This window comes from Porphyrobacter sp. MBR-49 (genome assembly GCF_053628655.1).
On record NZ_JBRJGU010000001.1, the window covers coordinates 394,865 to 451,627 of the forward strand.

Genomic DNA, 56,763 nt, shown 5'->3' on the forward strand with positions numbered 1-56,763 from the left:
TGTATTGATATTCGCGGCCAAAACCCGCTAGCATTGCCTGATGGCGGCCAAGCCAACTTCGGCCCCGCCAAACAGGGAGAGATGCTATGGGTTGGATCATCGCAATAATTGTCGGCGGTGTCGCTGGTTGGCTCGCCAGTCTGGTCATGAATCGCGATGCGTCGATGGGTATTTTCGCAAACATCGTGGTTGGCTGCGTCGGCTCGGTCATTGGCAATCTGATTGCCGGCCCGTTACTCGGGATCAGCGGAAGCGTTCAGGAATTTTCGATCACTGGCCTGCTCATCGCCGTGCTTGGCGCCGTTGTGCTGCTCGGCATCGTCAACCTGATTCGACGCGGCAAGGTGCGCTGAAACCGCTTCATCGCTGATTTCGCGCGGGGAACCTGCCTGCGCGCCCTTCGTCTAGGCTGAAAGTCACCGGTCGATGCGTGCATTGCCCGAAACAGCGCGACGTTCTATCAGGCGTTGCGCTTGGTGACTTATAGAGGTAATACACTCCAGGACGTGCGGAACCCTCCGGGGGATCGGTCTGAGTGAGGGAACGGCGATGAATTACGAGACGACGATCACGGCTGAGGCGGCCGACGGCGTGAGCACCGATTTCAGCGGTTCGCGCACGCTGTCGGCACCTGTGATCCCGCGCTGGCTGCTGATCGGTGGGCTGGGCCTGTTTGGGCTATTGCTGGCGATTGCGGCCTATTTCGCCATTGCCGGAGGAGAGCCGGTGGCAGTTGGCGATGATAATTCACAGGCCCCCTCGGTCACAGTCATCACTCCCGGCAAGACCAGCATATCGGGCGAAATCGAAGCACCCGGCACGCTCGCCGCGCGGCGGCCGATGCCGGTGGGCGTGGTCGGTGAAGGCGGGCAAGTGCTGCGCGTTACCGTTGATGCTGGCGATTGGGTGCAGGCAGGGCAAGTGCTGGCGGTGATCGATCGCAGCGTGCAGGTGGAGCAGGCCGAAGCGCAGGCGGCCCAGGTCGAAGTCGCCCGGGCTGATGCCAATATCGCGCAGGCTAATCTTGATCGCTCGCTGCAACTGGTTGAACGCGGGTTTGTGTCCAAGGCCGATGTCGACCGGTTGACCGCCACCCGTGATGCTGCGGCAGCGCGGGTCAGGGTCGCCGAAGCGCAGCTGCGCGAACTGCGCGCCCGCAACCAGCGGTTGAATATTGTTGCCCCCGCGACGGGCTATGTGCTGGCGCGCGAAGTCGAGCCCGGGCAGACGGTCAGCCCAGGCACCGGCGCGCTGTTCACCATTGCCAGCGGCGGGGAGATGGAAATGCTCGCTCAGCTCAGCGAAGAACAGCTCGCAAGCTTGTCGGTAGGCACAATTGCCAGCGTGACCCCGACCGGATCAGAACAGACCTTTACAGGACAGGTGTGGCAGCTTTCTCCGGTAATTGATCAGGCGACCCGGCAGGGCATTGCACGGATCGCACTGCCCTTCGCATCGGCATTGCGTCCCGGCGGCTTTGCCACGGCGCGCATCAATAGCGGCAGCTTCACTGCCACGCTATTGCCTGAAAGTGCAGTACTGGCCGATGACGACGGCAGCTTTGTCTATATCGTCGGCGAAGATAACAAGGCGGAGCGGCGCAGCGTCAAAACCGGCGCGGTGACCAAAAACGGAATCGCTATTACCGCAGGCCTCTCGGGTAACGAACGCGTCGTGCTGCGCGCCGGCGGGTTTCTCAACCCCGGTGAAACGGTCAACCCCCAACCGCTCAAGAAGTAAAATTTTCGTCCCCGCGCGGCTGGCCCGCGTAACTGACTGACTGATACGCAAGAACCGCGCAACACAGGCAAGAACATCATGGCTTTACGCGACATCTCGGCTTGGTCGATCCGCAACCCGGTGATTCCGCTGGTGTTGTTCACCGGCCTGCTGTTTGCCGGGATCGTCAGTTTTCTACGGATGGATGTGACTGATAACCCGGATGTCGAATTCCCGGCGGTCAATGTCACGATTGTTCAACCCGGCGCTTCTCCGACCGAGATCGAAAACCAGATCACCCAGCGTGTTGAAAGCGCGCTGCGTGCGATCAACGGGGTCAATTCGATCCAGTCGACCGCGCGCGAAGGCAGTTCCAATACCTTCGTCGAATTCGAGATCGGCACAAACCTGATCGAAGCGGTCAACGAGGTTGAAACCGCAATTGACGGCGTGCGCGGCAGCCTGCCCGACGGCATCCTTGAGCCGCGCGTGAGCAAGATCAACGTGGTGGGCCAGCCGATTGGCTATGTTGCGGTCGAAGCCAATGACATGACGATTGAACAGCTCAGCTGGTTCATCGACGACACCATTGCCAAGCGGCTTCTGAAAATCGAGGGCATGGCCGAAGTGTCGCGCTTTGGCGGGGTTGACCGCGAGATCGAGGTGATCCTCGATCCGGCGCGGATGCAGTCGCTTGGGGTCACTGCGTCACAGATCAACGCTGTGCTGCGCCAGACCAACATCGATGCGGCGGGCGGCCTTGCCGAAATTGGCGGCACACGCCAGTCGCTGCGCGTGCTCGGCAATTCGGACAGTGCCTTTGCACTGTCGCAGGCCCAGATCCAGCTCGGCGGTGGTCGCACCGTGCGGCTGGCCGATGTAGCGACAGTTCGCGACGGCTATTCCGAACGCAATTCGATCAGCGAAGTGGGCGGCAAGGAAGTTGTCAATTTCGCCATGAGCCGCGCGCGCGGCGCGTCTGATCTTACCGTCTATGATGCCGCGCTGGCCGAGATGGACAAGATCGAGGCCGAGAATGATGGCGTGAAGTTCATCAAACTGGCAACCAGCACCACCTACACCCGCGCCCAGTACAACACCTCGATCTGGGCGCTGGTCGAAGGCGCGGTTCTGGCGGTCGTGGTGGTGTTCCTGTTCCTGCGCGATTGGCGCGCGACCTTCATCAGCGCGGTGGCGATCCCGCTATCGGCGATCCCGACCTTCTGGTTCATGGACCTGCTGGGCTTCAACCTCAACTTCCTGTCGCTGTTGGCGCTGGCGTTGGTGGCAGGCGTGCTGGTCGATGATGCGATCGTGGAGATCGAGAATATCGTGCGCCATATGCGCATGGGCAAAACCGCCTATCAGGCCAGCATCGATGCGGCCGACGAAATCGGCCTGCCGGTGGTCGCCACCAGTTTCTCCATCGTGGCGGTATTTTTGCCGGTCGGCCTGATGCCGGGGATTTCCGGCCAGTTCTTCCAGAATTTCGGGATCACGGTGGTGATCGCGGTGCTGATGAGCCTTGCCGTGGCACGGATGATTACGCCGTTGATGGCGGCCTATTTTCTCAACGCCAAAGGCCATGCCGACCACGGCAAGGGGCGCTGGATCGACCGCTATATGCAGGTGCTGACCTGGACGCTCGACACCGGTAAAATGGCCGCGCGCCGCGCCGGGCTTGATGGCCCGCGCCACCGGACATTTTACATGTTTGCCCTGTTGCTGACCGTGATCGCCCTGCTGATCGTGCCCGCCCTCACCATGTTTGAAATGTTCAGCGGTTCGGTGAGCGGATTGATCGCAGACTCCGCTGGTGCGGCCCCGCTGTGGAAGGGGTTGATCGGGCTTGACGTGCACAAGCAGATCGCCACCGCCGTTTCGAGCGATACCAATGGTTTCGTGTACAAGCTGGTCGCCAAGATCTTCGAGATCGTGATCGTGCTGCTGGTCTCGGGCCTGTCATTCCTGTCCGGGTGGCTGGCGTTCAAGGCGATTGAGCTGCCCGCTGGCGGTTCTGGCCGGTTTGCACAGGGCGTGCGCTGGATGACCGCGCGGTTCTATGATCACCGCGTGTGGATGCTGGCGGTTGGCTGGTTTTCGTTCCTGATCACGATTGTGCTGTTCGGACAGTCTCCGCCGCAATTTCAGCCCAGCATCGACACCGAGAACAGCCGGGTCGAAATCGAGATGGTGCCGGGCACCACGCTTGCCGAGACCAAGCGGGTCGTCAATGGCGTGGCCAAGCGATTGCGGCAGGAGCCCGAGGTTGAGCTCCTGCTGGAACGCATCCGACAGGGCGAAACTTCCTCGATTTTCATCAGGCTCAAGGAAGATCGCGCACGCACTTCGATCGCGTTCGAACGCGAGCTCGCCCCCGAACTCGCCAAGATTCCCGATGCCCGTGTGCGGTTTCAATCGCAGTCACGCGGATTTGGTGCAGGTCGCGATATGACAGTGATGCTCGCAGGCTCCGATCCGGTGCTGCTCGAACAGACCGCGACCCGGCTGGTTGAGGAGATGAAAGGCCTGCGTTCGCTGGTCGCCCCGCGCATCAGCGCCGATCTGAACCGCCCCGAAATCATCATCACCCCGCGTGACAAGATCGCTGCCGAACTCGGTGTCACCACCGCCGCGCTGTCGCAGACGATCCGCATCGCGACCTTGGGGGAGATTGAACAGAACGCGGCGCGTTTCTCACTCTCGGACCGCCAGATCCCGATCGTAGTGCGCCTGTCCGAAGAAGCCCGCACCGATTTTCGCACCATCGAAAACCTGCCGGTACCCACCGCCAATGGCGGATCGGTTCCGCTGAGCCGGGTGGCGGAAATAACCTTCGGTTCCGGGCCGACCGCGATCCAGCGTTATAACCAGAACCGCCGTGTTCTGGTCGGCGCAGACCTTGCTGCGGGCGTGCTCAAGGGCGAAGCGCAGGCGCAGATCGATGCATTGCCGGTGCTGCAAGACCTGCCCGTGGGCGTCATCCGTGACGTGGTGGGCGAAGAAGAATTCCTGGCCGAACTGCTCACCAATCTGGTCATAGCGATCGTTTCGGGCGTGTTGCTGGTGTTCGCAGTGCTGGTGCTGCTCTACAAGCGTTTGATGAGCCCGCTGGTCAACATGACCTCACTGGCGCTCGCGCCGCTCGGGGGTGTGCTGTTGATCTGGCTGACGGGTCAGGCGCAATCAATGCCGGTCTATATCGGCATCCTGTTGCTGCTCGGCATCGTGTCGAAGAACTCGATTCTGCTGATCGACTTCGCGATCGAGGAGATGAACAAGGGCGTTCCCAAGCTTGAGGCGATCATTGATGCAGGCCACAAGCGCGCGCAGCCGATCGTGATGACCACCGTGGCGATGACCGCCGGGATGGTGCCGGTGGCGCTGTCGCTGAGCGGTGACGGGGCGTGGCGCCAGCCGATGGGTATCGTGGTGATCGGCGGGCTGGTGCTCTCAACGCTGCTGACGCTGCTGATCGTGCCGGCGGGCTTCAGTCTGGCTGACGGGTTTGAAAAGCGCATCGGGCCATGGCTGCGGTCGCGATTGCTGACTTACAAGCCGGGCGATGACACCCGCCCGCAGCTCGCGCCTGATCAACCGTTCCCCGGCCTGCCCGGCGGTGCCAAGCCGGCCCCTGCGCGGCGCGCGCCGCCGGGGGCAGAACCGGCCGAGTGAGCGTTAAGGGCGTGATCGCTAAAGACGTGACTGACAGGCCGGAACCGGGCTAAAGACGGCCCATGGCGACACGTTCCCTGAGGCCCCTGACCTTCGGCGGAGAGCCGCTGACCGCAGACCGCGCGCGGCGCATGCGCTGGACGGCCACCGGGATGCTGGCCGCAATGGCGGTGGTGTTCATCGCCACCCACGGGCTGGAGGCGGCGCATCCGGCGTGGGGCTATGTCAACGCCTTTGCCGAAGCCGCAATGGTCGGCGGGCTGGCCGATTGGTTCGCGGTGACCGCGCTGTTCCGCCATCCGCTGGGCCTGCCGATCCCGCACACCGCGATCATCCCTGACAACAAAGACCGCATTGCCGACACGATGGCGCAATTCCTGCGCGAAAACTTCCTCACCCCCTCGGTGGTCGCGCGGCGGATGGCGGGAATGAACATCGCCAAGGCGGCGGGCGAGTTTCTGGCCGCCTCGCCCGAACGCGGCGCGGATGGCAGCATTGACGAACGTTCACGCATCACCAGCGGCGCGGCGGAATTGCTGGCCGAGGTGCTCGAATCGCTCGATCCCGACCGGCTCGGCAATCAGGTGCGCAGCGGGCTGGCGGGGCAATTGGCCAAGCTCGACATCGCCCCGCTCGCCGGGCGGATGATCGAAACGACGATGGCGGACAAGCGCCACCAGCCGCTGATCGATGGTTTCGTGCGCTGGGCGGGCCTCACTATCGAGGATAACGAGGATACGCTGCGCGAGATCATCCATCAGCGCGTGGCAGGCGTGCTGCGCTGGACGGGCCTCGACAAGACGATTTCCTCCAGCGTGCTCGACGGGCTCTATAAATTGCTCGCCGAGGTGCTGATCGATCCGCACCACCCACTGCGCGCCAAGATCGAGGAAGGGCTGCAAAAGCTCGGCCAGGATTTGCAGCACGACCCCGAAACCCGCGCCAAGGTGGAAGAAATGAAGCGCGATTTGATCGCCAATCCGGCGGTGGCGGTGTGGTGGACCGGCGTGTGGGAGCGTATCCGCCGGTCACTGATCACCCGCGCGCGCGATCCCGAAAGTGGGATGGGCGAGGAAATGCGCGTGATGCTCGGCGAATTGGGCGAGGCGCTGCAAGCCGACGCGCGGCTGCAACACCAGATCAACCGCTTCGCCCGCCGCACGATGGTGGGCGTCTCCACCCGTTACGGCGGGCAGATCGTCACGCTGGTGTCAGAAACGGTCAAGCGCTGGGACGCGGTGACGATTACCGGCCGGATCGAAAGCGCCGTGGGCCGCGACCTCCAGTTCATCCGCATCAACGGCACGCTGGTCGGCGGGCTGGTGGGAATGACGCTGCATTTTATTACGACGGTGCTGTGAGGGGGTGTCTCACGACACCCCCTCAGCGGATTAGTTGAACAGGCCGATCTGCCCATAGCCTGGAAGCGACAGTCTGCCTGGCGACCAGCGAATTCGACCTTCCTTGACGAAGTTCCCTTCGCTGTCCCGGTGACAGGCAATGTTGCGAACCTGCTGTTCCCATAATTCCTCGCCCGGACGGGTAGTGGATGGCCTGCGATCTTGCGGAGTGAGGGCTGCATGTTGCGGCAACACACGCCTGATTTGGGAAATGGTGGCAGACCCGCCGACATGGCGAAGAAAATCTTCAACTGCACGAGCAATATGCTCCTCGCGGGAGCGATTGTTGATATCCATGATGTGTCCTTCAACGCAAAACGGCGCGGTCCGAAGACCGCGCCGCCAGTTTCATGCGTAACGCACGAGCTTCCACGTGACCGCGTTGCCCCGATACGGAGGCATGACATTGCTCTGGGCAATGGGTGCGGTGGTCGAGGGCGAAGTCTGAGACTGCCAGACTCCGGATTCCGGACAACGAGAACCGGTCCGTGCGGTCGTGCCGATGGGCGCACGAGCCCTTGAGTGGATGTTCATTTGAGAACACCTTTCATGTTGCAAGCCGTCGAGGACACGCGGGGCTTGCGGAAAAAGGTGAGGGCCACTAAAGTGCTCGGGCTTGTAGAAAGCATGAGCGTGGCGTGTCCACCTCGTTTGGGGTCGTCGGCAGCAACCGGCGGCCCCAAACTTCATGTCACTCGATAGACCCCCCTCTTTTTCGGCACCGCCTCAAGTAGCGGGGGCTTCGAGTTGACCATTCGGTAAAGCTTGCTCGCAAGCTTTTTGCGTTCGTGGACTACGCCGGTCTGTCGATACAGGCCGACCAGCACCTCATCCACTGAGGCAATTCCATCAAACACGCCCTTGATTAGATCGATAATCTCCTGCTCGGTTTCATCAATCCGAGTGGCGGGAATCTGACGCAACAGCGCTTCGGGTAAATCATCAAGATCACCAAAGCGCGAGCCAATATCTGACGGTAGGATTTCTTCCATGCCCCTACATAGCAGGCTTCGCCGTCCGCGCAATAGTTAATCTCGCTGCAAGTCATTTTGTTACGCACGAATTAGCGCGCTTTGTGCTCGTCAGGCAGGAGGTCGCCGCGAGGGCTGACTCAATCTGTTGATGCAATAAGCTCCGCTGAGCCAATCACCTAAATGATTCACCGAAAATATGTGTCCGGGACTTGACTCATAAAAAAAGCCCGCGAGTCTTGGACTCGCGGGCTCCGAATACGTTGGGTCTCGGATTAAGTCGCAAAATAACTCTTAGTTATAATGCGCTCGTCAACTCCGGCACGGCGGCATACAAATCCGCGACCAGCCCGATATCCGCGACCTGGAAGATCGGGGCGTCTTCGTCCTTGTTGATGGCGATGATGACCTTGGAATCCTTCATCCCGGCCAAGTGCTGGATCGCGCCCGAAATGCCGATGGCGAAATATGCCTGCGGGGCAACGATCTTGCCGGTCTGGCCGACCTGATAGTCGTTGGGGACATAGCCCGCGTCGACCGCCGCGCGGCTCGCGCCGATGGCTGCGCCAAGCTTGTCCGCCAGCGGCGTGATGATGCTTTCGAACGTTTCGGCATCCTTCAACGCGCGGCCACCCGATACGATGATCTTGGCGCTGGTCAGTTCGGGGCGTTCACTCTTGGCGATTTCCGAGCTGACGAAGCTGGAAATGCCCGCATCGCCTGCGCTGCTCACGGCTTCGATGGTGCCCGAACCGCCCTCGGTCGCCGCTTTGTCAAACGCAGTGCCGCGCACGGTGATCACCAGCTTGGCATCGGTCGATTCGACCGTGGCGATGGCATTGCCCGCGTAAATCGGGCGGGTGAAGGTCTTCGGCCCCTCGACCGAGAGAATTTCCGATACCTGCATCACATCGAGATGCGCGGCAACGCGCGGGGCGATGTTCTTGCCGCTGGTGGTGGCCGGCGCGAGGAAGGCGTCGTGATGTTCCATCAGCGCCGCGGCGAGCGGGGCGACGTTTTCGGCCAGCCCGTTGGCATAGGCGGCGTCATCTGCGACGTGCACCTTGGCCACGCCAGCGATCTTCGCGGCAGCCTCTGCCACGCCGCCGCAATTGTGGCCCGCGATCAGCAGGTGCACTTCGCCCAGCTTCGATGCAGCGGTGACGACCGCGAGGGTCGCGTCGTGCAGCTTGGCGTTGTCATGTTCGACGAGAACGAGGGTTTTCATGTCGATCCGTTCCTTTTCCTGAGGGCTGGCGCGCTTACGCGATGCCGAGTGCCTTGATCTTCTCAACCAGCGCGGCAACGTCGGCGACCTTTTCGCCCGCCTGACGCACCGGCGGTTCTGCGACCTTGAGCGTGGTGAGGCGAGGGGTCAGATCGACGCCGTAATCGGCAGCGGTCTTGTTCGCGAGCGGCTTTTGCTTCGCCTTCATGATGTTCGGCAGCGAGGCATAGCGCGGCTCGTTCAGGCGCAAATCGGTGGTGACGATCGCGGGCATCGCCAACTTCACGGTCTGCAAGCCGCCATCGACTTCGCGCTTCACCGTCACGGAATCGCCGTCCACCTCAACGGTGTTGGCGAAGGTGCCTTGCGGACGGCCCATCAGCGCTGCGAGCATCTGGCCGGTCTGGTTCGAATCGTCGCTGATCGACTGCTTGCCAAGGATGATGAGGCCGGGGGCTTCTTCATCGGCGATGGCTTTGAGGATCTTGGCAACGGCGAGCGGTTCAACCTCTTCGTCGCTTTCCACCAGGATCGCGCGGTCTGCACCCATGGCGAGCGCGGTGCGCAGCGTTTCCTGCGCCTTGGCCGGGCCGACGGACACGGCGACGATTTCGGTGGCCGCGCCCTTTTCCTTGAGGCGGATGGCTTCCTCGATCGCGATTTCGTCGAACGGGTTCATGCTCATCTTGACGTTGGCAAGATCAACGCCGCTGCCGTCGGCCTTGACCCGCGGTTTGACGTTGTAATCGATCACCCGCTTGACGGGGACGAGGATCTTCATGGGGCGTTCCTTCCTCTCAAAGAATCACTGGTTACGCATTGGTCGCCCGCCTAACTTGCGTTTACGTAAACGTCAAGTTGGGCGCGCGCTTGAATCAGGCGGCCTTCTTCACTTCGGCAACGATCTTGCGCGCGGCATCGCCCAGATCATCCGCGCTGACGATGGCGAGGCCCGAATTGTTCAGGATCGCCTTGCCTTCGTTGACGTTGGTGCCTTCCAGGCGCACCACCAGCGGCACTTGCAGGTTCACGTCCTTGGCTGCCTGCACGATGCCGTTGGCGATCACGTCGCACTTCATGATCCCGCCGAAGATGTTGACCAGAATGCCTTCGACCGCCGGGTCTTTGAGGATGATCTTGAACGCCGCCGTCACCTTTTCGGTGGTGGCGCCGCCGCCCACGTCGAGGAAGTTGGCCGGGAAGGCCCCGTTCAGCTTGATGATGTCCATCGTCGCCATGGCGAGGCCTGCGCCATTGACCATGCAGCCGATATTGCCATCCAGCTTGATGTAGGCGAGGTCATATTGCGATGCTTCGACTTCGGCCGGGTCTTCCTCGGTCTCGTCGCGCAGGGCTTCGATCGCGGGGTGACGGTACAGCGCGTTGGAATCGAAGCTCATCTTGGCGTCGAGCACCAGCAGATTTGCCCCAGAATCACCAGAGGGCTCGCTTTCGACCAGCGGATTGATTTCCAGCATCGCGCAATCGGTCGCCATGAAGGCATCATAAAGCTGCTTCGCCAGCTTTTGCGCCTGCTTGTTGAGATCGCCGGTCAGTTTAAGCGCAAAGGCCACCGCGCGCCCGTGGTGCGGCAGGAAGCCCTGCGCCGGGTCGATGGTGAAGGTGGTGATCAGTTCGGGCGTGTCATGCGCGACCGCTTCGATATCCATCCCGCCTTCGGTTGAAACCACAAAGGCGACGCGGCCCGTGGCGCGGTCAACCAGCAGCGACAGGTAATATTCCTTGGCGATGTCGACCCCATCGGTAACGTAGAGGCGATTGACCTGCTTGCCCGCATCGCCGGTCTGGATCGTTACCAGCGTATTGCCGAGCATTTCCTTGGCGTGGGCCTCAACCTCATCGAGGCTCTTGGCGAGCCGCACGCCGCCCTTGGCGTCCGCGCTCAATTCCTTGAACTTGCCCTTGCCGCGCCCGCCCGCGTGGATCTGCGCCTTGACCACATACAGCGGCCCCGGCAGCTGCTTCGCGGCTTCGACGGCTTCGGCGACGCTGAGTGCGGCATGGCCAGCCGGAACCGCGATCCCGTGTTCCTTGAGCAGTTCCTTGGCCTGATATTCGTGGACATTCATGGCGTATCGATCCCTTTAATGCTGATCCGGGGGAGAGGTGATGTTGCGCGGGGCCTAAGCACGGATCGGCCCTCTTGAAAAGTGCTCTGTGCAAGCGCAACAGCGCCACTAGCATGATTGCCAAAAATGATAGACCGTGATCGCCTTCTTGCAATCGTCCGCGAGGCGGGCCGGATTGCCCATTCGCGCTGGCCGGGGGCGGGCCACGCATTGGCGAGCTGGGACAAGACCCCCGGCAATCCGGTGAGCGACGCCGATCTGGCGGTTGACCGCTTTCTCAAGCGCGAATTGCTGCGGCTGCTGCCGTCAGCGGCGTGGCTGTCGGAGGAAACCGCCGACGACAAGGCGCGCACCGATAGCGGGTTGATCTGGCTGGTCGATCCGATTGACGGCACCCGCGATTTTGTCGCCGGGCGCAGCGGCTGGACTGTGTCGGTGGCGCTGGTGAGCGCGGGACGCCCGCTGATCGGGATGCTGGCGGCCCCGGCGCGGGGCGAGGAATGGGTGGCGGTGGCCGGGCAAGGCGCGACGTTGAATGACGCGCCGATCCGCGCCAGCACCCGCACGCAATTTGCCGGAGCGCGGGTGCCAACGGTCAGCTTGCCGAAAGAAGACGCTGATCTGGTGGCGGTCGAACAGCCCAATTCGATTGCGCTCAGGATTGCGATGGTGGCTGATAACCGCGCCGATCTGGTCGCGACATTGCGCTGGGGGTTCGAATGGGACATCGCCGCTGCGACCCTGATCGCGCGTGAGGCGGGCGCTCAGGTGAGCGACGCGTTCGGACGCCCGCTTGATTACAACAAGCACGATCCGCGCGATTTCGGGGTGTTGGTGTGCTCGCCCGCGATCCACGCTGCGGCGGTGGAGCGGCTGGCTGAGCGGGCCAAGGCGCTGCGATAGGGGTTAAAGCCCCCAATCCTAACTGGTGCCTGAGGGGGAAATGATGAGGCACGAGCGCGGCCGCGCTCGTGCCCCAACCCATTATTGGTTGCGCGCCGCAGCCACGTCTTCCTCGCTGATCGGGGTGATCTTGATTTCCACCCGGCGGTTGAGCGGTTCGTTGATGTTGTCGCCGGTTTTGACGCGCAGATAATCATACTGCTCACCATATCCCTGCGTCGCGATGCGCGCCCGGGCCACCCCGCGCGCGGCGAGGTAATCGGCCACTGCCTGCGCACGCTGTTCGGACAGGCGCTGGTTCAGCGCAGTCGAGCCAGTGGTATCGGTGAAGCCGTAAACGTCGATCAGGCTATTGGGATAGGTGATCAGGCTTTCCGCGACATTGTTGAGCGTATCGAGAAAGCCCGGGTTGATCGCGGCTGATCCCGTGGCGAAGGTCACACCGTCGGGCAAGCGGACAAGGATGGCGTCCTGATTGCCGACTTCTTCGACATCGACGCCGGTGCCAGCTGTCTGTTCCTTCAGTTCCTTGATTTGATCATCAAACTGCTTGCCAATCACTGCGCCGGCCGAACCGCCAATCCCTGCGCCGATAATGCGCGCGGTATCGCCGCCAACCACGCCGCCAAGCAGATAACCGAGCGTGCCGCCCAGCCCAGCGCCGATGGCTGTGCGCGAAACCTTCTTTTCGCCGGTATTCGGGTCAGTAACGCAGGCGCTGGTGCCAATCAGCGCCAGAGCGGCGGTGCCTGATAGTAAAATACGTGAAAATGTCATGACTTGTCCTCCCAGTAACGAATGCCGACAATGCCACGCCGCCCGTGCGGCGGCAAGGCTGCGGCAAGCCGTGTCGTAGCCGCCATTGCGCGGGCCAGCCTTGACCTGAGTTGAACAATAATGGTGTCGGGCCAGCCTGGCTGTGGATCGCGCGCGCGATTGCCCTGCTGGCAACCGCGCCAGTTTGTGCTAGCGCATCAGGCGTGACACCCTTTCCCTTTGCCGACCTGTTGATCATTCTTGGGCTCGTCGTGCTCAACGGCGTGTTTGCGATGTCCGAACTTGCGATTGTATCGGCCAAGACCAGCGCGCTCGAAGCCCGTGCCGAGGCCGGATCAACCAGCGCGCGGACTGCGATCAATCTGGCTGCTGATCCCGGCAAGTTTCTTTCGACTGTCCAGATCGGCATCACTCTGATCGGTATCATCGCCGGGGCCTATTCGGGGGCAAGCCTGGGCGGACCAATGGGCGAACGGCTGGGTGCGCTGGGTGTGCCGCCGCAATTCACCGACGAAGCCGGGTTTGCGGTGGTGATCGCGCTGACCACCTATCTCAGCGTGGTGGTGGGCGAGCTGGTGCCCAAGCAGCTGGCGCTGCGCAATGCGGTGCCGTTGTCGCTGATCATGGCGCGGCCGATGGCGTTGCTTTCGCGCTTTGCCGCCCCGCTGGTGTGGTTGCTCGATTCAAGCTCGGCGGCGATTATCCGGCTGTTCGGCATTCGCGCCAAGGGCGAAGCGTCGGTTACGGCGGAAGAGTTGCAGATGATCTTTGCCGAGGCGACCCGGTCTGGTGTGATCGAGGATGAACAGCGCCAGATCCTGACCGGGGTGGTGCGGCTGGCCGAACGCCCGGTGCGCGAAATGATGACCCCGCGCACCGAAGTCGACTGGATTGAGGCCGACGCCGAGGCGGGGGAAATCCGTGAGACGATCGAGGAAAGCTCGCATTCGCTGCTGCTGGTGGCCGAAGGTTCGCCCGACACAATCCTCGGCGTGGTCAAGGTGCGCGAAGTGCTGGGCGCGCTGGTCGCGGGCAGCCCGGTGTCAATCCGGGCGATGATGCGCAAGATTGAAGTGGTGCCCGATCAGCTTGATGCGATGGATGCGCTGCGGGTGCTGCAATCAGCCGAAGTGGCGATGGCGGCAGTGACCGACGAATATGGCCATTTCGAAGGGATCGTGACCCCGGTTGACCTGCTGACCGCGATCGTCGGCAATTTCGCCAGCGACAGTGATGATGGCGACCTGCCTTCGGTGGTTGAGCGTGAGGATGGTTCGTTGCTGGTATCAGGCTCGCTGTCCGCTGACGCGATGGCTGACCGGTTGGGGCTGGATTACGCGGAGGACCGCGAATTTGGCACGGCGGCAGGCTATGCCTTGTCGGTGATGAAAAAACTCCCGGCTGAGGGCGAGTTTTTCACCGATCAGGGCTGGCGGTTTGAAGTGGTCGACATGGATGGCCGCCGGATCGACAAGTTGCTGGTGAGCCGCGAGAACAGCACTAACGAAGAATAGCCCCCAACGGCCGCACCGCGACCGCAAGCGCGACCGCGCGCCGCGGCTTATGCCGCGAAGCCAAGCGGGCCGGACGGCCCGCGCCCGGCGCCTGAGGGCCAAAACAAAAAACCGCGAGGATTTCGCACGCCGGACGGCGTGCGGAACAATCAAGAAGGTATAACCGTCCGCGCCGATGCGCCGTCGCCTTCGGGGGCGGCGATGATGTCGCGCGTCACGCGGCCCTTGGCGACGGTGTTGGTGGCGGTGTCGCCCACTTGGCTGCGGATGCTCGGCGCGGCGCTGCCGGCGCGGTCAAGCGCGGTGGTTTCGATCCCGCTGCGCGGCGCAGGGCCGCCGAACAGCGCTTCGAGCGCTTGCTCTGACGCCGCGCCTTCACTTGGGCGCGGGGCACCGGGAGTGGGCGGGGTGAGGGTGAAATCGGGCGGCACCACCAACGGGGCCTGCCGCTGCACAGCGAATTCATCGGGCCGTTCACGGTTGAACACCCCGTTACCACCGCCGCCGCCACAGGCAGCCAGCATGGCCGAAGCCCCGGCCAGCAGAATTAGGCAAGCATACTTACGCATCTTTGGGCTCTCCACGAGGCTCGTCACTTTGCGCGCCATCGGCATTCACCAATGGCGGCGCGCTTGGTTCGGTTTCGTCCTTGTCGCGCACCAGCAGGCTGCGGGCAAGGATAATGACAACGCCGATGGTGATTGCGGCGTCGGCGATGTTGAAGATCAGGAAGGGGCGGAAATCCCCGATGTGAAAATCGGCATAGTCGATGACATAGCCCAGATCATAGCGATCACGGATATTGCCCACCGCCCCGCCAAGGATCATGGCGAGCGCGGCAATATCGCCGAGCACCTTTTCGCGCATCATCCACACCAGCACCACCACCGCGATCACGCCGGTCAGCAGCACCAGCAGCCAGCGCATTTCCATGCTGGTCGCCTGCAGCAGCCCCAGCGAGATGCCGCGATTTTCGGTGTAGGTGAGATCGAAGAACGGCAGCAGATCAATATTGCCGACCTGCCGCAGCGCCAGCGGGCCGATCACATACCATTTCACCGCCTGATCGATTACCGCGATGAAGGCGGCCAGCGCCAGCCCGATCACACGGTTGCGGGTGAACAGCGCGCTCATGCGGCACCGTCCAATGTTGCGACCACGGCATCGCAGCGGCTGCATAGCGCGGCCTCTTCGGCAACGTCGGGAAGCAGCCGCCAGCAGCGGCCGCATTTGTGGTGGGTTGTCTTGGTCACGATCACGCCGTCCCCCTGCCAGCGTGAGACTGTCGCGGTGATGAACAATTCGGCGAGCTGTTCGTCAGACACGCCTTCGGGCACCGCGCCAGCAGGCACCACCACTTCGGCTTCGAGGCTGGAGCGGATGGTCTTGTCACGCCGCAGCGGCTCGATCGCTTCGTTGACCGCATCGCGCAGGGCTCGCAGCGCGTCCCACTTGGCGGTGTCGACCACCACGCCCGGAACACTCGGCCATTCGAGAAGGTGGACAGAACCGCGCTGGCCGTCCTCATCCGCCTCGCCGTCTTGCGGATAGCGCGTCATCCACACTTCTTCCGCGGTGAACACCAGCACCGGCGCGGCATAGCGGATCAGCGCGTGGAACAGCAGGTCGAGCACGGTGCGATAGGCGTTGCGCGTGGTGCTGTCAGGCCCGTCGCAATAGAGCGAATCCTTGCGGATATCGAAGTAGAACGCGCTCAAATCCTCGTTGCAGAAATCGACCAGCAACCGGGTGTAGAGGTTGAAGTCGTAATCTTCCGCCGCCGCTTTCAGCTTCGCGTCCAGCTCCGCCAGCAGCGCGAGGATATAGACTTCCAGTTCGGGCAATGCGCCCGCATCGCTCATGTCCCCCACAAACCCGTCCAGCGCGCCGAGCAGGTAGCGGAAGGTGTTGCGCAGCTTGCGGTACTGGTCGCCGACGCCTTTGAGGATTTCATCGCCGATGCGGTGATCCTCGGTGAAATCGACCGACAGCGCCCACAGGCGGATGATGTCCGCGCCGGTCTGTTCCATCACCGTCACCGGGCTGATGGTGTTGCCTTCGCTCTTGGACATTTTGCGGCCCTTGGCATCCATCGTGAAGCCGTGGGTCAGCACCTGATCGTAAGGCGCGCGGCCGCGCGTGGCGCAGGATTGCAGCAGCGAGGACTGGAACCAGCCGCGATGCTGGTCGCTGCCTTCAAGGTAGAGGTTGGCGGGCCATGTGAGATCGGGCCAGCGCCCGCTTTCCAGCACGAAGGCATGAGTGCAGCCGCTATCGAACCACACGTCGAGAATGTCTGTGACCATCTCGTAATCGTCGGGGTTGTGCGCGCTGCCGAGATACTCCGCCTTGCGTGCTTCCTCCCACGCATCGACACCTTCCTGCATGACGGCAGCAATGATGCGGTGATTTACCTCTGGGTCGGCCAAATAGGTGCCATCGGGCCGCACGAACAGCGTGATCGGCACGCCCCATGCGCGCTGGCGGGAAAGCACCCAGTCGGGCCGCCCTTCGACCATCGCGCCGATGCGGTTGCGGCCCTTTTCGGGGATGAAGGTGACGCGCGCGATTTCCTCCATCGCGCGTTCGCGCAGCGTTGGGGAGGCGCAGAGGGTTTCCTCGGAAGGGTCGATCGCGCCGCCTTCGTTCTCCCAGCCCTTTTCCGCGCGGGTCTTGGGCTCGATCCAGTCCATCGTGCGGTCCATCGGCACGAACCACTGGGGCGTGCAGCGGAAGATCACCTTGGCCTTGGAACGCCACGAATGCGGATAGGAATGCGCGTAGTCCGCGCTGGCCGCGAGCAGCGCGCCCGCTTCGCGCAGGTCGGTGCAAATCGGGCCTTCGGGCGCGTTGAACTTGGGGTTGATGACGCTCATGCGCCGCTCGTCTTCGCCGCCCAGCCATGGCCAGTCGTCGCGATAACGCCCGTCGTCCATCACCGCGAAGACGGGGTTGATGGGGTCTTTAAGTCCGAAGTCTTTGGCGCGTTTGCACAGATCGAAATCGTCCTCGCCATGATCGGGTGCCATGTGGACGAGGCCGGTGCCGCTATCGGTGGTGACGAAGTCGCCGGGCAGCAGCGGGCGCGGGGTGGCATAAAATGCGAGCGCCTTTTCCCACCCCCCAACATCTCCCTCGACGTCGCCCCGGACTTGATCCGGGGTCCCGCTTGTTTCGTCCGCGCCGCCAGAAGGCAGCGGGACCCCGGCTCGGGGGCCGGGGTGACGGGATTTGAGGAGATTGTAGATCGGGTGGCGGGCGAGGGTGCCGGCGAATTGAGTCCCACCTTTGAAGAAGGTATGAACGTAATCGCTATTGTCGAATGCGCAGCCGATGCGCTTGAGGAACGAAGGAACCAATGCAGTAGCGACCAGTAGGCGCTTGCCTCGCCATGCTTCCAGCGCAGGGTTGTCGTCGATTTCCCCGGTCTTGATCTCGAACAGCGAGTAATCAACCTCAGGCCCATAGGCCAAAGCCTGATTCACCGGGATCGTCCACGGCGTCGTCGTCCAGATCACCGCGTGCGCGCCGACCAGTTCGGGGGCGTTGGGGCACTCGATAATCTCGAACGCCACATCGATCTGGGTCGAGGTGATGTCCTCGTATTCGACCTCCGCCTCGGCCAAAGCGGTCTTTTCCACCGGCGACCACATCACCGGCTTGGACCCGCGATAGACATTGCCGGCCTCGGCAAACTTCAGCAGTTCGGCAACAATCGTGCCTTCGGCAGCTGCGTCCATGGTGAGATAGGGATTGTCCCAATCACCCATGACGCCGAGCCGTTTGAGCTGTTCGCGCTGCGTATCGACCCAGTGTTGCGCATAGGCGCGGCATTCGGCGCGGAATTCCTTTGCGGGGACTTCGTCCTTATTCAGCTTTTTCTTGCGGTATTGCTCCTCAACCTTCCACTCGATCGGCAACCCGTGGCAATCCCAGCCCGGCACGTAAGGCGCGTCCTTGCCCAGCAGGTTCTGGGTGCGGCAGACCATGTCTTTCAGGATATGGTTGAGCGCATGGCCGATATGCATATCGCCATTGGCATAGGGCGGGCCATCGTGGAGGATGAACTTCTCGCGCCCGCGCCTTGCGTCGCGCAGGGCGTTATACAGCCCGATCTGCTCCCAGCGCGCGGCAATGCCCGGCTCCTTCTGGGGGAGGCCGGCCTTCATCGGGAAATCGGTCTTCGGCAGGAAGACGGTATCCCGGTAGTCTTTCGCTTCTTTGGCGCGGTTTGCTGTGTCGTCGCTCATGGTGCGGCGGGCCTTAGCGGGCGCGTGGGCTTTGCGCAATTTGTCTTGGGAAAAGGTGTTTCGCGCAGAGACCGCAGAGGGGTTGCGCTGCGGTGCAGCCGCTTCGTCATTTCCGGAGCGGGGGCAAAGGGCCTGCGGCGCAAAACCATCTCTCCGCGTTCTCTGCTCCTCTGCGGTCTCTGCGAGAACCCGCTAACCAAGCAACCGCCGCGCCCGTTCGCAATCCTTGTCCATCTGCGCCATCAGCGCCTCAAGGCTGTCAAACTTCGCTTCGCCGCGCAGGAAGTGGTGGAAGGCGACCTCGATTTCCTGCCCATAGAGATCGCCGGAGAAATCGAAGAAATAGGGCTCCAACAGCTCCTTGGGCGGGGTGAATTGTGGGCGGATGCCGATATTAGCCGCGCCTTTCAGCACCTCGCCGGTTGCCAGAATCCGGCCTGTTACGGCGTAAATGCCGTATTTGGGTCGCAGATAGCTATCAATGGCGAGGTTGGCTGTGGGATAGCCGATGGTGCGCCCGCGCTTGTCGCCGTGTTCGACAATCCCGCGAATCGCGAACGGCCGGGTCAGCAGCGAAGCCGCCAATTGCGGATCACCATCGCGCAGCGCCGCGCGGATATTGCTGGAGGAAACCACCTCTCCGCCATCCTCCACCGGATCGACCACCCGCGACGTGAGGCCCAATTCGCCGCCAAGCCTGCGCAGCAGCGCGACATCGCCCTTCGCTTGCCTGCCAAAGGTGAAATCGCCCCCCGTCACCACGCCGTGTGCGCCGAAACGGTCGATCAGGATGCGGGTGATGAAATCCTCGGCGCTGGTTCCGGCCAATTCGGCATCGAAATGGAACACCAGCATCGCGGTCGCGCCCGCAGCCAGGTACAATTCCTGCCGCTGTTCCAAGGTGGTGAGGCGGAACGGCGGCACATCGGGGCGGAAAAACTCGACCGGGTGCGGATCGAAGGTGGCGATGATGCTGGGGCGGCCCTCTGCCTGCGCCCAACGGATCGCGGCGCCCGCCACTGCCTGATGGCCGCGATGGAACCCGTCAAAATTGCCGAGCGCAATCACAGCGCCGTGCAGGGCATCGGGGACAGGGTCACGGTGATCGAGCCAGCGCATCAGGCACGTCCTCTGCGCAAGGTCAGGAACGAGAACGCGGGCTGCGCGCCGTCCGCCGCATGATCCTCACGCGCGGTCAATACCCATCCGCGCCCCGGTTCGGCCATGAAGGTATCGCCGGGGTAACCCGCGTGAATTTGGGTGAGTTCGATCCGGTGGGCCATCGGCATGAACAGATCATAGATCGCCGCCCCGCCGATCACCGCGATTTCGCCGCTGTCATTGCCTTGGGCCGCCAGCACCAGCGCCTGTTCGACCGATCCGGCCAGCTCTGCGCCCTCAGCGGCAAAGCCATCGCGGCGCGACAGCACGATATGGCGGCGACCGGGCAGCAGGCCGGGCAGGCTTTCAAAGGTCTTGCGCCCCATCACCATCGGCTTGCCAGTGGTCAGCGCCTTGAACCGTTTCAGATCGGCGGGCAGCCGCCACGGCAGGGTGCCGTTATTGCCAATCGCGCCATTGGCGGCGCGGGCATAGATCAGGACGATTTCCGGTTTCATTTGCCCAGCGTCATTTCAGGGCGTGTCCGACGCGGGTGACATGGCCCATCTTGCGTCCATCGCGCGCTTCACGCTTGCCATAAAGGTGCAGGTGCGGTTCGCCCGGTTCGGCCAGAATCTGGTGGGCTGTCAGCGCCGCATCGCCGACAATATTGCGCAATTCGATCGCGGCAAAGCGGGTGACGGTGCCGCCCAGCGGCAGCCCGCAGATCGCGCGGATGTGGTTTTCAAACTGGCTGGTGGCCGCCCCTTCGATGGTCCAGTGGCCCGAATTATGCACCCTTGGGGCCATTTCGTTGAAGATCGGCCCGTCCCTTGTGGCGAAAAACTCCAGCGTCAGCACCCCGACATAACCCAAAGCATTGGCGGTCTTGGCGGCGAGTTCGCGCGCGGCGGGCACCTGCGCTTCGACCAGTGCGCCAGCGGGCAGGATCGCGCGGGTCAACATGCCGCCATCGTGCAGGTTCGCGGTCGAATCCCAAAACCGGATGGCGCCATCGCGCCCACGCACCAGAATCACCGAAAATTCGGTTTCGTAAGTGACGAAGCCTTCGTAGACGCAGGGGACTCCGGGGAACCTTACCCCGCTTGCTTCCAACGCTGATCGCACCCGCCATTGGCCCTTGCCGTCATAGCCATCGCGTGCGGTCTTGAGGATGCCGGGGGTGCCGACAGCGGTGATCGCGGCGGCGAAATCTTCCGCGCTTTCAACCCGTGCATAGGGGGCTGGTATAGCGCCAAGATCAGCGACGAAGCGTTTTTCAGCAAGCCGATCCTGCGCCACTTCCAGCGCGCGCGGCGGGCAGGCGAGCAATGGCTCGGGGATGGCAGCTACAGCGGCGAGTGGGACGTTTTCAAACTCCCACGTCACCACATCGCAGCGGTCGGCGAAATCGGCGAGCGCTGCGGCATCGTCCCAATCGGCGGTGATGAAGGCGCTGCAGGCATCGGCAGCGACATTATCGCCTTCGGGCGCGTAGCCGATTACCCGATACCCCAGCTGCAAGGCGGCCACAGCCAGCATCCGGCCCAATTGGCCGCCGCCGAGAATGCCGATGGTGGAGCCTGCTGCAAGCGCCAAACTGTTTACCCCGTTCGCCCAGAGCCTGTCGAAGGGCTGACCTTCTGCGACGCGGGGCATAAAGAAAAATGCCGGGCCTCGACAAGTTCAGCCCGGACGATTGCTGTCGTCAATCCACCGGCACCTCGGCCACGGCGGCGCTTTTGGCGGCGCGCCAATCCTGCAGGCGTTCGGACAGGCCCTCATCAGCCAGCGCGAGGATCGCGGCAGCCAGCAGCCCGGCGTTTTTCGCGCCCGCCTCACCAATCGCCAGCGTGCCGACGGGCACCCCGGCGGGCATCTGCACGATCGACAGCAGGCTATCCATGCCGCTCAAAGCCTTGGACTGCACCGGCACGCCCAGCACCGGCAGGTGCGTCATGCTGGCGATCATGCCGGGCAGATGCGCCGCGCCGCCCGCGCCCGCGATGATGACATCGAAGCCTTCGCCCTCGGCGCCTTTCGCAAAGGCGGCCATCCGGTCAGGCGTGCGGTGGGCTGAGGTGATCCGCGCCTCATAAGACACTTCAAGCTCGTCCAGCACTTCGGCGGCAGCCTTCATTGTTGGCCAGTCTGACTGGCTGCCCATCACGATGGCGACACGTCCCCCGGTCATTTCCATCACGCGTCCTTCAGATAGTAGCGCGTCCCCGGCACCATATCGGCATCAAAATCATAGATGATCGGCTGGCCGGTGGGAATTTCCAGCCCGGTGATATCGTCATCCGAAATGCCCGACAGATGCTTGACCAGCGCGCGCAGCGAATTGCCGTGGGCCGAGATAATCACCGTTTCGCCGCTGGCGAGCACGGGCAGGATCGCAGCCTCCCAATAGGGCAGCACGCGCTCAATCGTCAGCTTCAGGCTTTCGGTGTTGGGGATCGCGATCCCGGCATAGCGCGGGTCAGCCGCGAGATCATAGGCGCTGCCCGGTTCCAGCGGCGGCGGCGGCACATCGAAACTGCGGCGCCAGATATGCACCTGTTCGTCGCCGTGTTTCTCGCGCGTTTCCTGCTTGTCGAGCCCGGTCAGCCCGCCGTAGTGGCGTTCGTTCAGCCGCCAGTCTTTCACCTCGGGGATCCACAGCCGCCCGGCCTGTTCCAGCGCCAGATGCAAGGTGCGGATCGCGCGGGTCTGCACCGAGGTGAAGGCGCGGGTCGGCAGCACGCCCTTGGCTTTCAGCAGCACGCCTGCGGCTTTCGCCTCGGCCACGCCCTGATCGGTCAGGTCAACGTCCCACCAGCCGGTGAAGCGGTTTTCAAGGTTCCACTGGCTCTGGCCGTGGCGGACAAGGATGAGCTTGTGCATTTTTTCTCCGAGGGGTTCCGAGCCGCCCACTCCTTTAATCAGAATACAGCGCGGGGGTTAGCTTTCGTCAGCGCGATTGGGAAGGGTTTCTATCGGCGCAAAGTCCGAATCGTCCCCGGCACCTTCAACCGCGCGCGCTTGCGCCTTCCTGCGCCGCAGGTTTTCGCGCAGTTTGGCGGCGAGACGCGCCTCTCGGGACATATTCTTGCGAGGGTCTTCACTCATGCGCAACCCATTGCCGTTAGTTGGCCTCACCATCAACCCCCGCTTGACATTGCAGGGGAGCACGACAATAGCGCGCGCCTGATCCGGCGCTGCTGTAGCTCAGTGGTAGAGCGCACCCTTGGTAAGGGTGAGGTCGGGAGTTCAATCCTCCCCAGCAGCACCATGTATCCCTAGGAAATCCTAGGAAACATCTGGAAAACAATGGTTTTTGACAGTCGGCTGTTACATCTGTAACGGAGACCAACCCATGTGTTCCTACCTCGATCAAGTCGGTTCGACCTACTATTTCCGGCGCACGGTTCCCAAGGACCTTGTCGGAACCTTCCTCACAAACAGCAGACGGGCTCGTACTGAGTGGAAGCATATAGGTTGCAGCGGCGGGATGCGACAAGCTTATCTCAATTCAAAGCGATGCACTTCCGGTTCCGATTGATGTACTTGGCTCCAAGTCAGGCGATGCCCCCGACAAATCCGCTCGCTTCTCTCTTGCGGACCAATGCCATGCGCATGGGTCCGTTGCACCCGCGCTGCTTGCAACGCGCCCGCACTTCCACTTGATCGAGATAGAGGTGCCTACCACTGTGATGGGCAAGTATCACGTCGGGGGACAAGAACCGCACGGCTCCACATCGCTTGCATGTCAGTTCCAGCCGCACGTCATTCCCAAGATCGGCGGCGCGAAGATCGGTTTTCCAGTTCATCACCAGAAGTCCTCGGCAGACGGAATCCTGGTGAACGCGATCTTGCCGCCAACATTACCTCCCTTGGGCGGTTGCCATGGCCCGATGCTCACAACGGTTGAGGCAAAGCGGGTGTTGAGCGCGTCGATTGCCACTCCTACACGCTCCCACCGCTGCCGGTCGGCATCGTCGCTTTCCAGCCAATCCAACTGGCGCTGCGAAGCTGGCGACAAATCAAATAGAGTCACGCCAACGCGCATGATGCGCATTGATGCTGGCACCTTGGAGCGCAGGCAGCGCCACAAGTCGGATAAGCCCCGCAATAGCGCGCAATCATCGTTCACGATGGCAAGGCGGCGCTGTTCGCTCCAGCCGTGATCGTAAGAGCGGACCCAAAGCCAAATGCCTGCACAGTAGAAACCGGCCCGGCGCATCCGGCGCGCGGCCTTGGTCATAAGCAAGCGCGAGATTAGCTCGGCATCGTCGAGGCGGCGCTGGTCAGGGGGCAGCACGCGGGCATGCCCGAACATCCCCCTGCCCGTTCCCGGCGCAGTGATGCTGTAACCATGGAGGGCATACCAGAGCCGCTCTCCGGTAACGTTTCGCCAGAGCGCCCGCATTTGCTTGGGCTGGGTTTCGTAAAGATGGCGAGTGCTGCCTATTCTTGCCTGCGCCAGTCGCCGCACCATCCGCTTGCCGACGCCGGGAATGTCCTCCAGCGGCAATGCGAACAGCGGTTCGGGCATGGAATCGGGATGCCAGATTGTCAGTCCATCAGGCTTGTTCACTTTGCAGGCGATCTTGGCCAGGTGCCGATTGGCGGCAAAGCCTATCGAGCATGTGATGAAGGGGCCGATGTTGCTGGCGATACCGCGCTTGATCGCCGCTGCCGTCGCCTCGGGATCACGCCGTTGTGCGTCGTCCAACAGGCAAGCCAGTTCATCAATCGACTTCACCACGTCCACGGGGGCGATGCTGTCAATCTCGGCCACCAATGCGTTGTGGGCGCGCCGATACATTGCGGGTTGCTGGGGCACCAGAACAAGGTCCGGGCAGATTTGCCGCGCCTCATCTACCATCATTATATTCTTGACGCCCGCCGCCTTCGCTTCCCGCGACGCGGCGATGATGCAAGTCTTGCCGCCGCCCTCATAGGGAATGACGCCGACAGGACGGTTGCGCAAACGCGGGTTTAGCTGCTGCTCGACAGAGGCAAAGAAACCGTCGAAGTCGAGATACAGGTGCTCAATGGTTGTGGGTTTGCGCATGGTGTGTGCCGAATCAAGGGGAGGCGGACCAGAGAACATATAAGGAACAAATCTGCAAGCTGTTTGGCTGTCCGCCCTGTGTCAACCGCATCGATTGCTTGCGCAGCTGACGCAGTTTGGCGAGCGTCTCCAGCGTGGCGTGGCTTTGGGCCTGAGCCATCATGGCGATCTGGGTTCCGGGAGTTCAATCCTCCCCAGCAGCACCAGCAATCTCTTGGCACAGGCCCGTCCATGGGCGAGCGCCGATTGCTTTTGCAGGCGCGCGCCATTCGCGGCGCTTGGCTCTGTCAGAGTTTGACTAACGTCCCCACCCACTCCCGGCCGGTCATACGGCTGCGCGAGCACTCAGATCGATTGGCAGATGGTCCACCCTGCCATCCTTCGCGATCCGCACGGCCGTGTTCGGCGCAACGGCGCTCCATGCGTCGGCGTCTTCGTCAAAGGGTTCGGAGGCGAGGACTGTGCCTCTGTCGACTGCGCGGTAATAAAGCGTGGGCGGGTGATCATCGCTGGCCCAGCGGAAACCCCATAAAGCCTCACCGTCGCTCAGCGCGGCGGCGAACCTGACCCGTTCCGGCCGATCATAGGCCGATGTGATCGCCACCACTTCGGACAGGGAGCGAATGATCGCGGCGTGCGGGTCTGCTGGCAATCCGCGTGACAGGGCAATGTGAAACATCGCTTCGCTGTCGGTTGTGCCGTGGATGTTTTCATACAGGACTTCATCGATCAACGCTTCGACCCGCGCCCGCAGCTTGCGGTAATTGCTGATCATGCCGTTGTGCATGAACAGCAGGTTATCATGCGTGAACGGATGGCAGTTGGTATAGGACACGCCGCCCGACGTGGCTGATCGCACATGCGCCATGAACAATCGGGAACGGATCTGGCCGAGCAAACCCAGCAAGTTGGGATCGGACCAGGCCGGCAGAATGCTGCGATAAATGCCCGGGCTTGCGCGTTCGCCATACCAGCCGAGCCCGCATCCATCGGCATTCACATCGGTTTTTGCTTCACGCGCGGCCATCGATTGCGACACCAATGAGTGCGACTGATCAGTCATCACATCATCGAGCAGGATCGGTTCACCGATAAACGCAAGAAAGCGGCACAAACTGCAAATCCTCCATCAAGGCGGCCACAGGCCAAAACACGGCGCGCAAAAGAACCGAGAAAATCGATTTTGTGAACCGAAATTTCTAGACATTTGCTCTATTGCGCTTCAATCTTGCAAAATATACGCAATTATTGCAACATTTCAGCAAGAGAATATGGTGCTCGACGAACGCAATCTTGCCATTCTTGCCTTGCTGCAAGCCGATGCTGACACCCCGGTTGGCGAGGTTGCGGGCAAGGTGAACATGTCGATTTCGGCCTGTTCGCGGCGCATTGCGCAGTTGCGGGCGGATGGTTTTATCAAGGCCAATGTCGCCATTCTTGATCGCAAACTGCTGGGCGTTCCGATGACGGTGTTCGTGCTGGTCAAGGCTGGTCGCCACGCCGAAGAATGGATCGAGCGGTTCAAGAACCTGATCGCGACAATACCTGAAGTGCAGGAGGCCCATCGGCTGGCAGGCTCGTTCGATTACATCATGAAATTGGCATTGCCGGATATTGACGCATATGACTCGGTCTACAAGCGCCTCGTTCGCACGATTGAACCGCTCGAAATTTCCGGCCATGTCGCGATGGAAACGCTTAAAGAAGGAGCGTGCCTGCCGCTGGGCTACGCCCTTGGATCGACCGGAGGGCATTCATGTGGGGATTGAACCCCGGAGTAAAGCTGACCTATTAAGTAGAGTATGATTTTTTGATTGTTGCGCCACTGCTACGGCGATCATACGCAGTTCGGAAATGGGGACTGGCGTTGGGGCGGGTCAACAAATTTTGGTAGCGCCGTGATCGCTTAATGCGACGTCGGCTCAGGGTTATTTATCGGGGGTATAGAGATGAAAAAGTGGGTTGGAAGTTCGACAATTGCGCTGGCAGTAGCCTTCGCGGCGCAACCGGCAATGGCGCAAGACGCGGGCGAACAGGCCGCCGAGGAGTCCACCAATGTCATCATGGTGACAGGTTCACGCATCGGGCGTGAACGGCAATCGGCGTCGGTGCCGATTGTCAGCGTGCAGGCGCAAGACCTGCAATTGGCGGGCACAATCAATTCCGAAGACCTGCTCAATACCCTGCCGCAATTTGTGCCGGCCACCACGTCAGGTTCCAATTCGCTTGCCAGTGCCACCGGAACGGGCGCGGCCACGCTTGACCTGCGCGGGTTGGGTGCCAGCCGCAATCTGGTGCTGGTCAACGGGCGGCGCTATGTCTTTTTCGATGCCACCCAGGTCACCAACATCAATGCGATCCCGGCGGCACTGATCGAGCGGGTCGAAGTGGTCACCGGCGGGGCTTCGGCGGTGTATGGTTCGGATGCGATTGCCGGGGTGGTCAATTACATCCTGCGCGATGATTTCGAAGGGGTCGAAGCGCGCGGGCAATATAATCTCGACAGCCGGGGGGACGGCGGCATCGTTGACGTGACGCTGACCGCAGGCACCAATTTTGGCGGTGATCGCGGCAACATCACGGTTTCGGCCAATTACGCCGACCGCAAGGCGATCGGCACCGAAGACCGTGCGTTTTCGCGCCAGGTTCTGACCGATATTGCGGTGAACGGGGTCGATCAGCTTGGCCCGGGCGGTTCCAGCTTTGTGCCCAACGGGCGGTTTTCCGGTCTGCCTTCAACAACCGCGGCGATTGCTGCCATCCCCGGGCTGGCAGCGGCTTATGCTGCCGCCGGGCTCACCGGAATTGGTGCCAACGGGTTCATTCCTGACGACAGCGGATTGAATGTCCGCCCCTACATCGGGCCAAATGCTGCCGGTGCCAACGACGCTTTCAACTTCCTTGAAAACAATTTCCTGCGTTTCCCGCAAGAACGGTGGGGCGTTACCGCGCTTGCCCATTATGATCTGACCGATGGGGTAACCGCCTTCGTCGAGGGAGCCTTTACCAACAACAAGACGGTGCTGGGTTTCGCATCGAGCTTTATCAACGCATCCATGCCGATTGAGGTCAACAACCCCTTTATCGGTGCGCCGCTGGCCAATGTCTTGCAGGTGATTGACCAGAATCAGACGGGTGCGGCGGCGAATGACGGGCTGGTGAACCTGACGATTAATCGCCGCTTGCAGGAAGTCGGGCCACGCCGCAATTTCGATGACCGCGATGCCTGGCGTGTGCTGGGCGGATTGCGCGGCGAGATCGCTGGGGGGGAGAACGCCTTCAGCGATCTGCGCTGGGAAGCCTATTATTCCTATGCCCGGTCAAAGAACACGCAATTGCAGATGGGCAATGTCTCGCTGTCGAAATTCCGCGAAGGCATTCTTTCCGGCCCCGGCGGCGCTGCTCCGCTGGTCAATCCGTTCGGGCCGAATATCTCGCAGGCGGGGATTGATTTCATCAGCGTGGAATCGACCAATATCGACATCACCGATCTGCACGTCGTCGCAGGCAACCTGAGCGGTACGCTGTTCAGTCTGCCCGCTGGCCCGGTCGGCTTTTCGGTGGGCGGCGAATACCGTTCAAGCTCAGCCAATTTCCGGCCCGATGCCTTGCTGGCGGCAGGGGACATCGCCGGGTTCAACCCGATCACTGCCACCAAAGGCAGCATCGATGTGTGGGAATTGTTTGGCGAAGTTCGCGTGCCGTTGCTGACCGATGTCGCCTTCGCCCGCGAGTTGGCGGTCAATGCGGCCTTCCGTTATTCGGACTATGACCTTGAACAGGTCGGCGGGGTGTGGACCTATCAGGGCGGGCTTGATTGGCAGGTGTCTTCGGATCTTGCCTTTGGCGGGCAGTATCAGCGCGCCATTCGTGCGCCCAATGTCGGCGAAGCCTTCGGCGGCAATCGCACCTTCCCGGTTGCGGCGACCGATCCGTGCGCACGGGCGGCAGCGGCCACTGATACAATCTTGCGCGATCTGTGCATCGCCAATGGGGTTCCGGCCGCACTGGTGGGCAATGCGGCGGTGCAGCCGAATGACCAGATTCCCGGTGTGCTGGGCGGCAACGCCAACCTGCGCGAAGAAAAATCAGACACTTATACCTTTGGGGTGATCGTAACGCCGTCCTTCATTCCCCGGCTGCGGTTGTCGATTGATTATTATGATATTTCGCTCAAAGGCGCGATCAGCCCGCTGGCAGGCGGCGTCAACAGCATCCTTGATCTGTGTTTCAATCAGATCCGCAATCCCGATAGCGTGGCGTGTCAGGCGGTTTCCCGCAATCCGACCAGCGGTATCATCGACACCCAGTTTCCCGTCTTTGCGCTGAATGAAAATATCGGACGGCTGGAAACATCCGGCATTGACGTCCAGGTCAATTACCGCATCGAAACCGGTGGCGGTAGCCGTCTGGATCTGAATGTCGCCGGTGGCTGGGTGGACGAATTCACCATCACGCCGGTTCAGGATCTGGCAGACAACCAGAATTTCTGCATCGGTCTGTTCGGGCCGACCTGCGGCGAACCAAAATTCGAGTTCAAGACCACCAGCCGCGCGACATGGTCGACCGATCGTCTGTCGCTCAGCGTGCGTCACCGCTGGATCGATGCAGTCACGGTTGAAGACCTGCAGCTTGCCAATCGGCGGGGCGGGACGTCTCCTGCCCCTTCGACTGTGGCGGTGCAGCGGATCACGGCGCAGAATTATGTCGATCTGTCGTTCACCTACGACCTGAACGAGGCGATCAATCTGTGGGGCGGGGTCAACAACGTGTTGGACAATGGCCCGCCGCTGCTCGGCACCCGGCAGGAACGCAACAACACCTGGCCGGACACCTATGACGCCATCGGGACGGAGTTCTTCGTCGGCGTTTCGGCCAAGTTCTGATTGCATCGGCACATGAACCGGATCGATCGGCAGGACTGGCGGGAATGTTAAGCAGACGCCAGTTTGTCGGTCGATCCGCCAGCGCCGTGGCGCTGGCTGGATTGAGCGTTTCGTGCACCAGGGTCGATACGCGCAACACCTTGCGGATCGTGCCCTATGCCGATCTGCAGGCGCTCGATCCGATCGTCACCACCATCGGCATTGTCCAACGCCACGCGATGATGGTGTATGATTTCCTGTTTGCCCGCGATGCTGGCGGCATGGTTCAGCCGCAAATGGTCGAAAGCTGGGATCGCAGCGCCGATGGGCTGACGTGGACATTCCGCCTGCGCGAAGGGCTGTTCTTCCATGACGGCGCGCCGGTCACGGCGGATGATGTGATCGCATCGCTGCGGCGGTGGAGCGCGCGTGATGCCTATGGCCGGCAGATATTTGCTGTCACCTCGCGGATTGCCAGCGATGATGCCCGCACGGTGCGTTGGCAGCTTGACCGGCCTTACGGATTGATGTTGCAGGCCCTGTCCAAGACCGGCGGGCCGGTTCCGGCGATCATGCCGCGGCGGCTGGCTGAAACCAGCGTGACAGCGCCAATCCGCGACACCACCGGATCAGGCCCGTTCCGGTTTGTCGATGCCGAATGGATACCGGGCGGCGTGGCTGTCTATGCCCGCAACGACCAATATGTCCCGCGCGCTGAACCGGCCAGCGGAGCTGCGGGGGGCAAGCACGTGCTGGTTGACCGGGTCGAATGGCACAATATCCGCGACCCGCAGTCCGCCGTGCTGGCGTTGGCCGCGGGCGAGGTGGATTACGTCGAAAACCCGACCGCCGAATTCCTGCCGATGCTGCGCGGTGAGGATGTTACCATCGTGCGCAACGATCCGCTGGGCACGCAGGGAATGCTGCGGATGAACCACCTGCATCCACCGTTCGACAATCCGCTCGCGCGGCAGGCACTGCTCTATCTGATCGATCAGCGGCGCTATCTGCAGGCGATGTTCGGCAACCCCGACATGACGCAGGCCTGCAACGAATTCTTCGTGTGTGGCTCGCAACTCGGCAGCACGGCGGGCATCCCCGAAGGCTTCGCACCAGACCGGGAAAAGGCACGGCAATTGCTGGCCCAATCGGGCTATGATGGCCGTCCGCTGGTGATCCTGCACCCCACCGATATCCAGTTCATGAACCTTGCCACGCTGGTGCTGGCCGATGATTTGCGCTCGATCGGGGCGAAGGTAGATTTGCAGGCGATGGATTTTGGCGCGATGTCATCCCGCCGCGCCAATCGTGCTGCGCCGGAAGACGGAGGCTGGCATATCGGGCTGACCTATTGGCCCGGCGTCGATGTGTCAGACCCGGTCGCCAATTCGCCGATGCAGGCCAATTGCGATGCGGCGTGGCCGGGCTGGCCGTGCGATCCGGCGCATCAGGCCTTGATCGACCGCTATGCCTATGCCCAGTCCGATGCCGAACGTCAGGCGCTGGCCGACCAGATTCAGGCCAGTGCATATCGGCTGTTGCCCTATGTTCCGATTGGCCTGTGGTACAATCCGATCGCCTATCGCAACAACCTGCAAGGCGTGCTGAGCGTGCCGGGCAGCAGCGTGTTCTGGAATATCACCAAGGCGCCGGCCAACCGCGCCTGACTTACGCAGGCGATGACAGCGGGAAATGGCACGCAGCAATATGCCCCCCGCCCGCGTCGACTGGTGGCGGGGCGGTGGTGGAACACACGCCTTGCGCAAACGGACAGCGCGTGTGGAACCGGCAACCCGACGGCAGATTGCTGGGGCTGGGCAGATCGCCGGTCAGGATGATCCGTTCGGCCGCATCGCGCTTGGCCGGGTCAAGGATCGGCGCGGCTGACAGCAAGGCTGCGGTATAGGGATGGCGCGGGCGGGCGAACACCGCATCGCGCGGCCCCGTCTCGACGATCTCGCCCAGATACATCACCGCCACCCGCGTGCTGATATGGCGCACCACCGCCAGATCATGGGCGATGAACAGATAGGACAGGCGGAATTCGTCCTGCAGATCCATCAGCAGATTGACCACCTGTGCTTGAATCGACACGTCCAGCGCCGATACCGGCTCGTCCAGAATGATCAGATCGGGGCGCGGCCCGATGGCGCGGGCAATGCCGATGCGCTGGCGTTGTCCGCCCGAAAATTCGTGCGGAAAGCGGTCAATCTGATCGCGCCGCAGGCCCACCCGTTCGAACAGGCGTGCCACTTCTTCGCGCAGCGCCCCCCCGCGCAGATCGGTGAAATTGCGCAAGGGTTCGGCCACCGCCTCACCCACGCTGCGGCGCGGGTTGAGCGATGCGAAGGGATCCTGAAACACCACCTGCAGCCGCCGCCGCAGCGGCCTGAGGCGGGCTTCGGGCAATTGCGAAATGTCCTCGCCATCCAGCCGGATGGTGCCGCCATCGGGCTGTTCCAGCCGCAGGATGCAGCGCCCCACGGTCGATTTGCCGCAGCCGCTTTCACCCACCAGACCCAGCGTTTCGTTGGCGGCGATGGTCAGGCTGACCCCGCTCACCGCCTGCACCGCGCCTGCGGGTTTGCCGCGCAGCTGATCGATCAGGCTGCGCGGGTGCGCAAAGCGTTTGATCAGTCCGGTCACCTCTAGCAGCGCAGTCATGCCGCACCCCCGGCCAGTTGATCATGTTTCCAGCACGCGCTCAGCCGGTCAGCGCCAACCGCGGTCAGCGGCGGGCGGTTGGTGCGGCAATGGTCGTCTGCCAGCGGGCATCTTGCGGCGAACCCGCAGCCGGGCAGGCTGCCGGCATTGTGCGGCACCGCACCGGGTATTTCGACCAGCCGCGCGTGCGCATCATCGCTGATCGCGCTATCGAGATGCGGCATCGATCCCAGCAGGCCGCGCGTATAGGGATGGCGCGGATTGCGGATAAGCGCATCGACCGGGCCTTCTTCGACCTTGCGCCCGCCATACAGCACGATCACCCGGTCGGCATTTTCGGCAACCACGCCCAGATCATGCGTGATCAGCAGGATCGCCATGCCTAGCCGTTCGCGCAGATCGCGCAGCAGTGCGAGGATTTGCGCCTGTATCGTCACGTCGAGCGCGGTGGTCGGTTCATCCGCGATCAGCACGCGCGGCCCGCACGACAGCGCCATCGCGATCATCACCCGCTGCCGCATCCCGCCCGAAAGCTGGTGCGGATATTGATCGATCCGCATATCGGCCTGCGGAATCCTCACCAGTTCCAGCACTTCGATGATGCGGGCGCGCACGGCTTCGTCGCTACCGCCTTCATGCAGACGGATCGCCTCGCCAATTTGCTGGCCGATGGTCAGCACCGGGTTGAGCGAGCTCATCGGATCCTGAAAGATCATCGCCAGATCCTTGCCGCGCACCCGCCGCAAGGCACGATCATCGAGCGAGGCGAGGTCGATCCCGTCGAGCCGGATGGTGCCTGCAACAATCTTGCCCGGAGGATCGGGAATCAGCCGCAGCGCGGCGAGCGAGGTGACGCTTTTGCCCGAACCGGATTCGCCCACCAGCGCCAGAATCTCGCCAGCATGAAGGGTCAGGCTGACATCGTCCACCGCGCGCGTGGTGCCATCGCGCCCGCGAAATTCGACCGCCAGATGGTCAATCACCAACAGGGGTTGCCGCGCGCTCATGGCTGCCCCGTGAAACGCGGATCGAAGGCATCGCGGAGTCCGTCGCCCAGAATATTGACCGACAACACCATCACCGACAGCACCAGACTGGGAAACAGCACGATATGCGGCGCCAGCTGGAACACGGTGCGGCCTTCGGAAATGATGTTCCCCCAGCTTGGCGTTTCGGGCGGGACGCCTGCGCCGATGAAGCTCAGCACAGCCTCGGTCATCACGGCTGCGGCGAACACGTAACTGGCCTGCACCAGCAGCGGGGCGAGCAGGTTGGGTACGATATGCCGATAGAGGATCACCGGCACCGATGTGCCTGCGGTGGTGGCCGCTTCGATGAACAATTGCCCGCGCAGTGCGATCACCTGCCCGCGCACCAATCGCGTCACACGCGGCACTTCGGCGATAGTGATGGCGATCACGATGCTGCGGATGCTCGGCCCGGAAATCGCCACCAGCGCGATCGCCAGCAGGATCGACGGGATTGCCATCAGGCCATCCATCACCCGCATCAAAATGCCATCGACCCAGCGGATGAAGCCCGCCAGCAGTCCCAGCAGCAGGCCGGAAAAGATCGCTGTCAGCGCCACCACGCAGCCGACCATCATCGACACCCGCGCGCCGTAAACCGTGCGGCTGAAGACATCGCGGCCGATCTGATCGGTGCCGAACCAGTACCGCGCATCGGGGTCCTGCAACCGGTCAAACGGCGCGATCAACTGCGGATCGATCGGGGCGATCAACGGCGCGGCGATCGCTGCCAGCGCCATCGCCGCCAGCAACGCCGCTCCGACTGCGGCACCGCGATGCTGCCGCATGGCCTGCGCAACCCCCGCGGTCATAGCCTGATCCTCGGATCAAACAGACCGTAGCTGAGATCGATCAGCAGATTGAGCAGCACATAGGCGACCGAAAATAGCAGGATCACGCCCTGGATCACCGGATAATCGCGGCGCAGGATCGCATCGACTGTCAGCCGCCCCACGCCGGGGATGTTGAACACGGTTTCGGTCACCACCACCCCGCTGATCAGCATGGCGAAACTGATGCCGATAATCGTGACAATCGGGATCGCCGCGTTCTTCAGCGCATGGCCGATCAGCACCCGCATCACCGGCAATCCCTTGGCCTGCGCGGTGCGGATGTAATCCTGCCGCAGCACCTCCAGCATCGCGGCGCGGGTGGTGCGCGCAATCAGCGCAGCGTTCAGCACGCCCAGCGCAAAGGCGGGCAGGATCATGTGGCGGAGGAATGGGCCGATCCCGTCCATCAACGGCTTGTATCCCTGCACCGGCAACACCGGCAGCGCGACCGCCAGCAGCAGGATCAGGCAGTAGGACAGCACAAATACTGGCACTGAAAAGCCCAGCACCGCAAACCCCATCGCCCCGCGATCAAGCCAGCTTCCGGGCTTCCACGCCGCCAGCACGCCCAGCGGGATCGCGATCAGCAATGCCACCAGCAGCGATAATACGGTAAGCGCGATGGTCGGTTCGAGCCGCTGCGCGATCAGGCTGGTGACAGGGCGGCCGGAAAACACCGATTGCCCCAGATCGCCCCGCAAAACCCCGCCACCCCACTGCAAAAACCGTTGCAGGAACGACTGATCCAGCCCCAGCGACGAACGGATGCGGGCGATTTCCTCGGCGCTCGCCTGATCGCCTGCCAGCACCGCCGCCGGATCGCCGGGGGCAAGGTAAAGCAGCGAAAACACAATGATTGCCACCAGCAACAACACCGGGATGGTCGCCACGATCCGGCGCAGGACATATTCAAGCATGGCCAAAACCGGTCAGATGGCGCGCGGGGCACCCGGCGTTCCGGCGATCTTCGATCAGTATCAGAGCCAAAATCGCCATTGCCGCAGTCCTATCGGGTATTTTCGGACAACTCAATCGGCGTGCATTATAGGGCGTTGAAGATTGACAGAGGACGGCACCCGGTAATGCAGATCGAAACGCTTGAAGCTTATTTATGGGCCACGCCGAATTCGCGCCGGGTATCGATCCTGTTTGAAGAACTGGGGCTGGAATACCGGGTCCACCCGGTCAACATCCGCGCCCGCGAACAATTTGCGCCCGCGATCCTTGCGCTCAATCCCTATGGCAAACTGCCGATTGTCACCTGGCGCGAACAGGGAGATGCGCATGTGATGACCGAGTCCGGCGCGATCCTGTTCCATTTCGGCGCGCGCGATCCGGCGATCCTGCCCCCCGGCGGTGCGGCGCGCGAAGCGGTGCTGGTGTGGCTGATGATGGCGATGACATCGCTTGGCCCGATGACCGGCAATGCCCACCACTGGACCAGCCTTGCCCCCGAACCATCGGATATCGCGATGCAACACCACGTCGCGCTGGTGCGCCGGGCTTACGCGGTGCTGGAACAGCAGCTTGCCCGCCACGATTATCTGGCCGGGGATGCCTATTCACTGGCCGATATCGCCGCCTATCCCTGGGTTGCGGTGCACGATTGGGCGCGGGTTGATCTGGCCGACTTTCCTGCGATTGCCCGGTGGCTGGAGCAGGTGGGTGCGCGCCCCGCCGTGCAGCGCGGGATGCTGGTGCCGCACGGAGAAGTTCTGGCCTGACGTTGCGCGGAGGGCCGCCGCGTTTGGGGCGGCCCTTGCCCCCGTCAACCACTCACGCGATCCGATGCTCGCCTTTAATCCACCGCAAGTTTATGTGAGACGGTGCGGAGGACCGCCGCGTTTGGGGCGACCCTGCGCCTATCAACGACTCACGCGATCCGATGTTCGCCCCGTATCCACCGCACCGTGCCAGAACTAGCGCGCATCACCACGCTTTCGGTGGTCATATAGACCTCACCCGTCAGCCGGCGGCGGCGCTTTACCCCGTCGAGCAGCGAGCCTGAGGTCACGCCGGTCGCTGCGAAGATGCAGTCACCTTTCGCCAGATCTTCCAGCTTGTAGATGCGGTTGAGATCCGTGATCCCCCACTTCTTCGCGCGGGCTTTTTCATCATCGTTGCGGAACACCAGCCGCCCGTTGAACTGCCCGCCGACGCAGCGCAAAGCCGCCGCTGCCAGCACGCCCTCGGGCGCGCCGCCCTGGCCCATATACATATCGATCGTGGTTTCCTCGTCGGTCACCGCGATCACGCCCGCGACATCGCCATCGCCGATCAGCACCACCCCGCAGCCGATCCCGCGCAGTTCCGCGATCAGTTCGGAATGGCGCGGGCGATCAAGCACGCAGACATTGATGTCGGACGGCTTCACCCCCTTGGCCGCCGCCACCGCCATCACATTTTCGGTCGCGGATTTGGCGAGGTCGATAATGCCTTCGGGGTAGCCGGGGCCGACCGCCAGCTTGTCCATGTAAACGTCAGGCGCGTTGAGCAGACAGCCCTTTTCCGCCGCCGCCAGCACCGCCAGCGCATTCGGGCCGGCCTTGGCGGTGATGGTTGTGCCTTCGAGCGGGTCGAGCGCGATGTCGATCTCCGGCCCTTTGCCGATCCCGACCTTTTCGCCAATGAACAGCATCGGCGCTTCGTCACGCTCGCCTTCGCCGATCACCACGGTGCCATCCATATAAAGATTGTCGAACGCGCGGCGCATCGCTTCGACCGCGGCGGCGTCGGCAGCCTTTTCATCGCCGCGCCCGATCAATTGCGCCGCAGCAATCGCGGCTGCTTCGGTGACGCGCACCAGTTCAAGCACCAGCACGCGCTGGATGGCGTTGTCATCAGGGGCTTGCCCCACGCCTTGATTGGCGGCGTTGCGGTCGGTAGTGGTTGGCGAGTTCATGCGCAATTCAGCCTTTTATCGCTTTGGTTGCAAAAACCTTGGGAATGCCCCCGCGCATAGGCTGATGGAGACGGGTTTGTCGAGCAATGCCATTCCTGTTGCGCCGGGTTTCCGTAACGTCATGCTGTTTTTGGCCCTCTCAGCTGCGGCGCTGGTGATCAGCGATCCTGTGGCCGCACAGGATGACACCGCCGCGACAGCGCCCGCCGCTGAAACGCCGCCGCCACCGGCCCCTTCGCCACCAGCCCCGCCGCCGCGCCCGCGCATCAATGTGCTGGTCACCGTGCCGCGCGGTGAGGTTAATCAGGCGCAGGCAATCGAATGCGAAGACCGCGCCGATGCGGGTACGATCAGCGGCGAAATCGTGGTGTGCCGCCAGATCGCCGATGATGGCAGCAATTCCTTGAGCGGCAGCCGCAAGAATGCGCAGAAACGCTACGCCGAAGAAACCGCGTTTGCGGATGTGCCGCGTGCACCAGAGGCGTTCGGGATTCCCAACCACGGCAATTCCATCGGCTTTGGCTCTGTGCCGCCGCCCGCACTGATGATCGATGTCACCGCGCTGCCCAAAGCTCCCGCCGGTTCCGATGCAGACCGGATCGCGCGCGGATTGCCGCCGCTGGATCAGGATCGCGAATTGTCCGAGGAAGAGGAAAAGGCCCGGCGTGAGGCGGCAGGGATCAGGACGGTGATTCCCCCGCGCGGGAAGAAGAAGGGCGGTTAGGGCACCGCAATGTTCTGGCATGGCATAAGCGCCGCAATGCTGCTGGCGGCCAACGCACCGCCCCGGTTGCCGCCTCCATTTCAGCCGCCCGCATCGGCGTCGCGCCTTCCGCCCCGCTCGACTTCGCCGACGCCTGCGCCCGCGCCGGAACGCATTCCGATCGATCTGGGGCCGGAGGAACCGAGCGCCGCGCCGCCCGATCAGATCGACATTCTCGTACCGCCGCCCGCGCCCGAAGCGGCCAATGCGGCCTTGATCAAGGAATGCGCGGACCAGCAGGACGCGGGCGTGGTCGCGGGGGAAATCGTGGTGTGCCGCGCGCTGGAGGTGGACACCTCGCAGCTCTACAGCGGCAGCCGTGAGGCGTGGCTGAAAGACTATGCCGAACGCACACAAGGCGCGGGAACGATTGCCCCGCCTGACGTGGCTGGCCCCGGCATCTTTCGCGGGCCTGCCACGATCAGCGGGCTGTGCTTTTTCCCGCCCTGTCCCGATCCACCCGCGCTGATCGTAGATGTGGAGGCGATCCCGCCTCCGCCTGCCGGGTCTGACGCGGAACGGGTGGCGCAGGGGCTGGCTCCGCTGGAATCGGACGATGCCCCGCTATCGGACGAGGCGCGGCGGCGACTCGAAGCGGAGTTGGGGTTGCCGGAGGTGGGCGAGGCTCCACCACCAAAATAGCTGCGAGTCCCCGCGCAGGCGGGGGCCTCCATCGGTTTGGGGCTATATCGCCTGAGATCCCCGCCTGCGCGGGGATTCATAAATGCTACAACGGCAAAATCGGCAGCACCAGCGGATCGCCGGTCAGGCTGTCCGATCCTTCGAGCAGCGCGAGCGCAGCGGTGACGTTGGCTTCCTGCCCTTCATGCGTGACCATCGCCACCATCACCTCACCCGCATCATGGCCGCGGCCTTGCTGGATCAGGCTTTCGATCGAAACATTGCCATCGCGCATCGCGGCGGTGATTTCGGCCAGCACGCCGGGCCGGTCTTTGACCATGAAGCGCAGATAGGTGCGTTCGGTGCGGTGGCCGGGTTCGGCAGGCGGCATGGCGGCAAGCTGCGCGACGGGGATCGAGAACGGCGCGCCCACTTCGTCGCGGGCGATGTCGATCAGGTCAGCCGCCACCGCGCTTGCGGTCGGGCCGTCGCCCGCGCCTGCGCCCTGAAACAGCAGGCGCCCGGAAAAATTGCCCTCAGCCACCACCGCGTTGGTCGCGCCGTCGACCGCACTTAAGGGGTGGCCCTTGGCGACGAGGCACGGGCGCACGCGCTGCAGCAGGCGCGGGCCTGCGGGGGTTTCTTCGACATCGGCCTCACCGATCAACCGGATGACGAAACCGAGCGCATCGGCCTGAGCAATATCAGCGGCGCGCACCTGCGTGATGCCATTGACCCGCACCCCGGCAAAATCGATCCGCGTGCCGAACCCGATCGCCGCGAGAATCGCCAGCTTGTGCGCCGCGTCCACGCCCTCGATATCGAAGGCCGGATCAGCCTCGGCAAAGCCCAGCCGCTGCGCCTCGGCCAGCACGTCAGCGAAATCCGCGCCGGTGCGCTCCATCGTCGACAGGATATAATTGCAGGTGCCATTGAGGATGCCGTAAACCTTGGTCAGCGCATTGGCCGATGTGCCTTCGCGCAGGCCTTTGATCACGGGAATGCCGCCGCCCACTGCGGCTTCGAATTTCAGCGGAACGCCCGCCGCCTCGGCAAGCTGTGCCAATTCCAGCCCGTGATGCGCCACCATCGCCTTGTTGGCGGTGACGAGGCCTTTGCCCGCCGTCAGCGCCGCGCGCGAGAGGGCGAGCGCCGGGCCATCCGACCCGCCGACCAGTTCCACCACCACATCCACATCACCGCGTCGCGCCAGCGCGGTCATGTCGTCTTCCCACGCAAAGCGGCCGATATCGACGCCGCGATCCTTGCTCCGGTCACGCGCGCTGACGGATACCACTTCGATCGCCCGCCCCGCGCGCGCCGCGATCAGCGTGGCGTTGGTATCGAGCAGCCGGATAACGCCCGCGCCCACTGTGCCGAGCCCGGCGATGGCAATGCGCAAAGGCTTGGGTTGCGGGGCAGCGGTATCGGGCAAGCGGTCCTCCATGATTAACCGGAAACGCCGCTTAACCTGCGTCCGCGCGCGGTCAAGCCGCGAGGTGACTAGGGCAGCTCAGGTAATCCGCCGCTCGCAGGCTCCAAGCTGGCTGATGACAAAGGCATAATCCGCCGCCGCAAGCCGTCGTTCGGACGGATCCCGCGCGAGGTTGGTGCTGCTCGGCAGTTGCGCGGGCAGGGCGCAGGCGAGGCGATACCAGCGCAGCGTTTCAGGCGCGGGCGGGCGCGCCGCCGCATCGATGATTTCGCCCCAAGACACGCCCCACTGCACCTGCTGGCCCGGACGGCGCAGGATGGTGAGCGACACCGGCGCGCGGCTTTCGGTGGCGAGGAAGATCTGCGTCTCCGATTCGCCGGTCAGGGTGCCTGCCACCGCCAGCGCATCGCTGATCCCGGTGATTCGCGGGACTGGATCGGCGGCGTAAAGCTCGGTCAGGATCGGGCGCAGCCGGGCCTCCAGTTCGGGCGTGTAGTCCAATTGCGCCTTGGGCGCGATCAGCCGCACTTCGCCTGGCCGACCCGGCACCGGGTCGGCAAACAGCACCATTTCGCGGTTCTTGAGCTTGGGCACCTTGCCCTTCGCGTCCAGCGGCACGTCAACCAGATAGGCCAGCGCCGACCCGGCACCGCTGCGTCCGGCGATCACCGCCAGCGTGTTTGCTTCTATAAAAAGCCGGGCGAATCCCGGTGCCAGACCGGGTGCACGTTCGGGCTTGAGCGTGGTCTGGCGGCGAATCTGGACGCGAATAACCAGGTCAGCCGCGTCCGAAAGTGTCGCCAAATCGGCATAAGTCGGACTATTTATTGCCGTTGGCGCAACCGCGCTTGCACCCTGTGCATGGGCCGCGCCGGGCACCATTACAAGGCTGGCTGCGACCCAAGTAAGTGCCCTTAGAGGTCTGAAAAATTGTGTTAAATTACCGTTAACATAGTGGTTCATGGTGGCATCCATTGATCGGCTTTGAACCTGCATTCTAGCAGCCCCGGTTGGACATTGCTTGCAGTGAATTGGCGCTGAACCGCAAAAGCGTTTGATCGACTGGGGGATGCTCGTTAAAGCCCTGAGTGCTGACCATGTGGGACTGGGGACATTGCCACACGGACAGCTCAGGTTGCGCTTTGGGCGATTGCGTTCAGGGCGTGCCAGTCGGGAGAGGTTTGGGCGATGCGCGATATTGGCGATTGCTCTTTCTGTTACTTCCGGCATGGGAGGACCAAAATAATCGGGATCTGCTCACTGGCCTGATTGGCCGGAGAGTGGGGAGTGTGCCGATCGCATGATCGGCGAGTAATTGGAGAGAAAGCGCTGGATGTCCTACGCTGACCAACAACAAGGATTGACCGGCCCCAAGCTCGTCGCAATGATTATCGCGCTCGCGATAGTCGGTGGCGTCGGGGCAGGTATGGTGATCTTTCTTGCCGTCGACGCGGTCAAAGAGATAGTCGAACGCGTCACCACCGTGAACGTTGAGGAAGAGCCGCCGCCACCGGACGAGCCACCGCCACCACCAGAAAACATTCCGGAACCGACGTCGCCGCCGCCGCCTGTGGCGCCGCCGCCGATGATCAATATTGCGCCGAATCCGCCGCAGATTGAAACGATACCGATTCCGCCACCGCCGCAGCCGACAAACGTCCGCCCAAGCGTGGTAGAGGCGCCTCCGGGGCCGCCGGCCCCGCCGTCGAAAGCGCGCGGTGCCCGCACCAAGAACGAACGTAGCTGGGCTGCCCGCATTCAGGAAAACTACCCGCCCCGCGCCTTGCGGGAAGAGGTTGAAGGCACTGTGGGCGTGCGTGTGACTGTCACCGTTGACGGTCGCGCGACAGGCTGTTCGGTAACTGCGTCAAGCGGGTCGAGCATTCTGGATCAGGCCGCCTGCACCGGGATGGAGCGTTACGCACGCTTCGAGCCTGCGCTGAATGATGCCGGCGACCCGACCACGGGCAGCTATTCGACTCGCATTACCTATCGTTTGAACTGACGGACAATCCGGCTGGCGGCACCACCGCTTGCCACTGGAACAATTCTTTCAAGAGGACTTTTCGCAATGAACCTTACCCTTCTCGCCGCGGCCGCCGCGGAAGCAGCGCCTGAAAACAAGTTCGGCTTCGTCGAAGCCATGGAGCAGGGCGGCCCGGTCGCCTGGTCGATCCTTGCCGTGCTGGTGATCATGAGCATCGGCTCGTTCTACATTCTGTTCACCAAGCTGTTCGAGCAGAGCAAGATCATGCGTCAGTACAAGACCGTGCAGTCGAGCTTCTGGCGTGCTGGCACCCTCAAGGAAGGCGCGGCCAAGCTGGAAAAGAACAGCGCGTGGCGCCAGCTCGCAGACGATGCGGTCAAGGCTCAGGAAGAGCATGGCAAGATGACCGACAGCCTCGAATCGCATGATTACATGCACGGTTCGCTGCAGCGTTCGGAAGATTCGATCAACGCTGTGCTCGCGGGCGGCCTGCCGTTCCTTGCATCGGTTGGTGCGACCGCGCCGTTCGTTGGTCTGCTCGGCACGGTGATCGGGATTTACCGCGCGCTCATCAACATCGGGATCGCAGGGTCGGCCTCGATCGACAAGGTCGCTGGCCCGGTCGGTGAAGCGCTGATCATGACTGCCATCGGTCTGCTGGTCGCTGTGCCTGCGGTGCTTGCGTTCAACTGGCTGCAGTCGCGCAACCGTCGTATCGGCGAGCTGCTGAGCAGCTTCTCGACCGACATTCTGGCCTTCATCAACTCGAACGGCGCGGTGAAGCCGGCGGTAACCGCCGCTCCGGCGGCCAAGCCTGTTGCCAAGCCTGTCGCGTCGGGCACCAAGGCCTGATTGCCATTGTCGCAAACCGGCGGGGGTGCCTTTCCGGGTGCTCCCGTCGCTTTACCGGGCGGGGATTCTGATAAGAACCGCCGCCAGTTCGTAATCTTCAAGTCAATATTTTGACAGGCTAGGAATTCACAATGGCGATTTCGACGGGAGGCGGGGGCGATACCCCAATGTCCGACATCAACACCACGCCGCTGGTGGACGTGATGCTGGTGCTCCTGATCATCTTCCTCATCGCGGTTCCGGTGGCGATCCAGACGATCGAAAAGCTGGAAATCCCGGTGTTCGAATCGATCGAATCGAAGGACAAGGTTGAAAACCTGCTCCTCACCGTCAGCACCACCGACGGGGGCGGCCGCAGTGCCGGGGAACCGGGCTTTAACGGTGCCTCGCGTGAGGGTGACTGCCGGGTCTATTTCAACAACATCACCCCGGTTTCGTCCGAGGAATTGCAGAAGATGGCGTTCGACCGCCTCGATGCAATCGTCAAGCGGGCGGGTGGGCCTGAAGCCCTGATGGAAAACCCCGATCAGATCCCGCAGGTGCATATCCGCGGCGACGTAAACGCACCGTGGAAATGCGTGGCGGGCGCGATCTACAATGTTCAAATGGCTGGCTATCCGATCGTCGGGTTCATCTCGAACCCGGTCGAACCGGGTATCTGATCCGTCAAGCAATCTAAGGAGTAACTGCCATGGGGATGTCCGGAGGTAAGCTCGACGGCCAACCAATGCTCGACATGAACATGACGCCGCTGATCGACGTTCTGCTCGTTCTGCTGATCATGTTCATCATTACAATTCCGGTGGCGACCCACTCGGTCGACATCGATCTGCCGCAGCCGGATCCCAATCCGCCGCCGGTGATAATCGAACCGGTCAAGAACAAGCTGGTGCTGACACCCCAGGATCAGATCCTGTGGAACGGCACGGCGATCACCGAAGGCCAGCTGCGCACCATCCTCGCTGAATCGACCAAGATGACGCCTGAGCCCGAACTGCAGTTCGAGCCTGAGGCGCTGGCCAGCTACAGCCTGTCGGCGCGTGTGCTGCAAGACATCAAGGTGTCGGGCGTGACCAAATTCGGGTTTGTCGGCAACGACAAGTATCGCGAATTCGGCAAGTAAGTTTGCCGGGTCTAGGGGTGCCTTAGGGTGCCCTTAGGGGTGGCTTAGAGGGGCGCTGCGAGGGATCGCGGCGCCCTTTTTGCGTCGCGCAGGCCAATGTTTCACGTGAAACATTTGTGGGGTAATGCCGCCAATCAATCCCCCTCGCGCTGCAAGTCAGGGCGCATCGCCGCCGCAATCAACCCCTCGGCCTCAAGCAGCAATTCATCATCCACCGCGCCTTGCGGCACCGCCTCGCGCCCGATCATGGTCATCACCGGCACCGCCAGCGGGGACACCCGGTCAAGCGTCACATGAACCAGTTCACGCGCAGACCGCTCAAGCAAATCCGCGAGCCGCCCCACGTCGGTCATCCGCGCTCGCGCATCGGCCCAGGCCGCTTCGATCAGAACGTGATCGGGCTCATATTTTCGCAGCACGTCGTAGATCAGATCGGTCGAGAAGGTCACTTGCTTGCCCGTCTTCCGCGTGCCCGGATGCTGGCGTTCGATCAGCCCGCTGATCACCGCCACCTCGCGGAAAGCGCGGCGCAACAGGTGGCTTTCTGTCACCCATGCGGTGAATTCATCGGTCAGAATATCGGACGATAACAGCGGCACAGGGTCGGTGATCGGCCTCAGCCCCCACACCGCCAGACAGTAATCATTGGCGACAAACCCGCCCGGCAACAGCCCGCGATCTTCCATCCGCCGGGTGATCAGCATCCCCAGTGACTGGTTCGCGTTCCAGCCCGCAAAAGTATAATAGGCGGCGTAATGCTTGCCCGCGTGGGGGAAGCTTTCGACCAGCAATTCGCCCGGTGCGGGCAGGCGGCTGCGGTAATCCTGCATCTCCAGCCATTCGCGCACATCATCGGGAAACCGCCCCCAGCCCGCGCGGTCAGCCAGCATCGCCTGCACCCGCGTTGCCAGATGCGTGGTGAGCGGCAGACGCAGCCCGCCATAGGATGGAATAGTCGCGCTTTTCTTGGCCGCGCGCACCACCACGTCCATGTCCTTGAGGCTCTCCACTTCAAGGCTCACGCCTGCAAAGAAGAAGGTATCGCCGGGGGAAAGCTGCGCGGCAAAGCGCTCCTCGACCTTGCCCAGGCTGCGCCCGTTCTTGAAGCGCACGGTCAACATTTCGGAATCGACGATGATCCCGGCATTCATCCGGTGGCGCTGCGCCTGATTGGGGTGGGCGAGCCGCCACACACCTGATTTGTCGCGCACAATCCGCTGGAACCGGTCATAGGCCTTGAGCGCATAGCCGCCGTTCGAAACAAACTGCAGCACACGTCGAAACGTCGCGTCATCCAGCCCGCTATAGGCGAGGGCAGAGCGAACCTCCGCCAGCAACGCGACCTCATCGAACGGCCCCGCGCAGGCGCAAGCCATGATGTGCTGGGCGAGTACGTCGAGCCCGCCGGGGCGAAACGTCGCGCCATCGCGCTGCCCCTGATCGACCGCGTCCTTGGCCGCCATCGCTTCGAGAAACTCAAACCGATTGCCCGGCACCAGCACCGCGCGGCTCGGCGTATCGAGCCGGTGGCCCGCGCGTCCGATCCGCTGGAGCAGGCGTGATGAACCCTTGGGCGCGCCCATCTGAACCACCAAATCAATATCGCCCCAGTCGACCCCCAGATCGAGGCTGGCGGTGCACACCAGCGCGCGCAATTCACCGCGCGCCATCGCCTCTTCAACCTTCCGGCGCGCCTCGGTGGAGAGGCTGCCGTGGTGGATGCCGATGGGCAGGTGATCGGCGTTCTCCTCCCACAGGCACTGGAAGATGAACTCGGCCAGAAACCGCGTATTGGTGAACACCAGCGTCGTGCGATTGGCCTTTATGGCTTCGTAAAGCTGCGGCACCGCCCAGCGTCCGGCATGCCCGCCCCACGGCACGCGTTCTTCGACGGGGAGCAGGATTTCCACCTCTGGCGCAGCGCCAGCCTCGCCCAGCACCAGATCAGCCGCTGCGATTTCGCCCTCTGCGCTAGCCGATTGGGGCGCGAGCCATTCCTGAAAGGCGCGCGGGTTGGCCAGCGTCGCTGACAGCGCGGCGCGCTGCGCTTGCGGGGCGAGCGCGTGCAATCGTGCAAGGCTGAGCGCCAGCAGATCGCCGCGCTTGTCGGTGGCAAAGGCGTGGACTTCGTCGATCACGATCCGCCGCAGCCCGGCGAACAGATCAGCGCTTTCGGGATAGGACAGCAGCAGCGACAGGCTTTCGGGCGTGGTCAACAGCACATGCGGCGGGCGTTCCCGCTGGCGCTTCTTGCGGTTCGATGGGGTATCGCCGCTGCGGGTTTCAACCCGGATGGGCAGGCCGATGTCCTCGATCGGGGTGAGCAGATTGCGCTTCACATCCTGCGCCAACGCCTTCAGCGGTGAGACGTAGAGCGTGTGGAGGCCATCGCCTGGCACCGCGCCTGCAGAGGGGGCAAAGTCGCACAAAGTCGGCAGAAACCCGGCAAGCGTCTTGCCCGCGCCCGTATCGGCGACGAGCAGCGCGTCGCGACCCGCGCGGGCCTTTGCCAGCATCTCCACCTGATGCCGCCGCACCCGCCACCCGGCCTTCGCAAACCACGCGGCGATTTCTGGCGGGATGGGCGCGGCAGGATCGGGCGGGGTCACGTCATTCGAAGTCGGAATCGCCTTCATCGCGGTTCAGATTGGCCTCGATTTCCTCGACGCTGTAGCCGGTCATTTCCGCCACCCGCGCGCGCTCTTCCGGCGAAAGATCGGCAAAGCTGCGCACCGCCGGAAGATCGGCCACGCTTTCGGCTATGCGTGCTTCCATATCGCCCATCATCCCCATCAGCGCGGGCATGGCGTCCATGCTGGCAGCCATGATGCGCGGATCGCTCGCCATCAGGAAGCTTTCGCGCGCATATTTCGCGCCGGCCGGGGTGGAAAAGAATGCGTCAATCTCCGCAAGGTCGCTGTCGGAAAAGCGGATCGCATAAAGCTCGGCCATCGCCTTGCGCATCCCCGGCTCCATCAGGGTCATCACATCCTTCATCATCGCCGGGATTATCGCCATTTCGCGTTGTTGGCGTTCGGCCCATGCCGGGTCAAACAGGCTGGCGAGTTCAGCCGCCTGATCCTCGCCAAGATCGAGTGCGTAGGGCGGAAGCCCGATCTGCCTTGCCAGCGTAGTGGTCGCGCCATCGGGCGCTGCCGCCATCATCGGGCCCATCACGCCATTGTACACCTTGTCCATCATCTCGGCCATGGTGCCTTCGGGGATGACCTTGGCGATCAACTGCTCGGCTGCGGGAAGCCGCGCTTGCTGTTCGGCGGTCAGCGGTTCGGCGGTGAACATCCCGCTGAACATATCGGTCATCGCGGCCAGTTGATCCGCTTCGCTTGGTGCGCTTGGCGCGGCATCCTGCGCAGCGAGCGCGGGTGTTGCGACAAGCAGGGCCAAGCCTGCGGCGGCGGCGGTCAGCGAACGCATGATCATTCAATCTCCCGTGTTGCGAGCGCTTTATACCAAAGCTCGATGCGTATCATTCATCGAATTTTGGTTAAGCCCGTGCGGTGCCCCGCGCATTCCCAGCGCGTGATGCGTCAGCATCTCAGCGCGCTGGAACTAATGCCCGACACTGTCCCCGCGTTCCAGCCCCGACAGCGCCAGTTGTTCGTCAATCTGCGCCAGCAGCCGATCGAGCCCCTCTGCGCTCTCGCTCTCCGCGCGGGCGACCAGCACGTCCTGCGTGTTCGATGCCCGCAGCAGCCACCACCCGTCAGCGGTGTTGACCCGCACGCCGTCGGTCGCGTTGACACTTTCAACAGCCGGGCCGGGGTTGGTGGTGAGGCGCGCGGTAATTTCCGCCATCGCGGCGAATTTGCGCGTCTCGTCTACCTGAAACCGCAGTTCGGGGGTGTTGAGCATTACCGGGATCGCCCCGCGCAATTCGGTCACCGATTTGCCCAGCCGCGCTGATGCCGCCAGCAGCCGCACCCCTGCGTAAAGCGCATCGTCAAAGCCGTAATAGGTATCGGCAAAGAACACATGCCCGCTCATCTCGCCAGCCAGCGGCGCGCCAGTTTCCTTCATTTTGGACTTAATCAGCGAATGGCCGGTCTTCCACATCAGCGGCTCTCCGCCAAGCTCAGCCACCCGGTCAAACAGCGCGCGGCTGGCCTTCACATCGGCGATAATGGTCGCATTCGGACGGGTTTTGAGCAGGTCTTCGGCATAGATCATCAACAGCTGATCGCCCCAGATCACCCGGCCTGTGCCGTCGATCGCGCCAATCCGGTCGCCATCGCCGTCAAAAGCTACTCCGAAATCGAGGTTCTTGTCCGCGACGAGCGCGCGCAAATCGGCAAGGTTCGCCTCCACAGTCGGATCAGGATGGTGATTGGGAAAATGTCCGTCAACTTCGGTAAACAACAGGTGGTGTTCCCCCGGCAGCCGGGCCGCCAGCGCTTCGAGCGCGGGGCCGGCCGAGCCGTTCCCCGCATCCCAGCCGACGCGCAGCCCGGCGAGCGCAGCGGGATCGATTCCGGCCAATCCTTCGAGCAGGCGCTCGATATACTCGCCCATGACGTCGCGCGTGATGATGTTGCCCGCGCCACTGGCGAACGCCCCGCTTGCGGCCAGTTGCCCAAGCTTCTGGATATCGGCGCCGAAGAACGGCCGGCCAAGAAATACCATCTTGAAGCCATTATAATTGGGGGGATTGTGGCTGCCAGTTATCTGAATGCCGCCATCCACTTCTTCGGCTGAGGCTTCGGCATAATACAGCATCGGGGTGGCGCTCAGGCCGATCCGCACCACGTCACATCCGCTCGCGGTCAAGCCTTCGACCAGCGCGTGTTCGAGCATTGGTGAGCTTACCCGCCCGTCATACCCCACCGCGACAGTATTGCCGCCTTCTGCGCGCAGCATGGTGCCAAATGCCCGCCCAATCGCGCGCGCATCATCCGCGCCCAGCGTTTCACCGATGATCCCGCGAATGTCGTATTCGCGCAGCATGGTGGGGTGAAAATGGTGCTGCATGAGAAGATTGCCCCTTGATTGCTCCGTCAGTCTGGCCTGCGACTGGACGGCAAATGTGTCAATCCTGCGATCGTCCGCGCGAGCGGATCAGCCGCCTTCGTCACGGCCCGGAAGGGGCAGTTCGGCCAGCAGCAGATCGCGCGCGGCGTTGGCTTCCTGCATCGCGGCATTGGTGCCGCCCCGGTCGGGATGCACCAGCGCGGTCAAGCGGCGGTGCGCGGCGATCACCTCTTCGCGGCTCGCCCCGGCCTCCACTCCCAGCAGGCTGCGGGCGCGCCGCAGCGCTGCCCTGCGGGCGGTTTCCCCACGCAGATAGTCCCACGGCCAGCGCCCCAGCGCCCAGCGGCAAACGACGCTGAGCGCGATAGCGACAATGAACGCCTTCAGCAGCATCAGGCCAACTCCAGCTCGCTCTGCGCGCGCGCGAAATCGGGCAGGTTCAGCGCCTTGACCAGCGAACGCAATTCCTGCCGGGCGACCAGATGGCTGGTGCCCAGCTCGCCCAGATGGCCCTTGTCGAGCAAGGTCAGGCCAGATGGGAACAGCTCGCGATAGATCACGCGTTCGGAAAGCCCCTGCGTCACCCGGAAGCCCACCCGCTTGGCCATTTCGGTCAGCGCCTTGTGCAGACGCGCCTGGTTGCGCGCCTCGACATGTCCGGTGCGGTTGCGCACCACGATCCAGTCCATTTCCGGGCGCTGCTGTTCAATCGTCATGCGGCTGCGCTTCATCCGCGCTTCCCAGATCAGTTCGGCAAAGAACGACAGCTTTTTCACCTTGAACGTCTCGGCATCGACTTGCCCGATCAGATCGAAATCGACGAAGCTGTCATTCATCGGTGTTACCAGCGTGTCGGCGTTTTCCACCGCGATCCGGGCATAGGCATCATCGCGGCCCGGATTGTCGATGACGAGAAAGTCGCAGCTCGCCTCCAACCGCCGGATCATGGCGAGCAGATCGCCGGTATGTTGACCACGAAACACGTCGCATGCGGGGGTTGGCAGCGTCAATCCGCGTTTTTCCAGCGTGGCCAGCCGGTTTTCGATATAGCGGTGCATCGTGCGCTGGCGCGGATCGAGATCAATCGCGGCCACCCGCGCGCCCAGATAGGACAGCGCCACCGCGACGTGCACCGCCGTGGTTGATTTGCCCGTGCCGCCCTTTTCATTGGCAAACACAATGCGGTGCGCCTGTCCGGGCCGCAACTTGCGCGGTGCCAGCGGTTGATCAGGAGCGGCGGGTGTCATGGCGGGTTACTTTCAATCGCAGGGCACATTTCAGGTCACAGGGTCAGCCGCTTGATATAGGGCGGCCAGCACCGCTAGGGCGCTCTGGTAGGGGTCTATCCTTGGAGGCGAAGCGGTGCAAACGGTCAAGACGCTCGAAATGTTGAGAACTGCCCTGGGCCAGTTGCGAGCAGGTGGGGCACGTATCGCATTGGTGCCGACCATGGGCGCGCTGCACGAAGGCCACCTGACGCTGGTGCGCCGCGCGCGCGCGGTTGCCGATCACGTCGTCGCCTCGATCTTCGTGAACCCCAGACAATTCGGCGCGAACGAGGATCTGGACGCCTACCCGCGCCAACTGGCTGCCGATGCCGCGATGCTGGCGGGCGAAGGCTGCGCACTGTTGTGGGCACCCACGGTGGAGGTGATGTATCCCACAGGGTTCGTCACCAATATCAGCGTTTCCGGTGTCAGCGAAGGGCTGTGCGGCGCCGCCCGGCCCGGCCATTTTGACGGGGTGGCAACCGTGGTGTGCAAGCTGTTCAACCAGGTGCAACCCGATGCCGCGCTGTTCGGGGAGAAGGATTTTCAACAGCTTGCGGTGATCCGGGCGATGGCGCGCGATCTTGATCTGACCCACCCGCACGCAGACGCGATCATCGGCGTGCCGACCGTGCGTGAGGCAGATGGTTTGGCGATGAGCAGCCGCAACCGCTATCTTGCGCCAAACAGCCGCGCGGCGGCGGCGGCGCTTCCGCGCGTGATGCAGGCGGCGATTGCGGCGATCGAAGGCGGAGCGAATATCGCCGCGACACTGGCAGAGATGGAGGCCGCGATCATCGCCGCAGGGTTTGCCAGCGTTGATTATGCGGTGCTGGCCGATGCCGCCACGCTCGCGCCGCTGACCGCCTTGGGCCACACCCCCGCCCGCCTGTTGGTGGCGGCGCGGATTGGCGGAACGCGGCTGATCGACAATATGGGTGTTTCGCCCGCGCTCAAGTAGCGAAGCGGTAGCGCGACAAGCACGCCACTAAATCCTAACATCCCAAAACAGCGTTGACGCGCGCCCCTGCCTGATGGCATTGGCGCAGCCGAGCGGGCGGGTATAGCTTAGTGGTAAAGCACCAGCCTTCCAAGCTGGCTATGCGGGTTCGATTCCCGCTACCCGCTCCACAATTCCCGAAAAGCCGCAGAAAACCGCCAATCCGGAGGCGGCATGCGCACCTATTCCCCCATAGCTTCTCACACAGCATCTCACACGGCTGAGCGTCTTGATCTTGGCTGGCAGCGGCCGGCCGGGATCCTGCAGGCCATAGATTTTTTCTATGATGCCGGTGATCCGCCCTTCGCTATCGGTCTGCACCAGCGCTGCCGCGATCTCGATCACCTGATCCGTTTCCGGATCAAGTCCGTCAGTCTCGGTATCGACTACTGCGATGGTCGGCCCCGGATTTTCAGGGTTCCCCATTTTCGGCCAGTCATCCAGCCGAGCGATGGGACGAAGAATGCGCACCGCCGCGTCGGAGGTCCCATTGGCGCTTTCGCCTGCGGTATTCGTTATTCCGTTCATGCTTTACCTCGTCATAGCGAGGCGGCCGAAGGGCCTTTTCCCTTCTCCTACCGACCTCGCGCGGCGAGGCCCCCGACAGAGGTTTTCCTAATGAAACGGCATGGGTGGGCGAATTTGGGTGGAGATTTGGTAAAAATGGGGGCTAAGGGCAATCTAAGCGGCAGCTTGGTTGTCGATGATGGCAATACACCTAATCATCTCCACGAAGTTTAACACCTGTCACTGCTGCAGTGTATTCAGGATTAGATAAATTATAAGGAACGCCATCAATTGCTGTGGTGTAATCGCTTTCGAGGTAGAACTCCGGAATGGCGTAACAATCTCGATAGCTTTGACCAGGTGGAATTATACGGTCCGAGCCGATGATCTGGGAATTGTATTCAGTCGAATAACCAGAGTCTATCACGATTAATTCAAATCCAACGTTGAGTGCTGCTTTATCCGATACATTGGTGAGGCTTACACTAAGAGGGAAATTAGTAGGACAATCGTTCTGTATGGCGTTAATTTCAGCCAAGATAGCATCTTCATTGAACTTCGGTTGGCCCTTCGTCACGAGCTCGGCAATTACAAAAATTCCGAGCGATGCGATTGCTATAATGCTAAGAATTCCCACAAAGCGACCGACCTCACTCCATCCGCTCTCATGATGAACGCCTCCAACCATCTTGCTTCCCTTATCTTGGTGTTTGCCCATAAGTAACATCTGGAAGTCGAGTAGCTAAATTTTCAACGTATTACAGAATTTTTTCGTCTCGTTGACCGACGAAATCAACCGGCCTCACTTTGGAGCGCGGGCCCATCTTGAGCTAAAGGCTCAATACCAGAACACCAAACGCTACTGGCTTCCACCCTTTCGGCTTTCCAACTCGAGCTTTACGACCGCTGACTCCCGGGCGCTACAGACTTGAATCGGCGACTCATCGCTCTGCCACGTCATCCCTTTCATGACCGTGCAGAAGCACCGCCAGTAGTCCTGATGAAACCACACTGATGCGGGGCAGGACGCGCAGGCAGTCTGTGGGGGTGCATCGGCACCGTGGTCTTGCATGAGCCGGAACGCCTCCGGCTGAAAGGTCGTGTATCGCCCTACAATTTTGGCGGGCTGGGCGGGCGTTGTTGCACTCATCACATTCTCCTTATGGTTGGGGCGTTCATGGCGCAATGGTGGAGCGACCACCTTGACGGGCTGCGGAAGGGGGCAGAAGTCGTGCCGATCAAGGCGGGGAAGCGGTGATCGGCGAAAAAAACTGCAACTCGCCGACGATACGTAAGCGATCAAAGAATTTCTACGTCGTTTCAGCCTTTTATACCTAAGAGAGTTGCCCACCGCTCGCCGCAAACCCGCATAACTCGCTGGCGGATCATTTGTGCACAAACCGCATTTTCTTCGATATATCAGTTGAATGTAACCCGAATTCGCGGGGTAGGGTGTGCTCGCTGTCCCTCAATTGCGCAGTTCGGATTCAATGCCTCGGACGCTTTCAGCTTGGCGCCTTTAGACGTTTGCCCAGAACGGAGCTTCCGGCAGGCTGGACTGTAAAGCCTGGATCGGGTTCTGGCGGTTCAACGGCACACAATATGTCAGCCATTGGCAGTTTGCCGAAAGGAATGATTGTGCGGGGCGGAAGACAGCAGCCCGACCATCCAATCGAAGACGGCAGTTCTCGACCCAGAGCACGAACCCGCTTCGCGGGAGGGTCGCTTGGTGTGAGGTCGTCTGGTATTGTCGAGGCTTTGAGAGCGGCGACGTCGCTTGTGAGGGTGGAGTTCCTTCAATGGAGAGGAACTCATCATGGATACCATCACTACCGCTGTCCCGAGCAATTCCCTGCGCGAGCGTATGTTGCAAGACATGACGATGCGTGGCTTTGGCGATCACACGCAGAAGGACTACATCCGGCACGTTCGATCATTTGCCGCGTTTCTCGGCCGGCCTCCCGATACGGCGACGATTGAAGATCTCCGGCGTTTTCAGATCGATCAGCATGAGCGCGCAATCAGCCCTGCAACGATCAACGGGGCCGTATCGGCACTGCGGTTCCTATTCAGTATTACCCTCAAGCGACCGGAGATGGCACTGGGGCTGGTCGTCGTTCGCTGCACCCCCAAGCTCCGAGAGGTCTTGAGCGTCGAGGAGGCCGCACGGTTGATCGAGGCGGCGCCCGGCATCAAGTACAAGGCCGCATTCAGCGTCGCCTACGGCGCGGGCCTGCGCGTGTCCGAGGTGACCCACCTCAAGATCGGAGACATCGACAGCGAGCGTATGATCATCCGTGTCGAGCAGGGCAAGGGACGCAAGGACCGTAACGCCATGCTTTCCCCGCACCTGCTGGATTTGCTTCGTCAGTGGTGGCGCGAAGGCAAGCGCCGCGGGGTGATGCTCCCCAATGGCTGGCTGTTCCCAGGCCGCAGCTGCACCGATCCGATCTCGGCGCGACAGTTGAACCGCGCCGTGCATGAGGCGGCCGAGTTCGCCGGGATCCATAAGCGCGTGAGTCCACACACATTGCGCCATTCGTTTGCCACTCACCTGCTCGAGCAGGGTGTCGATATCCGCGTGATCCAGGTGCTGCTGGGCCATACCAAGATCGACACCACCGCCATTTACACCAAGGTATCATCCAGAACGATGCAGGCGGTGGCGAGCCCGCTCGATCATATCTTCAGCTTGATGGAAGGTCGGAAGCGAACGGTATCGCCGCCCGGTTGAACCGGTGCGCACCTCGATCGAGGTCGCCGACATCTTCCGGAGTGCCGGGCTTGCGTATCGCGCAGCCCATGCCGGGCATCTCAGCCTCGGCCAGCTCAAGGTCATGGCGGCCATCGAGAACTGCCGCACCGCCGCGCTGGGCGGCCACGTCGAGGCCTGCGATGACTGCGGGCACTGGCGGATCGCCTACAACTCCTGCCGTAACCGGCATTGCCCTAAATGCCAGGGTGCAGCGGCGCGCACCTGGCTGGCCGCGCGCGAAGCCGATCTGTTGCCAGTGGGATACTTCCACGTCGTGTTCACGCTGCCGGCCGAGATCGCGGATATCGCGTGGCAGAACAAGGCGGTGGTCTATGATCTGCTGTTCCGCGCGGCTGCGGACACGATGCTGACCATCGCCGCCGATCCCAAGCACCTCGGCGCGCGGGTCGGCATCACCGCCGTATTGCACACCTGGGGATCGGCACTGACCCACCACCCGCATGTGCACATGATCGTGCCAGGGGGCGGCATCGCGCTCGATGGCACGCGCTGGATCTCGTCACGCCCGGCATTCCTGCTACCGGTGCGGGTGTTGGGCGCATTGTTCCGCCGGCTGTTCCTCACTCGCCTGCTGGCATTGTTCGATGCCGGCAAGCTGGCCTTCTTCGGTCAGCTCGCTGAGCTCGCCGATCGGCGCGCATTATTGCGTCATCTCTCACCTGTCCGCAAAAAACGCTGGGTGGTCTACGCCAAAGCGCCCTTTGCAGGACCGCAGGCGGTGCTGGCCTATCTCTCGCGCTACACCCACCGCGTCGCCATATCGAACCAGCGGCTCCTTGCCTTCGACGAGCGCGGTGTGACGTTCCGTTACAAGGATTACCGCCGTGACGGGGCCGAACGCCAGCAGGTCATGTCGCTGGCGACCGACGAGTTCATCCGCCGCTTTCTGATCCATGTCCTGCCGCGGGGCTTCCACCGCATTCGTCATTACGGCCTGCTGGCCAGTTCGACGCACAAGGTCGCCATGGCGCTCGCCCGCAAGCTGCTGGGCATTGCTGCACCAATCGAGGAGCCCGAACCGGATGAACCGCCCGACCACCGCCCGCCATGCCCATGCTGCGGTGGGCACATGACCATCATCGAGGCCTTTGCCCGTTCGTACCAACCGCGTGCACCGCCTACGCCAGCACTCCCCGCCCGGAGACACACGCCATGATCCGGCATGGCTCGCCCTGCAAGACGGTCAGATCCATGGGGACCCGGTCGATGCCCCCGCGCATGCCCGGCCCAGAATTAGCCCGGGCGCAGGGCGTGGTCGCCAGCAAATCCAATGCCGTTTGCAACCCGATACCCTACGAAACCACTCCGATCCGACCATTGGCTACACTGCCGCATCACGAGCGCCCGCCGCCCCAGACAATCCCAAAGCCGCTTTACCCATAGACCAGCGCGTGCGGACCGCGGGTTCCTGCACTGGAGGCTTTCGTACGCAAGCGGCCGAAACCCTTCACAGATCCGGTCGTTCACGATCGCCTGATTGAACGTCTGGCCCTGCCACAAACTGCCGCTAAGGCAGTCCGGGGCTTACGGTCGCAAATGCGCCTTCACTCCTGTCACTTGCGGTTGCGACTAATGTCTCCAGAAGCCGACATTCACTGCGCATCCAGCCTGAAGGTTGGGCGGCGGGACGCAATGCTTCGTGCACGGCGGTGGGATTGCTGCTAAGCCTGCGACCTGATGCCGCAAAGAAGCCCTCCCCAAGCAGGTGGCGACAGGCTCGTCGGGAAGGTCTTGCACACCGGGAAGGCGGAACAACGTATCGCTTGGGCACCCACCAAATCGGGCGGCACGGCGATATCGCCGGTTCCGATTGTAGGCATCGGCGCATCGGCCGGAGGGCTGGATGCCATGGCCCGGCTGCTCGATGCGATGCCGTCCGATACGGGTATGGCTTTCTTGCTTGTGCAGCATCTTGATCCCCACCACCCCAGCCAGCTAGCGGAGCTGCTCGCCACCCATACGGCTATGTCGATCTGCGAGGCGGCGGAAGGCATGGCGGTCCTCGCCGATGCGATCTATGTCTGCCCGCCGGGCCAGTTCATGGCGATCCGGTTCGGTGTGCTGCATCTGTCGCGCCCTCTGGCAGGCGATCATACCCGCCTTCCCATCGATTTCCTTGTGCGTTCGATGGGAGAGGAATGCGGTCCGCGTTCTGTCTGCATTATCCTGTCGGGCACCGGCAATGATGGCAGCGGCGCGCTGCCGACCCTGCACGACAGCGGCGGATATATCATCGTACAAGACCCGGATGAGGCCGAGCACGACGGGATGCCGCGCAGCGCGGTGCTGACCGGGCTGGCTGATGCGGTAGAGCCGCTTATCCGGATACCGCAGGCTCTGGCAAAAATCGGACAGCAGATCATCCACGCGGCCGCTCGCAGGATGCAGCCCGCAGGCTATGAGGCCGGCGATATCCAGACCATTATCGCGCTGCTGCAAGGCAAGGTCGGGCAGGATTTCAGCGCC

Annotated in this window: 51 protein-coding genes and 2 tRNA genes (1 of these 53 running past the window's edge); 22 read left to right on the forward strand and 31 right to left on the reverse strand. The window is 62.5% G+C overall.

Annotated elements, in window-relative coordinates:
- Positions 1-86: 86 nt before the first annotated feature.
- The 4 genes from ACSSV3_RS01850 (at position 87) to ACSSV3_RS01865 (ending at position 6,755) form a co-directional block, all read left to right on the forward strand.
- Positions 87-353: a GlsB/YeaQ/YmgE family stress response membrane protein gene (locus ACSSV3_RS01850; protein WP_354326904.1), complete on the forward strand. Its 267-nt coding sequence runs from the start codon at positions 87-89 to the stop codon at positions 351-353.
- Between the two features lie 196 nt (positions 354-549).
- A complete protein-coding gene (locus ACSSV3_RS01855) occupies positions 550-1,740 on the forward strand; it encodes an efflux RND transporter periplasmic adaptor subunit (protein ID WP_354326902.1) in 1,191 nt (396 codons plus the stop codon).
- Positions 1,741-1,818: 78 nt separating this feature from the next.
- The gene (locus ACSSV3_RS01860) at positions 1,819-5,394 is read left to right on the forward strand and encodes an efflux RND transporter permease subunit (protein WP_354326900.1); all 3,576 of its coding nucleotides are present in this window, start codon (positions 1,819-1,821) and stop codon (positions 5,392-5,394) included.
- 62 nt (positions 5,395-5,456) lie between these two features.
- Positions 5,457-6,755, forward strand: a complete 1,299-nt coding sequence (locus tag ACSSV3_RS01865; protein WP_354326898.1) for a DUF445 domain-containing protein — start codon at positions 5,457-5,459, stop codon at positions 6,753-6,755.
- Between the two features lie 30 nt (positions 6,756-6,785).
- Here the strand turns inward: ACSSV3_RS01865 and ACSSV3_RS01870 are convergent, their stop codons facing one another.
- From ACSSV3_RS01870 to sucC, 5 genes are all read right to left on the reverse strand, one after another.
- Positions 6,786-7,091: a hypothetical protein gene (locus ACSSV3_RS01870; protein ID WP_354326896.1), complete on the reverse strand. Its 306-nt coding sequence runs from the start codon at positions 7,089-7,091 to the stop codon at positions 6,786-6,788.
- A gap of 389 nt (positions 7,092-7,480) precedes the next feature.
- Positions 7,481-7,786 carry a hypothetical protein gene (locus tag ACSSV3_RS01875; protein WP_354326894.1) on the reverse strand — a complete coding sequence of 102 codons (306 nt, stop codon included), beginning with the start codon at positions 7,784-7,786 and terminating at the stop codon, positions 7,481-7,483.
- Between the two features lie 277 nt (positions 7,787-8,063).
- Positions 8,064-8,993, reverse strand: coding sequence for an electron transfer flavoprotein subunit alpha/FixB family protein (locus ACSSV3_RS01880; RefSeq protein ID WP_354326892.1), 930 nt, complete (start codon positions 8,991-8,993; stop codon positions 8,064-8,066).
- Positions 8,994-9,027: 34 nt separating this feature from the next.
- Entirely contained in the window at positions 9,028-9,774 is a 747-nt protein-coding gene (locus ACSSV3_RS01885) for an electron transfer flavoprotein subunit beta/FixA family protein (RefSeq protein ID WP_354326891.1), read from the reverse strand.
- Positions 9,775-9,868: 94 nt separating this feature from the next.
- The gene (gene sucC, locus ACSSV3_RS01890) at positions 9,869-11,083 is read right to left on the reverse strand and encodes an ADP-forming succinate--CoA ligase subunit beta (RefSeq protein ID WP_354326890.1); all 1,215 of its coding nucleotides are present in this window, start codon (positions 11,081-11,083) and stop codon (positions 9,869-9,871) included.
- A 126-nt stretch (positions 11,084-11,209) separates the two neighbouring features.
- On the opposite strand from sucC, the gene ACSSV3_RS01895 reads away from it, so the two are divergent.
- On the forward strand, positions 11,210-11,986 hold the full coding sequence (locus ACSSV3_RS01895; protein WP_354326888.1) for a 3'(2'),5'-bisphosphate nucleotidase CysQ: 777 nt from the start codon (positions 11,210-11,212) through the stop codon (positions 11,984-11,986).
- 81 nt (positions 11,987-12,067) lie between these two features.
- Here ACSSV3_RS01895 and ACSSV3_RS01900 read toward each other — a convergent pair whose 3' ends face one another.
- Positions 12,068-12,763 carry an OmpA family protein gene (locus ACSSV3_RS01900; protein WP_354326886.1) on the reverse strand — a complete coding sequence of 232 codons (696 nt, stop codon included), beginning with the start codon at positions 12,761-12,763 and terminating at the stop codon, positions 12,068-12,070.
- Positions 12,764-12,966: 203 nt separating this feature from the next.
- Between ACSSV3_RS01900 and ACSSV3_RS01905 the strand changes: the two genes are divergently transcribed.
- Positions 12,967-14,277, forward strand: coding sequence for a hemolysin family protein (locus ACSSV3_RS01905; protein WP_354326943.1), 1,311 nt, complete (start codon positions 12,967-12,969; stop codon positions 14,275-14,277).
- A 149-nt stretch (positions 14,278-14,426) separates the two neighbouring features.
- Here the strand turns inward: ACSSV3_RS01905 and ACSSV3_RS01910 are convergent, their stop codons facing one another.
- From ACSSV3_RS01910 to ACSSV3_RS01950, 9 genes are all read right to left on the reverse strand, one after another.
- Positions 14,427-14,846 carry a DUF3035 domain-containing protein gene (locus ACSSV3_RS01910; RefSeq protein ID WP_354326883.1) on the reverse strand — a complete coding sequence of 140 codons (420 nt, stop codon included), beginning with the start codon at positions 14,844-14,846 and terminating at the stop codon, positions 14,427-14,429.
- Positions 14,839-15,411: a signal peptidase II gene (lspA, locus tag ACSSV3_RS01915; RefSeq protein ID WP_354326881.1), complete on the reverse strand. Its 573-nt coding sequence runs from the start codon at positions 15,409-15,411 to the stop codon at positions 14,839-14,841. Before lspA ends, ACSSV3_RS01910 begins: the two co-directional genes overlap by 8 nt.
- Positions 15,408-18,527: an isoleucine--tRNA ligase gene (gene ileS, locus ACSSV3_RS01920; protein WP_354326879.1), complete on the reverse strand. Its 3,120-nt coding sequence runs from the start codon at positions 18,525-18,527 to the stop codon at positions 15,408-15,410. The genes lspA and ileS overlap by 4 nt, the downstream gene beginning before the upstream one ends.
- 192 nt (positions 18,528-18,719) lie before the next feature.
- Positions 18,720-19,646, reverse strand: coding sequence for a bifunctional riboflavin kinase/FAD synthetase (locus ACSSV3_RS01925; RefSeq protein WP_354326877.1), 927 nt, complete (start codon positions 19,644-19,646; stop codon positions 18,720-18,722).
- Positions 19,646-20,146, reverse strand: a complete 501-nt coding sequence (locus ACSSV3_RS01930; RefSeq protein WP_354326875.1) for a dihydrofolate reductase — start codon at positions 20,144-20,146, stop codon at positions 19,646-19,648. Before ACSSV3_RS01930 ends, ACSSV3_RS01925 begins: the two co-directional genes overlap by 1 nt.
- 10 nt (positions 20,147-20,156) lie before the next feature.
- The gene (locus ACSSV3_RS01935) at positions 20,157-21,287 is read right to left on the reverse strand and encodes a 5-(carboxyamino)imidazole ribonucleotide synthase (protein ID WP_354326874.1); all 1,131 of its coding nucleotides are present in this window, start codon (positions 21,285-21,287) and stop codon (positions 20,157-20,159) included.
- A 49-nt stretch (positions 21,288-21,336) separates the two neighbouring features.
- Positions 21,337-21,828 (reverse strand): 5-(carboxyamino)imidazole ribonucleotide mutase, encoded by a 492-nt coding sequence (purE, locus tag ACSSV3_RS01940; protein ID WP_354326873.1) that lies wholly within the window; start codon positions 21,826-21,828, stop codon positions 21,337-21,339.
- Positions 21,828-22,514, reverse strand: coding sequence for a 2,3-diphosphoglycerate-dependent phosphoglycerate mutase (gpmA, locus tag ACSSV3_RS01945; protein WP_354326871.1), 687 nt, complete (start codon positions 22,512-22,514; stop codon positions 21,828-21,830). The genes purE and gpmA overlap by 1 nt, the downstream gene beginning before the upstream one ends.
- Positions 22,515-22,571: 57 nt before the next feature.
- Positions 22,572-22,739: a hypothetical protein gene (locus ACSSV3_RS01950; protein ID WP_354326869.1), complete on the reverse strand. Its 168-nt coding sequence runs from the start codon at positions 22,737-22,739 to the stop codon at positions 22,572-22,574.
- 88 nt (positions 22,740-22,827) lie between these two features.
- Between ACSSV3_RS01950 and ACSSV3_RS01955 the strand changes: the two genes are divergently transcribed.
- A tRNA-Thr gene (locus ACSSV3_RS01955) sits at positions 22,828-22,902 on the forward strand.
- A 537-nt stretch (positions 22,903-23,439) separates the two neighbouring features.
- On the opposite strand, the gene ACSSV3_RS01960 is transcribed toward ACSSV3_RS01955, so the two are convergent.
- Positions 23,440-24,687: a Y-family DNA polymerase gene (locus tag ACSSV3_RS01960; protein WP_354326866.1), complete on the reverse strand. Its 1,248-nt coding sequence runs from the start codon at positions 24,685-24,687 to the stop codon at positions 23,440-23,442.
- Between the two features lie 325 nt (positions 24,688-25,012).
- Positions 25,013-25,801, reverse strand: coding sequence for a class II glutamine amidotransferase (locus ACSSV3_RS01965; RefSeq protein ID WP_354326864.1), 789 nt, complete (start codon positions 25,799-25,801; stop codon positions 25,013-25,015).
- A gap of 157 nt (positions 25,802-25,958) precedes the next feature.
- Between ACSSV3_RS01965 and ACSSV3_RS01970 the strand changes: the two genes are divergently transcribed.
- From ACSSV3_RS01970 to ACSSV3_RS01980, 3 genes are all read left to right on the forward strand, one after another.
- Positions 25,959-26,456, forward strand: coding sequence for an Lrp/AsnC family transcriptional regulator (locus ACSSV3_RS01970; RefSeq protein WP_354326863.1), 498 nt, complete (start codon positions 25,959-25,961; stop codon positions 26,454-26,456).
- 180 nt (positions 26,457-26,636) lie between these two features.
- Positions 26,637-29,573 carry a TonB-dependent receptor domain-containing protein gene (locus ACSSV3_RS01975; RefSeq protein ID WP_454184738.1) on the forward strand — a complete coding sequence of 979 codons (2,937 nt, stop codon included), beginning with the start codon at positions 26,637-26,639 and terminating at the stop codon, positions 29,571-29,573.
- A 44-nt stretch (positions 29,574-29,617) separates the two neighbouring features.
- A complete protein-coding gene (locus tag ACSSV3_RS01980) occupies positions 29,618-31,219 on the forward strand; it encodes an ABC transporter substrate-binding protein (RefSeq protein WP_354326859.1) in 1,602 nt (533 codons plus the stop codon).
- Position 31,220: 1 nt separating this feature from the next.
- On the opposite strand, the gene ACSSV3_RS01985 is transcribed toward ACSSV3_RS01980, so the two are convergent.
- Genes ACSSV3_RS01985 through ACSSV3_RS02000 form a run of 4 tightly spaced genes read right to left on the reverse strand, consistent with a single transcriptional unit; the run spans position 31,221 to position 34,994 of the window.
- Positions 31,221-32,216, reverse strand: a complete 996-nt coding sequence (locus ACSSV3_RS01985) for an ABC transporter ATP-binding protein (protein ID WP_354326857.1) — start codon at positions 32,214-32,216, stop codon at positions 31,221-31,223.
- Positions 32,213-33,223 carry an ABC transporter ATP-binding protein gene (locus ACSSV3_RS01990; RefSeq protein ID WP_354326855.1) on the reverse strand — a complete coding sequence of 337 codons (1,011 nt, stop codon included), beginning with the start codon at positions 33,221-33,223 and terminating at the stop codon, positions 32,213-32,215. The genes ACSSV3_RS01985 and ACSSV3_RS01990 overlap by 4 nt, the downstream gene beginning before the upstream one ends.
- Positions 33,220-34,056, reverse strand: coding sequence for an ABC transporter permease (locus ACSSV3_RS01995; protein ID WP_354326853.1), 837 nt, complete (start codon positions 34,054-34,056; stop codon positions 33,220-33,222). The genes ACSSV3_RS01990 and ACSSV3_RS01995 overlap by 4 nt, the downstream gene beginning before the upstream one ends.
- Positions 34,053-34,994 carry an ABC transporter permease gene (locus ACSSV3_RS02000; RefSeq protein ID WP_354326851.1) on the reverse strand — a complete coding sequence of 314 codons (942 nt, stop codon included), beginning with the start codon at positions 34,992-34,994 and terminating at the stop codon, positions 34,053-34,055. The genes ACSSV3_RS01995 and ACSSV3_RS02000 overlap by 4 nt, the downstream gene beginning before the upstream one ends.
- A gap of 135 nt (positions 34,995-35,129) precedes the next feature.
- Between ACSSV3_RS02000 and ACSSV3_RS02005 the strand changes: the two genes are divergently transcribed.
- The gene (locus tag ACSSV3_RS02005; RefSeq protein WP_354326849.1) at positions 35,130-35,801 is read left to right on the forward strand and encodes a glutathione S-transferase family protein; all 672 of its coding nucleotides are present in this window, start codon (positions 35,130-35,132) and stop codon (positions 35,799-35,801) included.
- A gap of 149 nt (positions 35,802-35,950) precedes the next feature.
- On the opposite strand, the gene glpX is transcribed toward ACSSV3_RS02005, so the two are convergent.
- The gene (gene glpX / locus ACSSV3_RS02010) at positions 35,951-36,979 is read right to left on the reverse strand and encodes a class II fructose-bisphosphatase (protein ID WP_354326848.1); all 1,029 of its coding nucleotides are present in this window, start codon (positions 36,977-36,979) and stop codon (positions 35,951-35,953) included.
- Between the two features lie 64 nt (positions 36,980-37,043).
- Between glpX and ACSSV3_RS02015 the strand changes: the two genes are divergently transcribed.
- Together ACSSV3_RS02015 and ACSSV3_RS02020 are read left to right on the forward strand one after the other, a co-directional pair.
- Positions 37,044-37,703 (forward strand): hypothetical protein, encoded by a 660-nt coding sequence (locus tag ACSSV3_RS02015; protein WP_354326846.1) that lies wholly within the window; start codon positions 37,044-37,046, stop codon positions 37,701-37,703.
- A gap of 9 nt (positions 37,704-37,712) precedes the next feature.
- Complete coding sequence (locus tag ACSSV3_RS02020; protein ID WP_354326844.1) at positions 37,713-38,384, forward strand: hypothetical protein; 672 nt, start codon at positions 37,713-37,715, stop codon at positions 38,382-38,384.
- A gap of 85 nt (positions 38,385-38,469) precedes the next feature.
- On the opposite strand, the gene ACSSV3_RS02025 is transcribed toward ACSSV3_RS02020, so the two are convergent.
- On the reverse strand, positions 38,470-39,798 hold the full coding sequence (locus tag ACSSV3_RS02025) for a homoserine dehydrogenase (protein WP_454184739.1): 1,329 nt from the start codon (positions 39,796-39,798) through the stop codon (positions 38,470-38,472).
- Between the two features lie 78 nt (positions 39,799-39,876).
- Complete coding sequence (locus tag ACSSV3_RS02030; protein ID WP_354326841.1) at positions 39,877-40,602, reverse strand: hypothetical protein; 726 nt, start codon at positions 40,600-40,602, stop codon at positions 39,877-39,879.
- Between the two features lie 529 nt (positions 40,603-41,131).
- Here ACSSV3_RS02030 and ACSSV3_RS02035 point away from each other — a divergent pair.
- The 4 genes from ACSSV3_RS02035 (at position 41,132) to ACSSV3_RS02050 (ending at position 43,760) form a co-directional block, all read left to right on the forward strand.
- Positions 41,132-41,803, forward strand: a complete 672-nt coding sequence (locus ACSSV3_RS02035) for a TonB family protein (RefSeq protein ID WP_354326839.1) — start codon at positions 41,132-41,134, stop codon at positions 41,801-41,803.
- A 66-nt stretch (positions 41,804-41,869) separates the two neighbouring features.
- The gene (locus ACSSV3_RS02040) at positions 41,870-42,637 is read left to right on the forward strand and encodes a MotA/TolQ/ExbB proton channel family protein (RefSeq protein ID WP_354326837.1); all 768 of its coding nucleotides are present in this window, start codon (positions 41,870-41,872) and stop codon (positions 42,635-42,637) included.
- Positions 42,638-42,768: 131 nt separating this feature from the next.
- On the forward strand, positions 42,769-43,299 hold the full coding sequence (locus ACSSV3_RS02045) for an ExbD/TolR family protein (RefSeq protein WP_354326835.1): 531 nt from the start codon (positions 42,769-42,771) through the stop codon (positions 43,297-43,299).
- A gap of 29 nt (positions 43,300-43,328) precedes the next feature.
- Positions 43,329-43,760, forward strand: coding sequence for an ExbD/TolR family protein (locus ACSSV3_RS02050; RefSeq protein WP_354326833.1), 432 nt, complete (start codon positions 43,329-43,331; stop codon positions 43,758-43,760).
- A gap of 134 nt (positions 43,761-43,894) precedes the next feature.
- Here the strand turns inward: ACSSV3_RS02050 and ACSSV3_RS02055 are convergent, their stop codons facing one another.
- The 5 genes from ACSSV3_RS02055 to ACSSV3_RS02075 all read right to left on the reverse strand — a co-directional run bounded on the left by ACSSV3_RS02055 (position 43,895) and on the right by ACSSV3_RS02075 (position 49,993).
- Positions 43,895-46,396 carry a ligase-associated DNA damage response DEXH box helicase gene (locus ACSSV3_RS02055; protein WP_354326831.1) on the reverse strand — a complete coding sequence of 834 codons (2,502 nt, stop codon included), beginning with the start codon at positions 46,394-46,396 and terminating at the stop codon, positions 43,895-43,897.
- Positions 46,371-47,201, reverse strand: coding sequence for a DUF2059 domain-containing protein (locus ACSSV3_RS02060; protein ID WP_354326829.1), 831 nt, complete (start codon positions 47,199-47,201; stop codon positions 46,371-46,373). Before ACSSV3_RS02060 ends, ACSSV3_RS02055 begins: the two co-directional genes overlap by 26 nt.
- Positions 47,202-47,330: 129 nt before the next feature.
- A complete protein-coding gene (gene pgmG / locus ACSSV3_RS02065; RefSeq protein ID WP_354326827.1) occupies positions 47,331-48,746 on the reverse strand; it encodes a phosphoglucomutase/phosphomannomutase PgmG in 1,416 nt (471 codons plus the stop codon).
- A gap of 87 nt (positions 48,747-48,833) precedes the next feature.
- Positions 48,834-49,139, reverse strand: a complete 306-nt coding sequence (locus ACSSV3_RS02070) for a J domain-containing protein (protein ID WP_354326825.1) — start codon at positions 49,137-49,139, stop codon at positions 48,834-48,836.
- Positions 49,139-49,993, reverse strand: a complete 855-nt coding sequence (locus ACSSV3_RS02075; RefSeq protein ID WP_354326823.1) for a division plane positioning ATPase MipZ — start codon at positions 49,991-49,993, stop codon at positions 49,139-49,141. The genes ACSSV3_RS02070 and ACSSV3_RS02075 overlap by 1 nt, the downstream gene beginning before the upstream one ends.
- Before the next feature lie 115 nt (positions 49,994-50,108).
- Here ACSSV3_RS02075 and panC point away from each other — a divergent pair, with 115 nt between their 5' ends.
- On the forward strand, positions 50,109-50,975 hold the full coding sequence (gene panC / locus ACSSV3_RS02080) for a pantoate--beta-alanine ligase (protein WP_354326822.1): 867 nt from the start codon (positions 50,109-50,111) through the stop codon (positions 50,973-50,975).
- Between the two features lie 96 nt (positions 50,976-51,071).
- A tRNA-Gly gene (locus ACSSV3_RS02085) sits at positions 51,072-51,145 on the forward strand.
- On the opposite strand, the gene ACSSV3_RS02090 is transcribed toward ACSSV3_RS02085, so the two are convergent.
- Together ACSSV3_RS02090 and ACSSV3_RS02095 are read right to left on the reverse strand one after the other, a co-directional pair.
- Positions 51,114-51,542 (reverse strand): exonuclease domain-containing protein, encoded by a 429-nt coding sequence (locus ACSSV3_RS02090; RefSeq protein ID WP_354326820.1) that lies wholly within the window; start codon positions 51,540-51,542, stop codon positions 51,114-51,116. The two genes, ACSSV3_RS02085 and ACSSV3_RS02090, sit on opposite strands and share 32 nt — an antisense overlap.
- Positions 51,543-51,732: 190 nt before the next feature.
- On the reverse strand, positions 51,733-52,239 hold the full coding sequence (locus tag ACSSV3_RS02095; protein WP_354326818.1) for a hypothetical protein: 507 nt from the start codon (positions 52,237-52,239) through the stop codon (positions 51,733-51,735).
- A 1,098-nt stretch (positions 52,240-53,337) separates the two neighbouring features.
- On the opposite strand from ACSSV3_RS02095, the gene ACSSV3_RS02100 reads away from it, so the two are divergent.
- The 3 genes from ACSSV3_RS02100 to ACSSV3_RS02110 all read left to right on the forward strand — a co-directional run.
- Positions 53,338-54,255 (forward strand): tyrosine-type recombinase/integrase, encoded by a 918-nt coding sequence (locus tag ACSSV3_RS02100; protein ID WP_354326817.1) that lies wholly within the window; start codon positions 53,338-53,340, stop codon positions 54,253-54,255.
- Between the two features lie 4 nt (positions 54,256-54,259).
- Entirely contained in the window at positions 54,260-55,453 is a 1,194-nt protein-coding gene (locus ACSSV3_RS02105) for an IS91 family transposase (RefSeq protein WP_354326815.1), read from the forward strand.
- A 575-nt stretch (positions 55,454-56,028) separates the two neighbouring features.
- A protein-coding gene (locus tag ACSSV3_RS02110) for a chemotaxis protein CheB (RefSeq protein WP_354326813.1) crosses the window boundary here: on the forward strand, positions 56,029-56,763 show its 5' portion. Its footprint extends 3,588 nt past the window's final position; only the first 735 of its 4,323 coding nucleotides appear in the window; the start codon lies at positions 56,029-56,031; its stop codon lies off the right edge, out of view.

Coding starts and splice junctions, on each gene's coding strand:
- ACSSV3_RS02015 (WP_354326846.1), top strand. CDS start 37,044: ATGGAGACGGGTTTGTCGAGCAATGCCATTCCTGTTGCGCCGGGTTTC.
- ACSSV3_RS02045 (WP_354326835.1), top strand. CDS start 42,769: ATGGCGATTTCGACGGGAGGCGGGGGCGATACCCCAATGTCCGACATC.
- ACSSV3_RS01995 (WP_354326853.1), bottom strand. CDS start 34,056: ATGACCGCGGGGGTTGCGCAGGCCATGCGGCAGCATCGCGGTGCCGCA.
- ACSSV3_RS02075 (WP_354326823.1), bottom strand. CDS start 49,993: ATGACACCCGCCGCTCCTGATCAACCGCTGGCACCGCGCAAGTTGCGG.
- gpmA (WP_354326871.1), bottom strand. CDS start 22,514: ATGCACAAGCTCATCCTTGTCCGCCACGGCCAGAGCCAGTGGAACCTT.
- ACSSV3_RS01925 (WP_354326877.1), bottom strand. CDS start 19,646: ATGCGCTGGCTCGATCACCGTGACCCTGTCCCCGATGCCCTGCACGGC.
- ACSSV3_RS02100 (WP_354326817.1), top strand. CDS start 53,338: ATGGATACCATCACTACCGCTGTCCCGAGCAATTCCCTGCGCGAGCGT.
- ACSSV3_RS01970 (WP_354326863.1), top strand. CDS start 25,959: ATGGTGCTCGACGAACGCAATCTTGCCATTCTTGCCTTGCTGCAAGCC.
- ACSSV3_RS02035 (WP_354326839.1), top strand. CDS start 41,132: ATGTCCTACGCTGACCAACAACAAGGATTGACCGGCCCCAAGCTCGTC.
- ACSSV3_RS01855 (WP_354326902.1), top strand. CDS start 550: ATGAATTACGAGACGACGATCACGGCTGAGGCGGCCGACGGCGTGAGC.
- ACSSV3_RS01930 (WP_354326875.1), bottom strand. CDS start 20,146: ATGAAACCGGAAATCGTCCTGATCTATGCCCGCGCCGCCAATGGCGCG.
- ileS (WP_354326879.1), bottom strand. CDS start 18,527: ATGAGCGACGACACAGCAAACCGCGCCAAAGAAGCGAAAGACTACCGG.
- ACSSV3_RS01990 (WP_354326855.1), bottom strand. CDS start 33,223: ATGAGCGCGCGGCAACCCCTGTTGGTGATTGACCATCTGGCGGTCGAA.
- ACSSV3_RS01960 (WP_354326866.1), bottom strand. CDS start 24,687: ATGCGCAAACCCACAACCATTGAGCACCTGTATCTCGACTTCGACGGT.
- ACSSV3_RS01910 (WP_354326883.1), bottom strand. CDS start 14,846: ATGCGTAAGTATGCTTGCCTAATTCTGCTGGCCGGGGCTTCGGCCATG.
- glpX (WP_354326848.1), bottom strand. CDS start 36,979: ATGAACTCGCCAACCACTACCGACCGCAACGCCGCCAATCAAGGCGTG.
- ACSSV3_RS02060 (WP_354326829.1), bottom strand. CDS start 47,201: ATGATCATGCGTTCGCTGACCGCCGCCGCCGCAGGCTTGGCCCTGCTT.
- ACSSV3_RS01865 (WP_354326898.1), top strand. CDS start 5,457: ATGGCGACACGTTCCCTGAGGCCCCTGACCTTCGGCGGAGAGCCGCTG.
- ACSSV3_RS01985 (WP_354326857.1), bottom strand. CDS start 32,216: ATGACTGCGCTGCTAGAGGTGACCGGACTGATCAAACGCTTTGCGCAC.
- ACSSV3_RS02050 (WP_354326833.1), top strand. CDS start 43,329: ATGGGGATGTCCGGAGGTAAGCTCGACGGCCAACCAATGCTCGACATG.
- sucC (WP_354326890.1), bottom strand. CDS start 11,083: ATGAATGTCCACGAATATCAGGCCAAGGAACTGCTCAAGGAACACGGG.
- ACSSV3_RS02070 (WP_354326825.1), bottom strand. CDS start 49,139: ATGCTGCTGAAGGCGTTCATTGTCGCTATCGCGCTCAGCGTCGTTTGC.
- ACSSV3_RS01900 (WP_354326886.1), bottom strand. CDS start 12,763: ATGACATTTTCACGTATTTTACTATCAGGCACCGCCGCTCTGGCGCTG.
- ACSSV3_RS02000 (WP_354326851.1), bottom strand. CDS start 34,994: ATGCTTGAATATGTCCTGCGCCGGATCGTGGCGACCATCCCGGTGTTG.
- pgmG (WP_354326827.1), bottom strand. CDS start 48,746: ATGCAGCACCATTTTCACCCCACCATGCTGCGCGAATACGACATTCGC.
- ACSSV3_RS02040 (WP_354326837.1), top strand. CDS start 41,870: ATGAACCTTACCCTTCTCGCCGCGGCCGCCGCGGAAGCAGCGCCTGAA.
- ACSSV3_RS02090 (WP_354326820.1), bottom strand. CDS start 51,542: ATGAACGGAATAACGAATACCGCAGGCGAAAGCGCCAATGGGACCTCC.
- ACSSV3_RS01875 (WP_354326894.1), bottom strand. CDS start 7,786: ATGGAAGAAATCCTACCGTCAGATATTGGCTCGCGCTTTGGTGATCTT.
- ACSSV3_RS02095 (WP_354326818.1), bottom strand. CDS start 52,239: ATGGGCAAACACCAAGATAAGGGAAGCAAGATGGTTGGAGGCGTTCAT.
- ACSSV3_RS01885 (WP_354326891.1), bottom strand. CDS start 9,774: ATGAAGATCCTCGTCCCCGTCAAGCGGGTGATCGATTACAACGTCAAA.
- lspA (WP_354326881.1), bottom strand. CDS start 15,411: ATGAGCGCGCTGTTCACCCGCAACCGTGTGATCGGGCTGGCGCTGGCC.
- ACSSV3_RS01850 (WP_354326904.1), top strand. CDS start 87: ATGGGTTGGATCATCGCAATAATTGTCGGCGGTGTCGCTGGTTGGCTC.
- ACSSV3_RS01870 (WP_354326896.1), bottom strand. CDS start 7,091: ATGGATATCAACAATCGCTCCCGCGAGGAGCATATTGCTCGTGCAGTT.
- ACSSV3_RS01950 (WP_354326869.1), bottom strand. CDS start 22,739: ATGAGTGAAGACCCTCGCAAGAATATGTCCCGAGAGGCGCGTCTCGCC.
- ACSSV3_RS01860 (WP_354326900.1), top strand. CDS start 1,819: ATGGCTTTACGCGACATCTCGGCTTGGTCGATCCGCAACCCGGTGATT.
- ACSSV3_RS01895 (WP_354326888.1), top strand. CDS start 11,210: ATGATAGACCGTGATCGCCTTCTTGCAATCGTCCGCGAGGCGGGCCGG.
- ACSSV3_RS01975 (WP_454184738.1), top strand. CDS start 26,637: ATGAAAAAGTGGGTTGGAAGTTCGACAATTGCGCTGGCAGTAGCCTTC.
- ACSSV3_RS02055 (WP_354326831.1), bottom strand. CDS start 46,396: ATGAAGGCGATTCCGACTTCGAATGACGTGACCCCGCCCGATCCTGCC.
- ACSSV3_RS02020 (WP_354326844.1), top strand. CDS start 37,713: ATGTTCTGGCATGGCATAAGCGCCGCAATGCTGCTGGCGGCCAACGCA.
- purE (WP_354326873.1), bottom strand. CDS start 21,828: ATGGAAATGACCGGGGGACGTGTCGCCATCGTGATGGGCAGCCAGTCA.
- ACSSV3_RS01980 (WP_354326859.1), top strand. CDS start 29,618: ATGTTAAGCAGACGCCAGTTTGTCGGTCGATCCGCCAGCGCCGTGGCG.
- ACSSV3_RS01935 (WP_354326874.1), bottom strand. CDS start 21,287: ATGCCCCGCGTCGCAGAAGGTCAGCCCTTCGACAGGCTCTGGGCGAAC.
- ACSSV3_RS01880 (WP_354326892.1), bottom strand. CDS start 8,993: ATGAAAACCCTCGTTCTCGTCGAACATGACAACGCCAAGCTGCACGAC.